Genomic DNA, 56,567 nt, shown 5'->3' with positions numbered 1-56,567 from the left:
GGAGCCTCTTGAACGCGCCTGCGGGGCGCGAACCAGTCGGCTTCACGTCGATATTACAGACGGAAATATTTTCCTTTTCAAGTATTATTTCGAGGATCTGCCGTCCGGAGGGACAACTGGCGTTCAGATGGTCCCGATCAGCTTGAAGTCGAGACCGTCCGCCTCGGCGAGGTACATCGGCATCTCGGCGCGGCCATCGCGGATGGTGACGGGACCGCGGCCCGCCGAATAGACGGTGTTGCGCGCCGCCCTCAGCAGCGGGCGAAAGGCCAACGAGCCGGCACGGTTGGCCACAGACTCCAGGAACCGCAGCCCCTCGTAGTTCGACTGGCCGACCGAGCCGACCGGCGGGGCGTGCGGGCCGAACATCGCTTGGTAGCCGCTGAGGAACTCGTCATTGGCCCGCGAAGCCATGCAGTTGAAATAGCCGGAGGCGCAGAACAAATTCTCGGTGTTGTCGGCGCCGATGCCGAGAAGCACGGTCTCGTCCATCGCGCCCGCAAGCCGCAGCGTCGAAGTGGCCAGTCCCGCCTCCGCAAAAGCGCGGTTGAAGGTGATGCTGTCGGTGCCGATCAGCGAGATCAGCACCACGTCCGGCTTGGCGGCGCGGATGCGCGCCAGATGCGGCTCGTGGTTGTCTTCGCCGACTGGGACGAACTCCTCGCCGACGACCAGGCCGCCGGCCTCCTTGATGTAGCGCTTCACCGCGCGATGAGACTGCCAGGGCCAGACGTAATCGCTGCCGATCAGATACCAGCGCGCCGCCTTCTTGACGTCCGCGAGCCAGTGAATCGACGGCCGGCTCTGCCAGCGCGGCGTCTCGCCGATCGCCATCACGCCCGGCGTGCGCTCGCCGCCCTCATAGACCGGCGTGTAGATGTAGGGGATGCGGCTGCCGGTGACCTTGCGCAAGGCGACACGGACCGCGCTGATATGAGAGCCCATGATGAGGTCGACCTCGTCGAAGGCGATCGCCTGCTCGGCGCGCCGCACCACCTCGTCGATCGGGCCGCCGGAATCGTAGATCGACAGTTCCAGCTCTCGCCCCAGAATGCCGCCGCGCTTGTTGATCTCGGCGACCGCCAGCATCGCGCTGTTGGTCGAGGTCGGGCCCCAGATCCCGGGCGAGCCGGTGAAGGTGAGGAAATTGCCGATGCGGAGCTTGTTGCGCGCGCCGCGGCGCTTCATGAAATGCGCGTCGATCGGAGACAGGTCGAAGTCGGTCGCGACGGGCGACAGATTCCTGAACAGCATGGACGGCGGCAACGCCGGGCCGCCGTGAGCCGGGAAGTTTACCGTCGCGCGCACGCCAACTCCTGTCTGGCACCAGACTTGAAAGCACATTCAGCAGGCGGTCGCGGCATCCGCCCTTTTGTTAGGCAACGATCCTATTGGAAAATATTGAATGTTCAAGGATTGAAGTGCATATAGATGCAGCATTAGTTGCAAGACATTCGCTCATTTGCACCGATACGAAGTCTCAGCCGTGGCCAAACCGCAGAACTCACCTATCACCGAACACCTCGCTTATCTGCTCGCGCAGGCCAACCGGGAAATCAACCGGCAGCTGGAACTGCGCCTGAGCAAGGAAGGCGTTCCCGTCGAGCAATGGCGCATCCTCAAGGTGCTGTCGGACGGCGATGGCCACTCGATGGGCGAGCTCGCGGACGCCGTGCTGCTCAACCATCCGACGCTGACCAAGATGATCGACCGCATGGTCTCCGACACGCTGGTCTATCGCGTGCAGGACCCCAACGACCGCCGCAAGGTGCTGATGTTCATCTCCGACCGCGGCAAGGTGCTGAGCAAGAAGCTCAACTCGCTCGCGGCGGATCAGGAGGAGCACATCCTCGAAAGCTACGGTGACAAGTCGACGAGCGAATTGAAGCGGTTGCTGGAGAGCCTGATCGACAGCTCGAATTGAGTGGGCTTGGCGGGCTCTATCAACGCCTCGTCCCGGACAAGCGGAGCGCAGATCCGGGAGCCATAACCACAGGACGTGGTTGTTTCAAAGATTGGTCGTTGCGATTGTTCGCAGCACGACGGTAGAGAGTGAGGCGCCGACGTCGCGCCTCACACCTGGTCGCTAGGCATACCGCCCGTGGCAGTGCTTGTACTTCTTGCCTGAGCCGCAGGGGCAGTCCTCGTTGCGGCCGATCTTGCCCCAGGATGCCGGGTTCTTTGGATCGCGCAGCGCGGCGTCCGTGGCCTGCGCTCCGAGCGTGACGCTGGCGAGCGCCATTTCGTCCTCGCCCGTGTTGGGGTCGAACTTGTGCGCTTCCATCGGCGGCAGCACCGGGGCTTCCTGCTCCGGCGGGACAATCTCGACCCGCATCAGCTGCGCGGTGACGGCCTCGCGCAAATGAGCGCTCATCTCCTGGAAGAGATTGAAGGCCTCGGTCTTGTACTCCTGCAGCGGATCGCGCTGACCGTAGCCGCGCAGGCCGATGACCTGGCGCAGATGGTCGAGCATGATCAGATGCTCGCGCCAGAGATGGTCGAGCGTCTGGAGCAGGATGGTCTTCTCGACGTAACGCATCACGTCGGGACCCCATTGCCCGACCTTGGCCGCCATATGCTCGTCGGCGCGGGTCTCGATGCGCGTGAGCAGCTCCTCGTCGGCGATGCCCTCTTCCTTGGCCCAGTCGTCGACCGGCAGGTCGAGATCGAGCACTCGCTTCAGCTCTTCCTTCAGGCCGGCAACATCCCACTGCTCGGCATAGGCATGCTCGGGCACGTGCTTGGCGACGAGGTCGTCGATGAAGGCATGGCGCATGTCGGTGACGGTCTCGGCGACGCTGTCGTCCTTCATCAGATCGACGCGCTGGTCGAAAATCACCTTGCGCTGGTCGTTCTGGACGTTGTCGAACTTGAGCAGGTTCTTGCGGATGTCGAAGTTGCGGGCCTCGACCTTCTGCTGCGCCTTCTCCAGCGCCTTGTTGATCCAGGGATGGATGATGGCCTCGCCCTCCTGCAGGCCGAGACGCTGCAGCATGCTGTCGAGGCGATCCGAGCCGAAGATGCGCATCAGATCGTCTTCCAGCGACAGGAAGAACTTCGAGCGGCCGGGGTCGCCCTGACGGCCGGAACGGCCGCGGAGCTGGTTGTCGATGCGGCGGGATTCGTGACGCTCGGAGCCGATGATGTAGAGGCCGCCGGGCTTCTTCACGGTCTTGGCGGGCTTGCTGCCCTTCGCCGGTTCGATCTCGACGGTCTCTTCCGCCTTCAGCACGATATCGCGGAAATGCTCGATGTCGGCCTTGATCTGCTCGATCTTCTTGGCCTTCTCGGCCTCGTCCTCGATCCCTGCGGTCTCCTGCTGGATCCGCATCTCGAGCGAGCCGCCGAGCTTGATGTCGGTGCCGCGGCCGGCCATGTTGGTCGCGATCGTGATCGCGCCGGGGACGCCGGCTTCGGCGACGATGTAGGCTTCCTGCTCGTGGAAGCGCGCGTTCAGGACCGCGAACAGCTTCGCCGGCTTGTTGGCGCGCGCCGCGGCGTACAGCTTCTGCATCGAATTCTCGTTGCCGAAATCGATCTGCCGGTAGCCGTGCTTCTTGAGATATTCGGCGATCACTTCCGACTTCTCGATCGAGGCGGTGCCGACCAGCACCGGCTGCAATCGCGAATTGGCGCGCTCGATCTCGGCCAGGATCGCGGCGTATTTCTCGTTCTGGGTGCGATAGACCTCGTCATCCTCGTCCAGACGGGCGACCGCCAGATTGGTCGGGATTTCCACGACCTCGAGCTTGTAGATGTCGAACAGTTCGTCGGCTTCCGTCAGCGCAGTGCCGGTCATGCCGGCGAGCTTTTCGTACATCCGGAAATAGTTCTGGAAGGTGATCGAGGCCAGCGTCTGGTTTTCCGGCTGGACCTGGACGTGCTCCTTGGCTTCCAGCGCCTGGTGCAGGCCTTCGGAATAGCGCCGGCCGGCCATCATGCGGCCGGTGAACTCGTCGATGATCACGACCTCGTCGTCGCGGACGATGTAATCCTTGTCGCGCGTGAACAGCGTGTGGGCGCGCAGGGCCTGGTTGATGTGGTGCACGACGGAGACGTTCTCGACGTCGTAGAGCGACTCGCCCTTGAGCTGGCCGGCGTCGCGCAGCAGCCCCTCGATCTTCTCCATGCCGGCTTCGGTGAGCGTCACCGTGCGCTGCTTCTCGTCGACCTCGTAGTCGGTCTTGTCGAGCCTCGGCAGGAACGAGTCGATGGTGTTGTAGAAGTCGGAGCGATCGTCGAGCGGGCCGGAGATGATCAGCGGCGTGCGCGCTTCGTCGATCAGGATGGAGTCGACCTCGTCGACGATGGCGTAGAAGTGCGGCCGCTGGACCATGTCCTCGAGCCGGTACTTCATGTTGTCGCGCAGATAGTCGAAGCCGTATTCGTTGTTGGTGCCGTAGGTGATGTCGCAGGCATAGGCCATCTTGCGCTCGGCATCGTCGAGACCGTGCACGATCACGCCGGTGGTCATGCCGAGGAAGCCGTAGATCTGGCCCATCCAGCCGGAGTCGCGGCGGGCGAGGTAGTCGTTGACGGTGACGACGTGGACGCCCTTGCCGGCGAGCGCGTTGAGGTAGACCGCGAGCGTTGCGACCAGCGTCTTGCCTTCGCCGGTCTTCATCTCGGCGATGTCGCCCTCGTGCAGCACGATGCCGCCGATCAGCTGGACGTCGAAATGGCGCTGGCCGAGCGTGCGCTTGGCCGCCTCGCGCACCGTGGCGAAAGCGGGGACCAGGAGGTCGTCGAGCGTCTTGCCCTCGGCGAGTTGCTGCTTGAACTCGGCGGTGCGGGCCTTGAGCGCCTCGTCGGAGAGTTTCGAGACCTCCGGCTCCAGCGCGTTGATCGCGTTGACGCGGGATTGGTATCCCTTCACCCGCCGGTCGTTGGCGGAGCCGAAAAACTTGCGGGCGAGCGCGCCGATCATGCCTTGTTCCTGTGTTCGCGATTCAACCGCGTTGCAGCCAAGAGGTTGTCACCCGCCTGCCTATCAACTCACCGTGACGCCTGCTGGCGCCAGAGCCCGGACTGCGGGAGGTCATCCGCCATATGGGTTGGAATTGGGCAAGTCTGGGTTCAACGGCCAAAAACGCAGCAAAATAAACGCCATCGCCATGGTCGCGACCGGGCAGAGATATGGCCCGGTCAGGGCCTTGTCAACGGCGGGCGCATTGCGGCCAAATCATCATTTTGACAGACTTTTCGCGTTGCCAAGCCCCCCTGAATTGGGCGAGTGTCCGCCCCGCTCGAGCAGCCCCCTGCTTCAACAAAAGGATTTTCCATGACCACCTCGTTCCCGGTAACCAAAACCGGCCTGCGCTTCGGCCTCGCCACCGCCCTCGTGGGCTGCCTTGCGCTGGCGCTGATCGCGGGTCCCGGCCGGGCTGCCGACGATCCGGTGCTGGCGAAGGTCAATGGCGCTGAAATCAAGAAGAGCGACGTCGCCATGGCCGAGGAGGAACTCGGACCGAGCCTCGCCCAGATGGACCCGGCGACCAAGGACGAGAACGTCCTGTCCTTCCTGATCGACATGAAGATCGTCGGGAAGGCGGCCGAGGACAAGAAGATCGCCGACGGCGAGGAGTTCAAGAAGCGCCTGGCGTTCGCCCGCAACCGCCTCCTGATGGACAGCCTGCTCGCGGGCGAAGGCAAGGCCGCCACCACCCCCGACGCCATGAAGAAGGTCTATGAGGAGGCCTCCAAGCAGATCACCGGCGAGCAGGAAGTGCGCGCCCGCCACATCCTGGTCGAGACCGAGGACGAGGCCAAGGCGGTGAAGGCCGAGCTCGACAAGGGCGCTGATTTCGCCGAACTCGCCAAGAAGAAGTCCAAGGATCCGGGCTCGGCCGACGGCGGCGACCTCGGCTTCTTCACCAAGGAGCAGATGGTGCCGGAATTCTCCGCCGTCGCCTTCGCGCTTGAGCCGGGCAAGATCTCCGACCCCGTGAAGTCGCAGTTCGGCTGGCACGTCATCAAGGTCGAGGAAAAGCGCAACCGCAAGGCGCCGGACTTCGAGCAGGTCAAGGCCCAGATCGAGCAGTACGTGACCCGCAAGGCCCAGGCCGATTACGTCGCCAAGCTGCGCGCGGAAGCCAAGGTCGAGCGCATGGACCAGGCCGACGCGTCCAAGGACGCCAAGCCGGCCGACGCGGCCAAGCCTTCCGATGCCAAGCCTTCCGATGCGAAGCCTTCCGATGCGAAGCCGTCCGACAGCAAGATGGCGCCGCCGGCGAAGAAGTAAGAATTCGCTGTCACTTCACGGACGCCAATAGTATCTAACGTCGCAATGGCCGGGCAGAAAGTGCGAAGCACGTCTTCGCACTGGATGTCCCGGCCATCTGCATATCCAGACCTCACCAAGGCGCCCCGCGATGTCCTCCTCCGTCTCCCCCCTCGCCCCGAAAAACGTTCCCGACATGCCCGTGATCGCGGGCGTCCGTCTCGCGACGGCCGAGGCCGGCATCCGCTACAAGAGCCGCACCGACGTGCTGCTGGCGGTGATGGACAAGGGCACCGCGGTCGCCGGGGTCTTCACCAAGTCGAAATGCCCCTCCGCCCCGGTGGAATGGTGCCGCGCCAAGCTGAAGGGCGGCAAGGCGCGCGCCCTCGTCGTCAATTCGGGCAACGCCAATGCCTTCACCGGCAAGACCGGCCGCAGCTCCACCGCACTGACAGCGAAGATCGCAGCCAAGGCCGTCGGTTGCAGCGAAAGCGAGATCTTTCTCGCCTCGACCGGCGTGATCGGCGAGCCGCTGGACGCAACCAAGTTCGACGGCGTGCTCGGCCGCCTCGCCGAGACTGCCGAGGCCGGCGATTATCTCGCTGCTGCCAAGGCGATCATGACCACCGACACCTTCCCGAAGGTCGCGACAGCGACCGTGAAGCTCGGCAAGGCCAGGGTCAGCATCAACGGCATGGCCAAGGGCGCCGGCATGATCGCCCCCGACATGGCGACGATGCTGTCCTTCATCTTCACCGACGCGCCGATCGCGCCCGCCGCGCTGCAGGCTTTGCTCAAGAGCGGCGTCGAGGACACGTTCAACGCGGTGACGATCGACGGCGACACCTCGACCTCGGACACGCTGCTGGCCTTCGCCACCGGCGCTGCTGCAGAACACGGCGCGCCGAAGATCAGCCGCGCCAGCGATCCGCGCCTGAAAGCCTTCGTCAAAGCCTTCAACCAGGTGCTCGCCAATCTCTCCGAGCAGGTCGCCCGCGACGGCGAAGGGGCGCGCAAGCTGGTCGAGATCACCGTCGAGGGCGCCAAGACCAAGGCCTCGGCGCGCAAGATCGCGATGTCGATCGCCAACTCGCCGCTGGTCAAGACCGCGATCGCCGGCGAGGACGCCAATTGGGGCCGCGTCGTAATGGCGGTCGGCAAGGCCGGCGAACCGGCCGATCGCGACAAGCTCTCGATCGCCTTCAACGGCATCCGCGTCGCCAAGAGCGGCGCGCGCGATCCGTCCTATGACGAGGCGCAGGTGTCGGAAGCGATGAAGGCGCCCGAGATCGCGATCAAGGTCTCGCTCGGCCTCGGCAAGGGCCGCGACCGCGTGCTGACCTGCGACCTCACCAAGGAATATGTCGCGATCAACGGGGATTACAGGTCGTAAATTCAGGCATGGCCGATCTCAAACTGACATTGGTGGTGGCCTGCGCGCTGGTCGACGCCGACAAGCGCGTCCTGATCGCGCAGCGTCCGCCGGGCAAGACGCTCGCGGGCCTCTGGGAATTCCCCGGCGGCAAACTCGAGCCCGGCGAGCGGCCGGAGCAGAGCCTGATCCGCGAGCTGCACGAGGAGCTTGGTATCACCGTCGCCGAGCCGTGCCTGGCCCCGCTGACCTTTGCCAGCTACGCCTACGAGAGCTTCCATCTCCTGATGCCGCTCTACATCTGCCGGCGCTGGGAAGGACAGGTAGAACCGCGCGAAGGCCAGACCCTCGCCTGGGTCCGTGCCAACAAGCTGCGCGACTATCCGATGCCGCCGGCGGACATTCCGCTGATTCCGCATCTGATTGATTTGCTGATGTGAGTTCAGACCTCATCCTGAGGAGCCGCGAAGCAGCGTCTCGAAGGATGGCCCCGGGTGAGAGCCGGGCCTCAATGGTTCGAGACGGCGCTGACGCGCCTCCTCACCATGAGGATCACTCTTTCCCCGCCTTCTTCACCGCCTCCGCCAGGCTCGCTTTCGCCGAACCCGGCTTCAACGGCTGCTGCTGGCTCGCATGTGGAGCCCAGCCGGAGAGCCAGATGATGTCGAAGGTGGCGCGGATGCGGCCGTCGGCATCGGCAAAGCGTTCGGCATAGATTTCGGCCATGCGCAGCAGCGTCGCGCGCCGGCTCGGTGTGCGGCGCCGCTCGATCAGCACATTGGTGGCTCCCATGCGGCGGAGGTCCTGCATCAGCCCGAATGCGTTGCCATAGCGCACCACGACGCGATCGACGTCGGTAACCGGCAGCGCGAAGCCCGCCCGCTGCAACAGCGCGCCGATGTCGCGCAGATCGGCGAAGGGTGCCACGCGCGGCGACACACCGCCCTCACGTTCGGCTTCCGCCGCGGCAAAGGCCTGACGCAGCTCGGTCAGGCTGTCGCCGCCGATCATCGCCGCTAGCAGCAACCCATCCGGCTTCAGCGCGCGGCGGATTTGCGCGAGCACACCCGGCAGGTCATTGACGAATTGCAGCGCCAGCGCCGAGACGAGGAGGTCGATGCTTTCGGCTGCGAAAGGCAATTTTTCTTCGACCGCTTCACCAAGCGCAATCCGCTGGAGCGACGGCAACTGCGCGCGCAAGGCCGCCAGCCCTTCGCCGGGCGTCCAGAGATCAGCCGCCGCGTGAAACTCGCGCATCACCGCCGCGAGCCGGTCGGACATGTCCTCGGCGACCCGATCGAGTAGGAATGTCACCCCGCCCTGCGCCTGCGCGCGCCGCTGCCGCGCATGCAGCAAGGCGCGATCGAACAAAGCGGGCGGGGTCTGCGGGTCTTGGGCCATGCCGCTGGTTACGCCGATCTCGACGGTTCTGGCAATCCGGCGCATGCGGAGCTAGCTTTCGGCCATGGAAGCCGACGCCGCCCCTTCCCGTTCCATCGCCGCCCCCCTGCGTACCGCATGGACGGCCGGCCGCCACGTCCTGTCGCGCGCGGCGCGGCTCGCGCTCGACATTGCGCTACCGACCCTGTGCGTATCCTGCCGCGAGCCGGTCGATGGCGAGGGCGTCTGCGCGGCCTGCTGGGCAAAACTGTCGTTCATCGAGCGGCCCTATTGCCCGCGGCTTGGCATCCCTTTCGTTTATGACCCCGGCCCCGACATGCTGTCGATGGAGGCGATCGCGAGCCCGCCCGCTTACCAGCGAGCCCGCGCCGCGGTGCGCTATGACGATGTCGCCCGCACATTGGTGCATGCGCTCAAATACCAGGACCGCACCGATCTGGCGCCCGCGATGGGCCGCTGGATGGCGCGCGCGGGCGGCGAGCTGCTCGCCGGGGCCGACATGCTGGTGCCGGTTCCCCTGCATTGGCGGCGGGCCTGGCGGCGCCGCTACAACCAGTCCGGCGCGCTGGCGCGAATTATCGAACGGCAGAGCGGAGTGAGGTTGCGGGGTGAGGTGCTGCGCCGGGTGCGCGCCACCGAGCAGCAAATCGGCCTGTCGCGGGCCCAGCGCGCCACAAATGTGCAGGGAGCATTCCAGGTATCCCCCGACCGTCAGGCTGAGGTACAGGGCCGCCGCATCATCCTGATCGACGACGTCCTGACGTCAGGGGCGACGCTGGACGCCTGCGCCCGTGCCTTGCTGCGCGCCAAAGCGGCCCAGGTGGACGTGCTGGTCTTTGCCCGGGTTGTGGAGGTCAGGTGAAGTCCCATATAATTCAATGAATTTCATGACATGAGAGCGCCAGGCGACATGACCGCTGCTGTCGAGATCTACACCAGGCCGGGCTGCGGCTATTGTTCCGCCGCCCGGTCACTGCTGACCCGCAAGAAGGCGACCTTCACGGAATTCGATGTCGCCAAGAACCCGGACTGGCGCCAGCAGATGTACGATCGCGCCGGCGACGGGGCGACCTTCCCGCAGATCTGGATCGGCGGAACCCATGTTGGCGGCTGCGACGAGCTCTATGCACTCGACCGCGAGGGCAAGCTCGACGGCATGCTCGAAAACGTCAAGGCGGAGTCATGAGCGACAACAGGACCTTCACCGCCGCGATGGTGCAGATGCGCACCGGCCTGATGCCGGAGCCGAGCCTCGCGCAGGCTACCCGGCTGATCCGGCAGGCTGCGGCCAACGGCGCCGACTACGTGCAGACGCCCGAAGTCAGCAACATGATGCAGCTGAACCGCAAGGCGTTGTTCGAGCACCTCCAGAGCGAAGAGGACGACAAGTCGCTCGAGGCCTATCGCGCGCTCGCGGCCGAGCTGAAGATCCACATCCATGTCGGCTCGCTGGCGCTGCGCTTCTCGGAAGAGAAGGCGGTGAACCGCTCCTTCCTGATCGGACCCGAGGGCAATGTGCTCGCGAGCTACGACAAGATCCACATGTTCGACATCGAGCTGCCGGACGGCGAGAGCTATCGCGAATCCGCCAATTACCAGCCGGGCGAGACGGCCGTGATCTCCGACCTGCCCTGGGGCCGGGTCGGGCTGACGATCTGCTACGATGTGCGCTTCCCCGCGCTCTACCGCGCGCTGGCCGAAAGCGGCGCGTCCTTCATCACCGTGCCCTCGGCCTTCACCCGCAAGACCGGCGAAGCGCATTGGCACATCCTGCTGCGCGCCCGCGCCATCGAGACCGGCTGCTTCGTGTTCGCTGCGGCGCAGGCAGGCACCCACGAGAACAAGCGTGAGACCTACGGCCATTCGCTGATCATTGATCCCTGGGGCGAGATCCTCGCGGAGGGCGATGTCGAGCCCGGCATCATCATGGCCAGAATCGATCCGGCCAAGGTCGAGACCGCGCGCCGCGCCATCCCCTCGCTCCAGCACGGCCGCCGCTTCGGCGTGGCCGATCCCAAGGCCGGACCGGACCATCTGCACCTCGTGCGGGGATCGGCATGATCCGCTACGCGCTTCACTGCGACCGCAACCACGACTTCGAGAGCTGGTTCCAGAGTTCGTCGGCCTATGATTCGCAGGTGAAGCGCAAGCTGGTGACCTGCCCGATCTGCGGTTCGGCCAAGGTCGACAAGGCGATCATGGCCCCGCGCATCGTCGGCAAGAAGGGGCGCGGACCCGCAACGCCGCCGCCCGAGCTCGCCACCACGACCGCGGCGCCCGAGGCTGCGCCATCCGGACCGACCTCGCTGATGATGGCGCAGGAGCGCGAGCTGCGCGCCAAGCTGAAAGAGCTGCGCGATCACATCGTGAAAAACGCCGACAATGTCGGCGAGCGCTTCGCCAACGAAGCCCGCGCGATGCATTACGGCGACAAGGAGCACCGCCCGATCTATGGCGAGGCCTCGCCGGATGAGGCCAAGTCGCTGATCGACGAAGGCATCGAGGTCTCGCCGCTCCCGACGCTGCCGGAAGACCGGAACTGACGGGCGAGGTGCGTCAGACTCCCACCAACACCGCCACGCCGATGACAATCAGCGCAATGCCGATGATTTCGCGCGGCGCGATCGGCTGCTTGAACGAATAATAAGCCACCGCCTGCGCGAACAGCACCTCGATCAGAGCGAGCGTGCGGACGTTGGCGGCGGCCGTTAGCGCGAACGCCAGGAACCAGAACTGCGAGGCGAAGGCGCCCATGAAGCCGGCCAGCAGCGACGGCTTCCACAATCCCAAAATCGACTGAAGCACCTTTGGTGCGCGCCAGAGCAGATAGATCGTCAGGATCAGCGTCTGTACGAACAGGCCGAGCACCAGCGTGAACGATGCCGCCGTCACGAACGAGACATCAGGCACATTGATGATGGCGCCGCGAAAACCGACCGCAGAAAGCGCGAAGGCTGCAGCCGCGACGAGGCCGGTGATGGTCGGCTTCAGCTCGGCAAAGCTCTTCTCGCCGCCGGGCCGCAGCGCCGTGATGACGACGCCGATGGTCGCGATCACGATCGCGAGCACCTTCAGCCAGGTGAGATGATCACCGAGGAAGACGAAGCCGAAGATCGCGGTCTGGATCGCCTCGGTCTTCAAATAGGCTGTCGTCACCACGAAGGAACGATCGTTCATCGCGAGCAGCATCAGGCCGGTGGCGACGATCTGGCTGAGTGCGCCGAGCAGGAGCCACGGCCAGAACACGGTCGGCGGCGCGTTGAGATGATCGCCGGTCGCCACCAACACCGCAGCCAGAAACAGCAGCGAGAACGGGAAGCCGAACAGGAAGCGGATATTGGTCGCGCCCCAGGTCCCCAGCGGCTTCGTCAGCGACCGCTGCATCGCATTGCGCGCGACCTGACCTAGCGCGGCGACGATTGTGAAGGGAATCCAGAGGTTGGCGACAGTGAGCATGGGTGGGGCTGGAGGCTGCTAATGCGGGAAAGGCACAGCTAACCTGCAAGCTACCGTCTACGCGGTCAACCACACGGGCGTCATGGGAGCGATGCTCTCGCAACACGCAGGCTGTCGTCCCGGCGAAGTCCATGCGCTCGCAGGGACGACAGCGTCTGTGGAGGAGCAGCTCTCACCTCACCCACACCCGCCCCTCACACCATCCGTTCCGCCACGACCATGTAGTTCACGTCCATATCTGACGAGAGCGTCCATTTGTCGGCGAAGGGGCTGTAGACGACGCCGGTCTGCTCGGTGATGACGAGGCGGTTGTCGAGGAGATATTTCGTCAGCTCGTCCGGCGTGACGAACTTGTTCCACTCGTGGGTGCCGCGCGGCAACCAGCGCAGGACATATTCGGCGCCGACGATGGCGAGCGCAAAGCTCTTCCAGTTCCGGTTCAGCGTCGAGACCACCATGAGGCCGTTCGGCTTCAGCATCGCGGCGCAGCGCTTCAGGAAGACGCCGACGTCGACGACGTGCTCGACCACCTCCATCGCCAGCACGATGTCGAAGCGCTCGCGCGGGTCGATCTCCTCCACCGTGGTGCAGCGGTAGTCGATCGCAAGATGGCCCTTGTCGGCATGCAGCTTCGCCGCGGCGATGTTGCTCACTGAGGGATCGACGCCGATGACCTGCGCCCCGAGGCGCGACAGCGGCTCGCACAGCAGGCCGGCGCCGCAGCCGATGTCGAGCACCCGCAGACCGCCAAGGCAATTGAGGCTGCGCACATTGCGCTCGAACTTGCGGCAGGCGGCGTCGCGGATGTAGCCGAGCCGCAGCGGGTTGATCCGGTGCAGCGGCGCCATCTTGCCGTTGGGATTCCACCATTCGGCCGAGAGCTTCGAGAATTTCGCGATCTCGGCGGCGTCGACGGTCGAGCCCGGCTGGGAGGCGGTGGTTGCGGAAGTATCTTGCTGCATGCTCATCGCTGGGCGCGGTCCTACCGCGTGGTGATCGAACTACGGAAGGCGAGGGGTGAGGCGATGGTCGAGATGGTCTCGCGACCTTCGCCAACGCCGTTGATGGTCACGTCGCCGTAGTTGAGAATTCGTCCAAGAATGGTCTGATTGACGTCGACGCTCTCGACCTTGTCCAGCGCCATCTCGAAGGTGCGGCGCTTGATGAATCCGGTCTTGTGCACAACCCTGAGATTGGTGACGTCGGTCTCGGTGGTGAAGCGATGGAACCAGCCCTTCACGGTCCAGTACAGCGCAGCCAGAGCCACCAGGCCGGAGCCGATGAGACAGAGCAGGACCAGCCCCTCGACGGCGGTTTGCCGGGACAAGACGAACAGGACCAGGGCCGCGATCCAGGCCAGGATCGCCGGAAAATAGAAGATCCAGTGCGCATTGGTCGAATACAGCACCTTCTCGCCGGGCTGCAGGATCTCGTCGATATAACGCGCCATGATCTCGGTTAACCCACTACCCCCGCACCCTGCCCCCGCAGGAACCTGCTTGCCCCCGGCCCCGACGCTCTGTATACGCGCGTTCGGAATCCGCGGGACCACGTGGGTCACCATACTGATCCTTAAGAGGGAATGCACGCGTCGTCATGAGCCGCCTCGTGATGAAATTCGGCGGCACGTCCGTCGCCAATATCGACCGTATCCGCAACGTCGCACGCCATGTGAAGCGTGAGGTCGACGCCGGCCATGAAGTGGCTGTGGTCGTCTCCGCGATGTCCGGCAAGACCAACGAGCTGGTGGCCTGGTGCACCGAGGCCTCGCCGATGCACGACGCGCGCGAATATGACGCCGTGGTCGCCTCGGGCGAACAGGTCACTTCCGGCCTGCTCGCCATCGTGCTTCAGGGCATGGGCATCCAGGCCCGTTCCTGGCAGGGCTGGCAGATCCCGATCAAGACCAGCGACGCCCATGCCTCGGCCCGGATCGAGGACATCGACGGCAGCGAGATCATCAAGCGCTTCCAGGAGCGGAAAGAGGTCGCTGTTATCGCCGGCTTCCAGGGCATCAACCCGGAGACCAATCGCATCACCACGCTCGGACGCGGCGGCTCCGATACCTCGGCCGTGGCGATCGCCGCCGCCGTCAAGGCGGACCGCTGCGATATCTACACCGACGTCGATGGTGTCTACACCACCGACCCGCGAATCGTGCCGAAGGCCAAGAGGCTCGACAAGATCGCGTTCGAGGACATGCTGGAACTGGCCTCCCAGGGCGCAAAGGTGCTCCAGGTCCGCTCGGTGGAACTCGGCATGGTCCACAACATGCCGATCTTCGTCCGCTCGAGCTTCGACAAGCCCGAGGATATCGACCCGCATGCCAACCAGCCACCCGGCACGCTGATCTGCAGCGAGGAGGAGATCATGGAAAGCCACGTCGTCACCGGTATCGCGTTTTCGAAGGACGAGGCCCAGATCTCGGTGCGCCAGATCGAGGACAAGCCCGGCGTTGCGGCCTCGATCTTCGGCCCGCTGGCCGACGCCAACATCAACGTCGACATGATCGTGCAGAACGTCTCCGAGGACGGCAAGACCACCGACCTCACCTTCACGGTGCCGGCCGCCGACTACACCCGCGCCAAGGACACGATTACCGCCGCCAAGGGCACGATCGGCTATGCGCGGCTCGACACCGCCACCGACGTCGCGAAAATCTCGGTGATCGGCAGCGGCATGCGCAGCCATGCCGGCGTCGCCGCCCAGGCGTTCTCGGCCCTCGCGGGGCGGAATATCAACATCCGGGCCATCACAACCTCCGAGATCAAGTTCTCGGTATTGATCGACACCGCCTATACCGAGCTTGCGGTGCGCACCCTGCACACGCTCTACGGTCTCGATCAGGTTTAGACGAATTTTCTCTTAGCGGTCGCAGCAAACGCGAAGGTGTCCACACTTTCGCGTTTGGCAGGCGTTTTGCTTGGCAAAACAAGCCCCAATTCGCTATACGGCGAACAGGGTGGGCTGCCGGAAACTGTGCCCCAGTTCAGGCGGTGCTGATTCGGCTCAGGCAACCGCCGGGGGCCGGCGCCGGACGAGCATATTTGTTGTTTTTCTGGATTTCTGGGCGAGCCGCCGTGGCCCTTTCGGTCCCGGCAGACGGAGGAGATTGACGGTTCATGCGGAGCGCGTCGGGAGGTCCCCGCGTCTTGTTGAGACGGCTCCGCGAAACCATGGCGGAGCAGGTCTCGGCCCAGGAGCGGCTGGACAAGATCGTGGTGCTTATCGCCGCCAACATGGTGGCCGAGGTCTGCTCGGTCTATGTGCTGCGCATCGACAACACGCTCGAGCTCTACGCCACCGAAGGCCTCAACCGCGAGGCGGTGCACCATACCGTGTTGACCGCCCATGAGGGGCTGGTCGGCCTCGTCGCGAGCGAGGCGACGCCGCTCAATCTGAGCGACGCGCAGAGCCATCCGGCCTTCTCGTTCCGCCCCGAGACCGGCGAAGAAATCTACCACTCCTTCCTCGGCGTGCCGGTCCTGCGCGCCGGCAACACGCTCGGCGTGCTGGTGGTGCAGAACCGCGCCAAGCGCAACTATGTCGAGGAGGAGCTCGAGGCGCTGCAGACCACCGCGATGGTGCTGGCGGAGCTGATCGCCTCCGGCGAGCTGTCCGCGCTGGCCCAGCCGGGCCAGGAGCCGGCCGCGCGCCATTCGGCGCAGAAGGTCGGTGCCATCCTGTCGGAAGGCATCGCGCTCGGCCATGTCGTGCTGCACGAGCCGCGCGTCGTCATCAAGGACTACATCGCCGAGGACCTGCCGAAGGAGATCAAGCGGCTCGACACCGCGCTCGCCAAGCTGCGCGCCGATCTCGACCGCATGCTGGAGCGCGGCGACGTCGCCGAGGGCGGCGAGCACCGCGAGGTGCTGGAAGCCTACCGCATGTTCGCCAACGACCAGGGCTGGTCGCACAAGCTGCACGAGGCGGTCGCCACCGGCCTCACGGCGGAAGCCGCCGTCGAGCGCGTGCAGTCCGACACCCGCGCACGCATGCTGCGCTCGACCGATCCCTATCTGCGCGACCGGCTGCATGATCTGGAGGATCTCGGCTACCGCCTGATGCGGCAGCTGGTCGGCCAGGATCACGCGCCTTCACGTGAACAATTGCCCGACAATGCCATCGTCATCGCGCGCGCGATGGGCCCGGCGGCGCTGCTCGATTACGACCGCAAGCGCCTGCGCGGCATCGTGCTGGAGGAAGGCACCGCCAACTCCCACGTCTCGATCGTGGCGCGCGCGCTCGGCATCCCCGCGGTCGGCGAAGTCCCGAACGCGCCCGGCATCGCCGATCCCGGCGACGCCATCATCGTCGACGGCACCTCCGGCTCGATCTATGTCCGGCCGTCACAGGAGGTCGAGGCCGCCTTCGCCGAGCGCGTGCGCTTCCGCGCCCGCCGCCAGGCGCAGTATCTGGCGCTGCGCGACCTGCCCTGCGTCACCAGGGACGGCCAGAAGGTCGAGCTGATGATCAACGCGGGTCTTGCGATCGACCTGCCGCACATCGAGGATACCGGCAGCGCCGGCATCGGCCTGTTTCGCACCGAGCTGCAATTCATGGTCGGCCAGAGCCTGCCGCGCACCAGCGACCAGCTCGCGCTCTATCGTACCGTACTGGATGCCGCCGGCGCCAAGCCCGTCACCTTCCGCACCCTCGACATCGGCGGCGACAAGGCGCTGCCTTATATGGAAGCGGTGATCGAGGAAAACCCCGCGCTCGGATGGCGCGCGATCCGGCTCGGGCTCGACCGTCCCGGCCTGCTCCGCGGCCAGATCCGCGCGCTGCTGCGCGCCGGCGGCGGCCGCGCGCTGCGCATCATGTTCCCGATGATCTCGGAGGTCGCCGAATTCGATTCGGCGAAGGCGCTGGTCGAACGCGAGCTCACCTATCTGCGCCAGCACGGCCACACGCTGCCGGAGCGGATCGACATCGGCACCATGGTCGAAGTGCCCGCCCTGCTCTATCAGCTCGACGAGCTCCTGAAGAAGGTCGACTTCATCTCGGTCGGCTCCAACGATCTGTTCCAGTTCCTGTTCGCGGTCGACCGCGGCAACGCGAAAGTCTCCGAGCGCTTCGACACGATGTCGGCGCCGATTTTGCGCGCGCTTCGCGACATCGCGCGCAAGTCGCAGGCCGCGAAGAAATCGCTGTCGCTGTGCGGCGAGATGGCGTCGAAGCCGATCGGCGCGCTGGCGCTGATCGCGATGGGCTACCGCTCGCTGTCGCTTTCGGCGACCGCACTTGGTCCGGTCAAGGCGATGGTGATCGACCTCGACGCGAAGAAGGCCGAAGCGATGCTCGGCCCCTTGCTGGACGCACCCGCCGGGAGCGTCTCGATCCGGCAGAAGCTGACGGAATTTGCCGAGGCCGAAGGCCTGGCGTTGTAGCTGGCCTGCCGCCGCTTCCCGCCGCCTCGCCCTTTTCCGCATTTTGAGACTGAACCGATGTCGTCACTTCCCGAAGCCAAACTGGACATTCTGCTCGCGCATCACGCCTCGCTCGAGGCCGAATCGCTTGGCCAGCTCGCCTCCGAGCGCTATGTGCAGATCACGCGCGAGCTCGCCGAGATCACGCCGCTGATCGAAGCGGTCAAAGCCTATCGCTCCGCCGTCAAGGAGCTTGCCGACACCGAGGCGCTGATCGCCGATCCCGCGACCGATGCCGAGATGCGGAGCATGGCGGAGGCCGAGCGCGACGAGCTCAATCCGAAGATCGAAGAGCTGGTCCAGGAGATTCGCGTCGCGCTGCTGCCCAAGGACGCCATGGACGACCGCAACGTGGTGCTGGAAATCCGCGCCGGCACCGGCGGCGACGAAGCCTCGCTGTTCGCCGGCGACCTGTTCCGGATGTATGAGCGCTTCGCCAGCTTGCAGGGCTGGAAGGTCGAGGTGATCTCGGCGAGCGAAGGCACCGTCGGCGGCTACAAGGAGATCATCGCGGAGGTGCAGGGCCGCGGCGCGTTCTCCAAGCTGAAGTTCGAATCCGGCGTGCACCGCGTGCAGCGCGTGCCCGACACCGAGACGCAGGGCCGCATCCATACGTCCGCCGCCACCGTCGCCGTGCTGCCGGAGGTCGAGGACGTCGACGTCGACATCAAGAATGACGATCTGCGGATCGAGACCATGCGCGCGCAGGGCGCCGGCGGCCAGCACGTCAACAAGACGGAATCGGCGATCCGCATCACCCACATTCCGACCGGCATCGTGGTGATGATGCAGGACAGCCGCTCGCAGCACAAGAACCGCGCTTCCGCCATGAACATCCTGCGCTCGCGCATCTACGACGCGGAGCAACAACGCCTTGACGCCGCACGCTCCGCCGAGCGCAAGGAGAAGGTCGGCTCCGGCGACCGCAGCGAGCGCATCCGCACCTACAATTTCCCGCAAGGGCGCGTCACCGATCACCGCATCAATCTGACGCTCTACAAGCTGCCGCAGGTGATCGCCGGCGAAGCGCTCGGCGAATTGGTCGACGCGCTGACCACCGAGCACCAGGCGGCGCAGCTCGCTGCCCAAGGCGTGGCGGCATGACGGGCACGTGAGCAATCCCTTCACCGGACTATCGATCGAGAGCGCGCGGCGCGCGCTGGCGGCAAAACTGCGATCGGCACAGCTCGACGACGTCGAGCTCGACGCCCGCATCCTGCTAGGTGCGGCGCTCGGCCTCGATCTGACCGGTCTGATCGCGCAGGGCGCCCGCACCCTCGGCGAAGCCGAGGCGGCGCGGCTCGCGCAGCATGCCGAGCGCCGGATCGCGGGCGAGCCGGTGGCGCGCATTCTCGGCACAGCCGAATTCTGGGGCCTGCCGTTTCGTCTGTCGGAAGCAACGCTGGTGCCGCGTCCCGATACCGAAACCGTGGTCGAGCGCGCGCTCGAGCTGTTTGGCGAGCGGCAAATATCTCATCCGCCGCGAATCGCGGATGTCGGCACCGGGTCGGGCGCCATTCTGCTCGCGCTGCTGCACGAAATTCCCGATGCCTTCGGTGTCGGCACCGATCTCAGCCCGAACGCCCTCGACACCGCGAGGAGCAATGCCGCTGCTCTGGGCCTCGCCGGCCGCGCCGGCTTCGTCGCCTGCTCCTACGCGGCGGCGCTCCGCGGCCCGTTCGACCTCATCGTCTCGAACCCGCCCTATATTCCCTCGGCCGAGATTCCGAAACTGAGCGTCGAGGTGCGCGAGCACGATCCACATCTGGCACTCGACGGCGGCAATGACGGCTATGACGCTTATCGCGCCCTGATCCCTCAGGCGAGCGAACGACTGGCCCCCGGCGGAGCGCTGATCGTCGAGGCCGGGCAGGGCCAGGCCCGGAATATTGAAACCTTGATGACGGCTGCCGCGTTGGTTGTGGACAGGCCGCCCAGGGCCGATCTGGCGGGTATCCTGCGGGCGGTTTCGGCCCGAAAAATGCCCCCATAAAAGCCGGATTGGACTGCAAAAAACCTCTTGGAATATCCCTTGGGAACGACTACGTTCCGATCAACACATCGGTGCCGGCCCCGTAGATCTACGGACGAAAGCCGGGCTCTCGGGCGAGAGCTTTACTGATTTAAAGGTTCCAAGCCGCAGGTCCTGTGAAGCGCGATGGCCATTGGAGCTGCGCTGCTCTCCGACCGCAAAGTGAACGAAAGCCTGATATTGCGCTTGAAGACTTACGCAACACAGCTGGGCTTGTTTCGGCAGGCGAAATGAATGGGTTCGCTGGCGATCAATGCTGGCGGGTGGGGAACGCGTCTTTGTTGAACGCGACGGTCGACGAACATCGGCAGGGATCAATTCCGCGCTCGCGCGCGGTGCGCGCAAGCGGTGTGAACCGCTGTCATCGGGTCACTCCTAGCAATCAGTAATGCGTGCAACCTTTAGGGCTGGAATTAAAGGCAGGACATGAGAAACGGTCAGAACAAGCAGCGGATGCGCAACCGCAACAACAACAATAACAACAATAATAATAACAACCGACGCGGCCAGAACCCGATGACCCGGGTCTACGAGTCCAACGGACCCGACATCAAGATCCGCGGCACGGCTTCGCATATTGCTGAAAAATATCTGCAGCTCGCGCGCGACGCGCGCTCGTCAGGCGATCCCGTTGCGGCCGAGAATTACTACCAGCACGCCGAGCATTATTTCCGCCTGATCGCGACGGCCCAGGAACAGTTCCGCCAGAACCAGCAGCCGCGCGGCGACGAGCCGATCAGCAACAACAGCGGCGACGACGGCGAGGACGACGGCGAGAATTTCTCGAATTTCGGCCAGGAGCCGGGTTTCGTCCCGCAGCCGCCGCCGCCGCAGCAGCCCTTCATGCGCGACCGCGACGGCCAGCGCGATCATCACCAGCGTGACCATCAGCCGCGCGAAAACCAGCCCTATCAGCGCGAGAACCAGCAGCCGCGCGAGCACCGTGAACGTGAGCACCGTCCGCAGCCGCAATACCAGCCCCAGCCTCAGCCGCTCCCGCTGAACCAGCCGCAGCCCGTCGTTGCCGACGCCGGCAGCGTCGACCGTCTGCCCTCCTTCATCACCGGCCCGCAGCCGCAAGTGAATGGTGGCGCGAATGTCCCGGGCGCCTTCGAAGGCGGTGGTGCCGGTGAACGCTTTCCGCGGCGGCGCCGCCGGCCGCATGGCCCGCGCCCCGAGCGCGAAGCTGCTCCGGCCGCATCGAGCGACGAAGTGGCCGGCGAGTAGGCTGCAACGCCGTCGCCAGACTGAACCAGATATCCTGAACTGAATCGTCCCGGCCTCGCCGGGACGATTTGTTTTCAGCCGCGCGTCGCCGTCGTCGAGGACGGCACCAGCACCGGCTTGGCCAGCGAGGGAATCAACCGCGCCCGCTCGCGCTTGGCGGGGATGGCGCGGTAGACCTGCTTGGTGGCCTCGACGATGTGCACGCCGGCGAAGGGCAGCGACAGCGCCGCACCGGCGCGCTCCCACATCTGCGCGGATCTCAGCACCCAGCCGCCGGCATAAGGCGGCATGAAAAGCGCCTCGCCCCAGGCGGTCGGGGTGAACCAGGTCTGGCGCAAAAGGTCGGTGATCTGCGAGCGCGAATAGGGGCGGCCGTGACCGAACGGCGTGCTGTCGGTGCGGGTCCACACCCCGCGCCGGTTCGGGATGACCGCGATCACGCGGCCGGATGGCGACAGCACGCGCCACACCTCGCGCAGCAGCGCGGCTGGATCGTCCGACATTTCCAGCGCGTGAATCAGAAGAATGCGATCCACCGCAGCGTCAGGGAGCGGCAGCGAGAACTCATCCACCAGCGAGGCCAGCGCCGGCCGTCCCGTCGGCCATTTCAAGACCCCCTGCGCCGAGGGCATGAAGGCGATGCAGCGCTCGGCATCTTCGCGGAACAGGCCGAGATAGGGCGTGGGATAGCCGATGCCGAGCACGCGCTGGCCCCCGGCACGCGGCCAGCGTTCCCTGATGCCGCGATTGATCATTTGCCGCGCCACGATCCCGAGGCGGCGGGAGTAGAATTCGCGGAGGTCGACGACATCAATGGTCATGACGGCAATGTAACATGCACGAGGCAGCTCCCGCGCGCGGAATATTGCATTGCCTGCGCAACGTTAAGGCCATATTTGTCTGGCGGGGCTGAGCCCGATGGAGATGACATGGCCGCCGAAATTCGTACTTTCAACTGTTTAAACGACAATTTCGGTTATCTGATCCACGATGTGGAAACCAAGGCGACGGCGTCGATCGACGCTCCGGAGGCCGGTCCCATCCTGAAGGCGCTGGAGCGCGAGGGCTGGCAACTCACCGACATCCTGATCACCCATCATCATGGCGATCATGTCGGCGGCGTCGCCGAACTCAAGCAGAAATACAATTGCCGCGTCGTCGCGCCGCACGACAAGACGACGAAGATCGCAGACGTCGACCTGCGCGTCGCCAATGCCGAAATCGTCAAGGTCGGCAGCCTGCTGGGGCGCGTCCTGGAGACGCCGGGCCACACGCTCGACCACATCTCCTACGTGTTCGACACCGAGAAGACGGTGTTCGCCGCCGACACGCTGTTCTCGATCGGCTGCGGCCGCGTGTTCGAGGGCACCTATCCGATGATGTGGGATTCGCTTTTGAAGCTGCGTGCCCTGCCCGACGACTTCAAGCTCTATTGCGGCCATGAATACACGGCGTCCAACGTCAAATTCGCGCTCACCGTCGACCCCGACAATGCGGCGCTCCAGGCGCGGGCGGCGGAGGTCACCAAGCTGCGGGCCGAGAACAGGCCGACCATTCCCTCACTGCTTGGTGACGAGAAGCGAGCAAACGTGTTCCTGCGTGCTGACGAACCCTCGGTCGCAGCCAGGCTGCACATGAAGGGTGCGGATGCCGCCGCGGTGTTCGGCGAGCTGCGCGAGCGCAAAAACAAATCCTGACGGGGATCGATGCCGACCGCAGCCGAGATCATCGCGCGCCTCGAACTCCGCCCGCATCCCGAAGGCGGGCATTACCGCGAGACGTTTCGCGACCAGGCCGCGGACGCCAATGGCCGGTCGCGCTCGACCCTCATTTACTTCCTGCTTGCGCGCGACGAACGTTCGCACTGGCATCGCATCGATGCGGTCGAGATCTGGCACTATTACGCCGGCAGCCCGCTGACGCTGCGCATCGCCCATGAGGGCTGCTCGCAGCACGAGGTGAGGCTCGGCACCGACCTCGTGAACGGCGAGCGGCCGCAGGGAATCGTGCCGGCGAATGCCTGGCAGATGGCGGAGACCACCGGGGAATGGACGCTGGTCGGCTGCACCGTGGCGCCGGCGTTCGAGTTCGCGAAATTCGAACTCGCGCCGAAGGGCTGGGAGCCTTAAACCGAATTGTCGTTCCGGGCCGCGCGGAGCGCGAACCCGGCATGACAATTATCTCTTCCGCAACACCATGTCCTTCGCCGCGATCAGGCCGCCGCCGGCGATCAGGATCGCGGCAATGGCGATGTTGGCGCTGGCTTTCGCGAAACCGGCGGCGATGAGGAAGCCGGTCGAGAGCAGCGGCGTCGCGTAGGAGGCTGCGCCGAGCACGCGGATGTCACCGCGCTTCATGCCGACGTCCCAGGCGTAAAACGCCGCACCGACAGGGCCGATGCCGAGCGCGATGACGGAAAGCCATTGCAGCGTGGTCTCCGGCCACACGGTGGTTTCCAGTGCGGCATGCATCAGCGCGGCCAGCGCGGCCGTGGCAAGGCAGAATCCCGCGACCGCATCCGTCGGCACCGCCTTGAGCCGGCGCGACAGCACAGAATAGGCCGCCCAGACGAACGCCGCGACGAACGCGGCAATCAGTCCCGGCATCTGGCCCGGCGCGAAGCCGGAGGTGCTTCCGGCGAACAGCAGCACGGTGCCGACGAGACCGAGCACCGCGCCGATGATGTGATGTATGGCAAGCCGCTCGCCCGGCAGGAACGACGAGAACAGCACGATCAGCAGCGGCCACATGTAATTCAAAAGGCCGGCTTCGGCCGGCGGCGCAAAGCGCAGCGCCAGGAAATAGAGCGCGTGATAGCCGAACAGGCCGCCGACGCCGACAATCCACACGACCAGCGGCTGAACCAGGCTCTTGGCCGCATCGCCGCGACCGATCCAGGTGAGGAGGCCGACGAGTCCGCCGATCGCGAACGTCATCGCGGCGAGCTGGAACGCCGGGATCTTTCCGGTCGCCACCGTCATCACTGACAGCAGCGACCACATCAGGATCGCGGTCAATCCGATCAGCGTCGCGGTGCGGGGAGTCATCAATCAAAAGGCTCTGAGGACGTTTATGCCCGGCACGAGGCCGGGCATTTTCGTCTTCACTATCGCCTTGTCGCGCCCGAAGCTACAGGCATTTCGCTCAAAGGATTTGAGCCAAGAGAACTGGCGCCACTTCAGGCCTGATATTGGCCGCCATTGATGGTCAGCGTCGAGCCGGTGATGAAGCCGGCCTCGTCGGCGGCCAGGAACACGACCGCGCGCGCGATCTCTTCCGGTTCGCCGAGCCGGTTGACCGGGATCTGCGGGATCACGTTCTTTTCCAGGACGTCCTTGGGCACTGCCTGCACCATTTCGGTGTTGATGTAGCCGGGGCAGATCGCATTGACGGTGATGCCGCCCTTGGCGTTCTCGAGTGCGAGCGCCTTGGTGAAGCCGATGTCACCGGCCTTCGCCGCCGAATAGTTGACCTGGCCGAACTGTCCCTTCTGGCCGTTGATCGACGAGATAGAGATGATCCGGCCGAATTTGCGGGCACGCATGCCTTCGATCACCGGGCGCGTCATGTTGAACAGCGAACCGAGATTGGTATTGATGACCGCGTTCCACTGCTCGAGCGTCATCTTGTGGAAAGCGGTGTCGCGGGTGATGCCGGCATTGTTGACGAGCACGTCGATCGGGCCGACCTCGGCCTCGACCTTCTTCACGCCCTCGGCGCAGGCGTCGAAACTGCTGACGTCCCATTTGTAGACGGCAATGCCGGTCTCGGCCTTGAACTTCTCCGCCGCCGCATCGTTGCCGGCGTAGCTCGCCGCAACCTTGTATCCCGCCGCCTTCAGCGCCTTGCTGATCGCCGCTCCGATGCCCCGCGTACCACCCGTGACCAATGCAACACGTGCCATGTCGTATTCCTTCCCTTGGACTCTTCGGACGTTTCTGAGTGATCGTTTTTAGATGCGGATTATGCGGGACGTTTGACGGACATCAAGAACAAAACGCCCGGCGTTGAGCCGGGCGTTTCTCTTTAGTCGAGGCGTGCACGGTTGCGAAGAATATTTGATTTGCAACCGCCGCCTTTTTAATCGCGTGCAATGCACTCACCATGTGTGCAGCGCACGCGCAGATTACGCGTCAGCTCTCTCAGTCGCGTGCCAGACACATTGCGATACCCATGCCGCCGCCGATGCACAGCGTGGCGAGGCCCTTCTTCGAATCGCGCTTCTGCATCTCGTGCAGCAGCGTCACCAGCACACGCGCGCCGGAGGCGCCGACCGGATGGCCGATCGCGATCGCGCCGCCATTGACGTTGACCTTGGAGGTATCCCAGCCGAGGTCCTTGTTGACGGCGCAGGCCTGCGCCGCGAAGGCCTCGTTGGCCTCGATCAGGTCGAGGTCACCGACATTCCAGCCGGCCTTCTTCAGCGCGGCGCGCGAGGCCGGGATCGGGCCGGAGCCCATGATCTTCGGATCGACGCCGGCCTGAGCCCACGACACGATGCGCGCGAGCGGCTTCTTGCCTTCCTTGGCAGCCTGCTTTGCGGTCATCAGCACCACGGCGGCAGCGCCGTCATTGATGCCGGAAGCAGAGCCCGCGGTGACCGTGCCTTCCTTCTCGAAAGCGGGACGGAGCTTCGCCATCGCATCTAACGTGGCGCCGTGGCGCGGATATTCATCGGCGCTGACGACGACATCGCCCTTGCGGCCCTTGATGGTGACGGGGACGATCTCGTCGTTGAACTTGCCGGCCTTCTGCGCAGCTTCGGCCTTCTGCTGCGAGGCGACCGCGAACTCGTCCTGCTGGGCGCGGGTGATCTGCCACTGGCGCGCGACGTTCTCGGCGGTGTTGCCCATATGGTATCCGTTGAAGGCATCCCACAGGCCGTCCTTGATCATGGTGTCGATGAACTCGACCGGGCCCATCTTGACGCCGCCGCGCAGGTACTGGGCGTGCGGAGCCATGCTCATGGATTCCTGGCCGCCGGCGACGACGATCTCGGAATCTCCGTTGAGCAGCGCCTGATAGCCGAGCGCGACGGTGCGCAGGCCCGAGCCGCAAAGCTGGTTCACGCCCCAAGCCGGGCTCTCCACCGGAATGCCGGCGGCGATCGAGGCCTGGCGGGCCGGGTTCTGGCCTTGGGCAGCGGTCAGGATCTGGCCCATGATGACTTCGGAGACCCGGCCAGGCTCGATGCCACCACGCTCCAGCGCGGCCTTGATGGCGATGGCGCCGAGGTCATGGGCGGGAAGGGTCGCGAACGCTCCGTTGAAGCTTCCGACCGGGGTGCGGGCGGCGCTGACGATGACGACATCGTCTGACATGGGCATCTCCTGGGGTTGAATGGGGGCAGACGGGGCTGGGAAAAGGCTCGCCAGTCTCGAACGGCATCCTGTTAACGTCGTTGAGGCATGTCAATCGGCTGGTGACCGAATTGATGCCGCAGCGCATTCAAAATAGCGTTCTTGGCGCTTTCGCAAGCAAGATTTTGCTCCGCAATTAACCGTGGCGCACAAAACGGTAGCGTGACCCCTTTGAAAATGCTTATTTTGTTGCGTTGCGTACTCTTCCCGCCCTGCGGCATAGCCCGCCGGGTTCCCGTTCTCCGCGTTGCAAGTGAGAGCCCATGGCGAAATCAGACCAACCCACCACCATCAAGAAATACGCGAACCGACGGCTCTATAACACCGGAACGAGCACCTATGTGACGCTGGAAGACCTCGCCGCCATGGTCAAGGACGGCGAAGATTTCCTCGTCTACGACGCCAAGACCGGCGACGACATCACCCGCTCCGTGCTCGCCCAGATCATCTTCGAGCAGGAAAACAAGGCCGGGCAGAACCTGCTCCCGACCACGTTCCTGCGCCAGCTGATCCGCTTCTACGGCGACAGCATGCAGATGGTGGTGCCGAAATATCTGGAGCAGGCAATCGCGTCGCTGACCCAGGAGCAGGAAAAGTTCCGCAAGCAGATCGCCAACTCGCTCTCCGGAACCCCGTTTGCGCCGCTGGAAGAACAGGTCCGTCGCAACATGGAGCTGTTCCAGCAGACCTTCTCGATGTTCAAGCCGTTTGTCCCCACGGCAGGCCGCCCGGCGGCGACCACCACCGAGCCCGAATCCGATGCGAGCGCGGAGCCGGCCAAGGACACCAACATCGACGACTTGCGCCAGCAGATGAAGGACATGCAGGAACGCCTCGAGCGCATGTCGAAAAAGGACGAGTAGGTCTTTCGTTCGCACCGGCGCGCCCGCATGCAGCGGGTGCGCAAACGACCGATTGATCGTGGCGCCCTCATTTTTATGGACCGCCGTCCCGGCCATGGCCGGAGCCCCCATGTCTGACCGCACCACGCACTGGGACACCGTCTACGCCACCAAGGGCGAAGCCGAGGTCAGCTGGTTTCAGGACAGCCCGGCGATTTCGCTCGAGATGATACGCGCGGCCAATCCGGACCATGATGCCTTCATCATCGACATCGGCGGCGGCGCGTCGCGGCTCGTGGACGCGCTCCTGCAGGACGGATACCGCGCTCTCGCGGTGCTGGACCTCTCCGCCAACGCGCTCCAGAAAGCGAAGACGCGAATCGGCCAGGCCGCCTCAACGGTCGACTGGATCGTTGCCGACGCCACGACATGGCGACCGACGAAGACCTACGACGTCTGGCACGATCGCGCCGCGTTTCACTTCCTGACGGATCCGCGCGACAGGGCGGCTTATGTCGAACGCCTGCGGTCGGCGATCGCACCGGGCGGACACGTCATCATCGCCACGTTCGCACCCCACGGTCCGGAGAAATGCAGCGGCTTGCCGGTGCAGCGCCACGACAGCGCAAGCCTCTCAGCCGAGCTCGGGCCGGATTTCGAACTGGTCGAGGTGCTGAGCGAGATTCACCACACACCGTGGCAATCGACGCAGGCGTTTCAGTTCAGCCGGTTTATGCGACGGCGCGCATAAGCGCGCGTCGAAGGACGGAGAGGGCTCTGGCTACGCCGCCAGCTTCACCGCATGCGCAAAGTCCCAATAGAGTTTTCGCGCCTTGGTGTAGAACGGGCCTGGCTTCAGCTCACGATCGTCGATGCGAATCACCGGCGCGACCTTGGCGAAATTGCCGGACGAGAAGATCTCGTCGGCGGCAAGGAAATCCGCATAGCGCAGGGTCTTCTCGACGACGGTAATTCCGTCGCCGCGAAGCAGACTGATGACACGCTGGCGTGTGATGCCGTTCAGGAAGGTGCCGTTCGGGACCGGCGTGTAGACCACGCCGTCCTTGGCCATGAACACGTTGGAATTGCCGAACTCCGCGACATTGCCGAGCATGTCGAGCATCAGCGCGTTCTGGAAGCCGCGCGAGGCGGCTTCGGCCAGCGCGCGCGAATTGTTCGGATAAAGACAGGCGGCCTTGGCATCGACCGGGGCGCATTCGGCCGTGGGCCTTCGGAACGGCGACAGCGTGATGGCGTTGCCGACCGGCTTTGGCATCGGCGCCTCGTAGATGCACAGGCACCAATTGGTGGTCTCGGGGTCGAACAGCACGCCGCCGCCCGAGCCGCTCTGCGCCCAGTACATCGGACGGACGTAAAGTTCGGCATTGGCCGCAAAGCGCGCGATTCCTTCGTTTGCCAGTGCCAGCCAGGTGCCGGTATCGACCACCGGCTTCAGGCCAAAATTGATCGCAGACTGATTGGCGCGGGCGACGTGACGGTCGAGATCGGGCGCCACGCCTTCGAACGCGCGGGCGCCGTCGAACACGACCGAACCGAGCCAGGCCGCATGCGTGCGCGGGCCCATGATCGGCACGTTGCCGTCATGCCATTTGCCCTCGAAGAAGGTCCAGCTCGGCGAATATTCGATGGGCTTTTTGATTTCGGCCATGACCGGCCTCCCCTTGGCGTGGTGCCGTAATATAGCAACACATTGGTCGTAAATTCTAAATGATTCCCTGCGGAAAGATGATGAGTTAACCTCTTCCACAAGGGGAGAAGGAACATGCCGCTCGATCCGCTCGCAAAGCGCTTGTTGACCATGATGGAAGCGGCCGCGCCGCAGGCGCGGAGCCGGCCGAGCGTGGAGGCACGGCGCCAGTCACTGGCAAAGCTGATGCAGTTCGCGCGCGCCGATGCCCCGGATGTGGTGAGGTCCGATGGCCTCCTTCCCGGTCCAGGCGGCGAACTGTCCTACCGCCTCTATGCGCCTGCAAGCGCCGGTGCGCGCGTGCCCGGCTTCGTATTCTTCCATGGCGGCGGCCTCGTTGCCGGCAGCATTGCCACGCATGACCGGATCGCGGCGGCACTGGCGCATGCGACCGGCTGTCGTCTCGTCTCGGTCGATTACCGGCTCGCGCCCGAGCACAAATTCCCCGCCGCCGTGGACGATGCCGTAGCCGCCACCGAATGGGTGGCGCGCGAGGCCTCGTCGCTCGGCATCGACGCCGAACGTCTGGTGCTCGGCGGCGATTCCGCCGGTGCAACGCTCGCTGCGATCGTGTGCCAGGAGGCGGCGCAGAGCGCCGGTCTTTCCATCGTCGCGCAATGCCTGATTTGCCCGGTGCTGGATTTCGAGGAGACATCACCCTCGCGCGAAGAATTCGCCGAAGGCCATCTGATCGACCGCATCACGATCGAGGCCGATCTCGCCGACTATCTGGCCGGCGACATCGACACCGCCAATCCGCGCGTCTCACCGCTTCGCGCAACGCGGCTTGCAGGTCTGCCGACGGCCATCATCCACACCGCCGAATTCGACCCGATGCGCGACGAGGGCAACGCCTATGCACGCAAGCTGCTCGCCGCGGGCGTCGCCGTCGAGCATGTCTGCCACGACGGCATGGTTCACAATTTCCACGCGATGGGCGCCATCCTGCCGCAGGCGCAGCTCGTGCTGTCGCAAATCGGTGAGCAGGTGCGGCGGGCGGTGGGGGAGTAATAGCGCAGATCACACGCGCGCATCGAGCACGGCCCTGGCTGCCACGACATAGTCCGGCCAGTGCGCATCCGCGTAGCGTTCAGCTTGCCGCGCACACGTGACATCGGGCGCATGCGCGACGGCAATCACGCGCGCGAAGCGCTCTTCGGCCACCGTCACGTCGTCAGGCGCGGGCGACGGAACAGCGGCGGCCACAGCGGTCGGAGCAACAGCGAGCCCAGCCAGGCCAGTGAGCAGGATGCGGCGCGACGTGTTCATGGCTGTTGTCCTTCCATTGTCCAGCGTGCACTCTGGCCGGCGAGTGTGTCAGTGCGATCACCACAGGGTAACCGTGCACATCCGTGCCGTCCATCGCCTGCGGATAGCGCTTGACCTCAACAGCGATCAGGTTCCATCTAGCGACGGTTCCGCCATCAATCGGATTGCTCCGTGGCCCAGCTCAGCCAATTGCATAGCCTGGCTTTGCGCGCTGTCGCACTGGGGCTGCCTTGTCTGACGATTTTTGCCAGCGCCGCCTTCGCCTCCGACGACGACGCTCCGGCAAAACCGTCCGTTCCAAACATCTATCTCGATCTGCGAACGATCTATGCGACGATTCCTGCTGGCACGCTCGGGCTCGGCTTCGGCAGCACGTCATTGTCGGCTGCGTTCGAAGCGCTGGCGTCACGCCGGGGCGCGAGCTTGCCGAATGGTCTGCCGGCCGCGAAATCGATCGCCGTCGACCTGCCCCTGACCGTCGACGTCAACGACCGCGTCTCGCTCTATGGCGGCGTCTCGGGCTCGACGACGGACATCGGCGGCGGCTGGTCGGCGTTCGACGTCACGAGCTGGAACATCGGCGTGCAGGCCGACCTCTATCAGCAGAACGGCGGCACGATCCCGACGATCACGCTGCAATCCACCCTGACGCAGTCGGTGCCGAACGAGCAGGGCATGACGAACTCGTTCAACAACATCCTGGAGTTCGATTACGCGCTGGACGTGGACGAGACGCGGGGCTGGCTCGCCGGCGTACAATACACCACCACGAACGTCGCCAGCCAGATCGCCAGCATCCGGCCGAATACGATCCTCTATGCCGGCGGCTATTATCAATGGCCGAGCAACTGGAAATTCACGGGCCGGCTCGGCGTGCAGTCATTCGGCGGCGCACAGCTCGGGGGCCGCAGCCTGGCGGAGCCCTTCACCCAGCCGATCCTGCGGCTCGACCTCGACCGCATGGACGACAATGACAACCGCCTGTTCGGCATCACCGCGCAGATCGCCTGGATGCCAAAGCCGTCCTACCAGGTGACGCTGCGCACGCCGCTCTACGCGGTGCGCAACTGACCGCGATCATGGTGGATTTTCGGTGAAGCGGGGCTGCCGCATTTTCACGGATATCGGCGCAACGGCTGCTACCGCTCATCGTTGAGAACGAAGGGCTTTTCGTGTTCGTCGCCGCCCTGCCACGACGCCTGCTGCGTGAACCAATTGTTAGCCCTCCCGCACGATCGCCCACCACCTTACCTCTCGGCAAATAAGCTTGCGGCAGACTGGTCCGGCTTCGCCTGGGAGGTTGTGAATGCACCGCTTGATATCGGAACGAACGTTTCTCGCCGGCAAGATCATCTTCAACTTCGGTCAATCGACCATCGATTGCGTCGTGCGCCGGATGTCTGAGGATGGCGCAACGCTGGAGATGCAGAGCAGCCTCGGCGTGCCCGAACGGTTCCAGCTTCGGCTCGCAAGCCAGGAGATCCTCGCCTGCCGTGTGCTCTGGCGGTCGGACCGTCAGGTCGGGGTTGCGCTCGGGGCGGAAGATCATGTCGAACCAAAGCCCGGGGACGAGCAGGGGCGGCCGGCCGACTCGCTGATGCGCGGACAGATGCTCGCGCTTCGCGCGGCACTCGATTTCGTCCCGCTCGGCATCGTGCTGCTGGATGCCAATCTCCGCGCGCAGCTGATCAACCGCGCATTCCGGCGGATGTGGCTGTTGCCGGACGAAGTCGCCAACAGCAATCCGTCTTTCGTGACCTTGATGCACCACGGCCGCGATACGCTCGCCTACGAGGTTCCGCCGGCCGAGCTTGAGGCCTATGTCGCCGAGCGGGTCCGTCAGATACAGGCGGGCGACGCGTCTCCGCGCGATCTGCGCCGCACCGGCGGCGACGTCGTTCGGATGCAATGCACGCCGCTGCCCGACGGCGGCCGGATGCTGACCTATACGCCCGTCACCGACATCGTACGCTATTCCGACGAGCTGAAATTGCTGCGCGACGCGCTCGAGAACGTCGAAGACGGCGTGCTGTTGCTCGACCGCGATCTCAATGCCAGCTTCATGAACCGGCGCATGCGGCGGTTCTGGGAGGTGAGTGAGCAGGAGGCGGCCGGCCACCCGACCTATGCATCGCTGGTGAGCCGGGCGCAGCGTGCGAGCGCGCCGGGACTTCCGGCGACCGAAATGACGAAGTTTCCCGTCAAACGCGTCGCAGAGGTCAAGGCCGGCGACCATGTGCGCGATCTTCAGACCCCGGATGGGCGGCGCATCAGGGCCCACTGCACCACGATGTCGAATGGCGGTCGCATGCTGACCTATGTCGACATCACCGATCTGACGCAAAAGGCCGCGATGCTGGAGACGCTCGCCACCACCGATCCGCTCACCGGCCTCTACAACCGCCGTCACTTCCTCGACTCTCTCGATGCAGAATGGAGCCGGTTCCAGCGCTATTACCGCGCAGTTTCCGTCCTGATGCTCGACATCGATCATTTCAAATCGGTCAACGACCGCTACGGCCACGCGGTCGGCGACGCCGCGATCAGGACGGTGGCGGCCGCATGCCTCGATGGCAAGCGCAAGTCGGACATCGTCGGTCGCCTCGGGGGCGAGGAGTTTGCGATTCTGCTGCCCGAGACCAGCCTGTCGCGTGCCAGGACGGTGGCCGAGCGCATCCGCAAGCGCGTGATGAGCTCGCACATCCCTGCCCATCAGGTTCAGTTCGGCGTCACCGTGAGCATCGGCATTGCGGAAGCAAGCGTCAGCATGTCCGGCATCGACGCCTTGATGAGCGCGGCCGATCACGCGCTGTATCAGGCCAAGGCCGAAGGCCGCAACCGCTGCATCGCCTGGTCGCCCTCGCCGCCCGTGAACAAGGCGGCGGAGTGATCGCACCGAGGATCTATTCCGGCACCGGCACGTCGAAGGTGTTGAGCGTGACCGAGACCATGCAATAGACGCCGACGAGATAGGACAATTCGGCCGCGCCGTGCTCGCCGAACTCCTTCACTGCAGCGCGCCAGGTCAGTTCCGGCAGCACGCCGCCGCTGACCAATGCCGATGCCACGTCGTAAGCGACGGCCTCCTGCCTGGTGAGATCCACCGGCCGCTGCCCGGCGACGATGGTCGCGAGCTTCTCGTCCGACAGGCCACGCTGCTCGGCCACCAGCACATGCGCATAGAGCTCGTAGCCGGAGCGGAAATGCGAGCCGGTGACGAGAATCGCAACCTCGCGCACCGGCGCCGGCAGCAACGGGTTCGACGCGATCGCCTTGACCAGCTCCCACACCGGCTTGCCGAAACGCGGCTCGCGAATCCAGGGATTCCAGGGCCCGAGCAGCGCGCCGTCGTCGCGCATATTTATGAAGCCCTTGAAGTGGTCCGTAATGCCGGCTCGCATGTCGTCATAGAGCGGCTTCTGCTCGTCGGTCAGCTCTTTCGGATCGAGTATGGGAAGGCGCACGGCAGGATCTCCTCGTTGAGAAGGTGGAAAGCTCACCCGCGTGCGCGCGCAAGGCAAGTGAAGTTGCCGTGACGACCGTGCAATTTTGCAAAGGGCAGGGAGACGTTACGCGACGGTATGCCCTATGCCTCGGAATTTTCCACGCTCTGTGGATTGGCGACGTCATCGACGGCAAGCGTCAGCGGCTCTCCCGTCGCGAGGAACGAGGACAAGGCCGCCTCGAACGGCGCAGGGTCGAGCCCCCGCGCTTTCAGCCAGGTGGGCTCGTAGTAGGTCTGCCGGTAACGTTCGCCGGAATCGCAGATCAGCGTTACCAGCGATCCCGTGACGTTCGCTTTTCGCATCTCCGATGCGAGCCGGCACAGCGCCAGGAAATTGGTGCCGGTGGATCCGCCGACCGTCCGCCTCAGGCGGCGCGACAGCACGTTCATCGCTGCGATCGTCGCCGCATCCGGAATCTTCATCATGCGATCGACCACGCCCGGAACGAACGACGGCTCGCAGCGCGGGCGACCGACGCCTTCGATCAGCGAGGGACGCTCGCAGACATGGGAGCGATCCTGCAAGCGGAAGCAGTCGAAGAAGGCGGAATGCTCGACATCGGCAACGCACAGCCGCGTCGGATACTGGCGATAGCGCAAATACCGTCCGATGGTGGCTGACGTACCGCCGGTGCCGGCGCCCATGACGATCCAGTCCGGGATCGGCCGCGGCTCGCCCGTCAATTGCGTGAAGATGGACTCGGCGATGTTGTTGTTGCCGCGCCAGTCGGTGGCGCGCTCGGCGAAGGTGAACTGGTCCATGTAGTGGCCGTTCAACCGGGTGGCGAGCGCGGTAGCCTCCGCATAGAGCGCGCGGCCATCATCGATCAGATGGCAGTTGCCGCCAAAATGCTCGATCGCGGCGATCTTCTCCGCCGAGGTCGTGCGCGGCATCACCGCGTAGAAGGGCACGCCGATCATCTGCGCGAAATAGGCTTCCGACACCGCGGTCGAGCCCGACGAGGCCTCGACGACGGGCGTGCCCTGGCGGATATGGCCGTTGCAGAGTGCGTAGAGGAACAGCGAGCGCGCCAGCCGGTGCTTCAGGCTGCCGGTCGGATGCGTGGACTCGTCCTTCAGATAGATGTCGATGCCTGATAGCGCCGGCACGATCAGCCGGATCAGATGCGTGTCAGCCGTGCGGCACTGGTCGGCCTCGATCGCGGCGACGGCTTCATCGACCCAGCCGCGCCGATAGGCCGGCCCGTCCGGATTGAGATGGCGGAAGGGAAAAGTCTGCATCGGCTGAATCTCTCATGACGCCGATCGCGCATCAATAGCTGCCCCTCAAAACTCCAGCGGCGCGTTGTCGACGACCTCCTTCATCACGAAGAAGGTGCGGGTCTGGCGCACACCGGGTAGCGCGATGAGCTGCTCGCCGTGGATGCGGTTGAAGTCCTCCATGTCGCCGACGCGGATCTTGAGGAAATAGTCGAAGTCGCCGGCGACGAGGTGGCAGTCGAGCACGAATTTCAGTTTTGCGATCGCCTGCTCGAAGATGGCAAAGCTCTCCGGGGTGGAGCGATCGAGCACGACGCCGACCATCACCAGCGTGCCCTTGGCCACCTTCTTCGGGGCGACCATGGCGCGGACCGCGGCGATGAACCCGTCCTCGAACAGGCGCTGGGTGCGGCGATGGCAGGTGGCGGGGCTGATGGCGACGGTCCCCGCCAGTTCCGCGTTGCTGAGGCGACCGTTATTCTGCAGCAATCTCAATATCTTGAGGTCGACGCGATCCAGCCGTGACGACATGGAAGATACTTCCGCTATTAGATTGATTTGCGAAAGAAACACTATCTCAACAGGCAATATTCGCAAGATCACATGCAATATGAGTGCAGCATTCGAGAGCACATTTCTCGCCGACCATGCTAGTCGCTGCGGCCAGCTCAACGCCAATCGGGATGACCTGACCATGCTGGAAAAATTCGCGCGCTATCCGCTGACCTTCGGCCCGACGCCCATCGAGAAGCTGGAACGGCTGTCGAAGCATCTCGGCGGCCAGGTCGAGGTCTATGCCAAGCGCGAGGATTGCAATTCCGGCCTCGCCTATGGCGGCAACAAGCTGCGCAAGCTCGAATACATCATTCCCGATGCGATCGCATCGAACGCCGACACGCTGGTGTCGATCGGCGGGGTGCAGTCGAACCACACCCGCATGATCGCGGCGGTCGCCGCCAAGATCGGCATGAAGTGCCGCCTGGTGCAGGAAGCCTGGGTGCCGCACGAGGACGCCGTCTATGACCGCGTCGGCAACATCATGCTCTCGCGCATCATGGGTGCCGACGTACGTCTGGTCGACGACGGCTTCGACATCGGCATCCGCAAGAGCTGGGAGGACGCGATCGAGGAAGTGAAGGCGGCGGGCGGCAAGCCCTACGCGATTCCCGCCGGAGCCTCGGTGCACAAGTTTGGCGGGCTCGGCTATGTCGGCTTCGCCGAGGAGGTGCGCAAGCAGGAGGCCGAGCTCGGCTTCAAGTTCGACTACATCGTGGTCTGCACCGTCACCGGCTCCACCCATGCCGGCATGCTGGTGGGCTTCGCCGCGGACGGCCGCGCGCGAAAGGTGATCGGGATCGACGCCTCCTTCACCCCTGCGCAGACCAAGGCGCAGGTGCTTTCGATCGCGCAGAACACGGCAAAGCTTGTCGAGCTCGGCAGCGACATCGTCGCAGACGACGTCGTGCTGATCGAGGACTACGCCTATCCCGCCTATGGCGTGCCGTCGGAGGAGACCAAGGAAGCGATCCGCCTCACCGCGCGTCTCGAAGCCATGATCACCGATCCCGTCTACGAGGGCAAGTCGATGCAGGGCCTGATCGACCTGACGCATAAGGGCTATTTCGAGAAGGGCGCAAAGATCCTCTACGCCCATCTCGGCGGCGCGCCGGCGCTGAACGGCTACGGTTATGCATTCCGGAACGGGTGAGGTTGCCTAGCTCTCGCCTCCTCTCCCCTGTTGTCCCGGGCAAGCGTTTAATTAGCACTGACCCGGGACCATTGCCCCAGGAAGGCGTTTGGCGAAGACTTGCAGTTCCGTACTCCTACCGATCGCAATCGATAGATCACGCAGTATGGAACCCGGATCTGCGCTGCGCTTGTCCGGGATGACAGCAGAGCTATTGGCGGGGCCCCTACCGCGTCCGCACGATCTGCAGCAGCTCGTCTCCGTAATGTTCGAGCTTCTTGTCGCCGATGCCGGGCACGTTGCGCAATTCGTCGAGCGTGGTCGGCCAGGCCCGGACGATGCCGTCGATGGTGGCGTCGTGCAGCACGACATAGGCCGGCACGCCGCGCTCCCTCGCGATATCCGCGCGCCAGGATCGCAGCCGCGCGCGCAATTCGGGATCGACGTCGCCTTGCGGCGTGCTGGCCGCCGGCGCGAGATCGCCGCGGCGGGATTTTGCACGGCTGCCGCGGGTGCGGGTGGCCGGGGCGTCCTCGCGCAGCTGCACTTCGGTCTCGCCGCGCAGCACGCCGCGCGAGGACTCCGTCAGCTTCAGCGCGCCAAAAGCTTCGCTGTCGCTCTGCAAATGGCCCATCGCCACCAGCTGCCGCAGCACGGTGCGCCACTGTTTCTCGTTGAGCTCGCGCCCGATGCCGAACACCGACAGTTTGTCGTGGCCGAACTGCGTCACCTTCTCGGTGAGGCGTCCGATCAGCACGTCGATCAGGTGCATCGCGCCGAAACGCTGGCCGGTACGATAGACGCAGGACAGCAGCTTCTGCGCCAGCACCTTGCCGTCGCGCATCTTCGGCGGCGTCAGGCAGTTGTCGCAATTGCCGCACGCCTCGCCCATCGCGATCTCGCCGAAATAGGCGAGCAGCCGCCGGCGCCGGCAGTGCGGCGTTTCGGCAAGACCAACGAGCGCATCGAGCTTGCCGATCGACACCCGCTTGAATTCGTCGGAGCCGCTCGACTCGTCGATCATGCGGCGCTGCTGCACGATGTCGGAAAGGCCATAGGCCATCCAGGCCGCCGACGGCTTGCCGTCGCGACCGGCGCGCCCCGTCTCCTGGTAATAGGCCTCGATGCTCTTGGGCAGATCGAGATGGGCGACGAAGCGGACGTCGGGCTTGTCGATGCCCATGCCGAACGCGATGGTCGCCACGATGACGATGCCGTCCTCGTTGAGGAAGCGGTCCTGGTTGCGCGAGCGTACGCTGCTGTCCAGGCCGGCGTGGTAGGGCAGCGCGGCAATGCCGGCATCGGCGAGCGCGGCGGCCACTTCCTCGACGCGATTGCGCGACAGGCAGTAGACCACCCCGGCATCGCCCGCGTGCCGCTCCCGAATGAACTCCTTCAGTTGCGACACCGCATTGCGCTTGTCGACGATCTCGTAGCGGATGTTGGGCCGGTCGAAGCTGGAGACGAATTGCGGACTGTCCGCAAGCCGAAGCCGTTCGACGATTTCCTTGCGCGTCAACTCGTCGGCGGTCGCGGTCAGCGCGATGCGCGGCACATTTGGAAAACGTTCGGCGATGATGGAGAGGCCGACATATTCCGGGCGGAAGTCGTGGCCCCATTGCGAGACGCAGTGCGCTTCGTCGATTGCGAACAGCGCCACCTTCGCCTGCGCCAGCAGCGCCAGGCAGCGTGGCGTCACCAGGCGTTCCGGCGCGACATAGAGCAGGTCGAGATCGCCCGCGATCAGGCGCCGCTCGATGTCGGACGCTTCCTGCGGGGTCAGCGAGGAGTTCAGCGCGGCGGCATTGACCCCGGCTTCGAGCAGGCCGGCGACCTGATCGCGCATCAGCGCAATCAGGGGCGACACCACGATGCCGCAGCCTTCACGCAGCAGCGCCGGCAATTGATAGCACAGCGACTTGCCGCCGCCGGTCGGCATCAGCACCAGGCAATTGCCGCCCTCCGTGACGTGCCGGATGATCTCGCCCTGCTCGCCGCGGAACCCCGGCAGGCCGAACACCGAATGCAGCACCGACAGCGCATCGCGGCCGTTGGCCGGCGCAGGCAGCGGAGCGGTGGAGGGAGAGGACATGCGTGTGTCGGGGCAAAGCCGTGAGATTCGTCACAAGGCCAGTCGCATGGCGGCGTCCGCGTGGCAAGCCCAACTTGTCCCTCTCCCACTTGCCGGGAGGGACAAGAGGCATATGCGCGCATGAGAAAGCGCTACGCCCCGATCCTTCGCAGCGCTTCCGCGACCGTCACGATCGGCATGTTGCGCTTCCCGGCGGCCTCTAGCGCGTGGCGCATCAGGTGCGGCGTGCAGCCATAGGGGCTCGGCGCATCGACGACGTCATGGCTGTAGAAGATCAGCCAGCCACCACTCGCGACCGCTTCGTCGAAATAGCCATCGACGCCTGCCGCATCGATCTCGTAATTGACCAGGGGCGAGGCGCGCAGGAACTGGAGATCGATGACGTCGCGATTGACGCCGGGAAGGATGCCGCGCGCCGAACGGAAGGTCCTGGCGAGCTGCGGCTTGCGCCAGACCGAGGCGATCCCATAGGGATAGGCGAAATTTTCCAGCACGATCGAGGAATCGATGCCGCGAAAATGGCTGCGGTTCCGCTCGATCTCGCGGGCCATGGCGGCCTCGTCGAGATTGATCGCGCTCTGGTGCGAGAAGGTGTGGCAGGCGATCTCGTGCCCGGCACGGTGAAGCCGCACGATGGCGTCGTTCGACAGGCCGTGCCAGTGGTCCGACGGCCGGTCGATCAGGCTGCCGGCGAGATAGAAGGTGCCGCGGCCGCCATGCCGCTCCAGAAGCTCGGCGCCCTCGCCTGCGGCGCTATCGGGAGCATCGTCGAAGGTGAAGCTCACCATCGGCGCATGCGCGGGCAGCCGGTGCGGCGCGGCGCGGAAATGCCGGGCCAGCCGATTGCTCACGCGTCCCTGGAGTGCCGACCACACGACTGCGTTTCCCGTGATTCCCTATTGCTCTACTGAAACATTCGCGCGCTGGTTGAGGCAAGCCTAACGCTTGGGTAATCCTAACGAGGGACCAACGCCCTTCGGTTAACGCGCCAGCACCGAGGCGTCGGCTTCGGTACCGAGATATTGCAGCCAGTTGCGAAATAGTGCCGCAGCAGCGCTGCCCGCGGCAATATCCGTACGCAAATTCAGCGCAGGCAGTTCGTTGCTGAGCGCCGGGTGGCGCTGGTGCCTTGCCTGTTTCTCGAAGCGGGCAAGCTTCTCCTCCGTCGCTGCGTCAAAATAGCTCACGGGCAAATGCGGGTAATTTTCACGCTCGCGCGCAAGATAGCGGCCGATGTCGCGCAGATATTCGCGCTGGAGCGACAGTGCATCATATTCCGGGTGGCCCTGGAAGAATACGAAACGGCTGGCATATTGCCGGACGAAGATATCGACGCCGGCCTTCGCCGAACGCGTCAGCACCTGGTAGCCGGCCTGCGCGAGGTCGCTTTCCGCAATCTCGTTGAGACGCGAATGCGAGACCTTGAGCGGCGCAGGCGCTGCCCGCATCAGCGCATCGCCGGTGACGGTCTCGCAGTCGAAAATGCCGTGACATTTGGCCGGCAGCCGCCGCCGTTCGATCCGGTCGAGGTGCAGCACCGCCGCATGCGCGGCAAGGCACGACCAGATCGTCGAGCGCGTGTTGACCTTGGCCCAGTCGATCAGCTCGGTGAGATCTCGCCAGTACGGTTCCTGGTCGAGTTCGGGTGCAACCGGCTCGGCACCGGTCACGATCAGCCCGTCGAAATTGTGTTGCCGGAGTTCAGCGAGCTCAGAATATTCACTCTCGACATGCCACTTCGCTTCCGGCGAACGCTTCACGGAAGGAAGCGAGAAGCAGTGGAAGCGGATGCGCCGCGGGCCTGCCGCGGCCTGCAGCAGCTTCATGAACTGCCGCTCGGTCGCCTTCAGCGCCGCATCCGGCATGTTGTTGATCAATCCGATGGTGAGTTCGGCGCCGCGATGCTCGCGCGCCAGATCACCCTCGCCCGGCACCAGTGCCGGGCTCGATATGCCTTGATCCCTGTCGATCAAGATCGTCATCGGTACCGCCGCCTACTCCGCGGCCTGGAGGCGCGCCGACGGACAGGCCTTCTCCAGCGCCTGGTCGATGTCTCCGATGATGTCCAGGGAATGCTCGATGCCGATCGACAGGCGGATCGTCTCGGGCAGCACGCCGGCGGCGCGCTGCTGCTCGGCCGACATCTGCCGGTGCGTGGTCGAGGCTGGATGGCAGGCCAGCGACTTGGCGTCGCCGATATTGACGAGGCGCGTGATCAGCTTCAGCGCATCGTAGAAGGTCTTGCCGGCTTCCATGCCGCCCTTGATGCCGAAGGTGAACAGCGAGGAGGCGTTGCCGTCGAGATATTTCTGAACGAGCGGATAATAGGGACTGTCCGGGAATCCAGTGTAGTTGACCCAGGCGACGCGCGGATCCTTGCGCAGAAATTCTGCGACCTTGCGGGCGTTCTCGCAGTGGCGCTCCATCCGCAGCGCGACGGTCTCGATGCCCTGGAGCAGCAGGAAGGCGTTGAACGGCGACAGCACCGAACCCATGGTGCGCTGATAGATGCTGCGCGCGCGCTCGATATAGGCCGTCCTGCCAAAGCGCTCGGCATAGACGAGGCCGTGATAGGAGGCGTCCGGCTTGTTGTAGCCCGGGAAGCGATCGGCGTGCTTGGCCCAGGGGAAGTTGCCGGAATCGACGATGGCGCCGCCCAGCGTGGTGCCGTGGCCGCCGAGGAACTTGGTCAGCGAGTGCACGGCGATGTCGGCACCGTAGTCGAACGGCTTGAGCAGGATCGGGGTCGCAACCGTATTGTCGACGATCAGCGGCACGCCATGCTTATGCGCGATTTCCGCCAGCGCCTCGATGTCGCAGACATTGCCGGCGGGATTGCCGATGGTCTCGGCAAACACGGCGCGGGTGTTCTCATCGATCAGCTTTTCGATTGCTTCAGGCTTGTCGCTCTCGGCGAAGCGGCCGGTGATGCCCTGGCGCGGCAGGATGTGCGAGAGCAGCGTGTGCGTGGTGCCGTAGAGCTGCGGAACCGAAACGATGTTGCCGCCGTGGTCGGCGACGTTGACGAAGGCAAAGTGCAGCGCCGCCTGTCCGGTCGCAACCGCAAGCGCGCCGACGCCGCCTTCGAGCTGGGCGACGCGTTTCTCCAGCACCGCGCTGGTCGGATTGGCGATACGGCTGTAACGATAGCCTTCGGCCTCGAGATTGAAGAGCGCCGCGCCATGATCGGCGCTGTCGAAGGCATAGGCCGCGGTCTGGTAGATCGGCACGGCAACCGCGTGCGTGGTGGCTTCGGGCTCGTAGCCGGCGTGAATAGCGATCGTCTCGTTGCGCATCGTGCCACCTCCGCGTGGAGCGGGCCGCACTTATTGGCCTGTACGAGGCATGTGCGTTGTCCGCCGTCCCTCTGTTAGAGGCGGCTGGTAAAGCGGACAATAATTCGTCTAGAGATCGAGGAAGTAACCCTAACGGTTGTTGATGAATTGGCTAAAATTCGAATCAAACTGGATTAATGAATTGATGCGCCGTGGTGCCTCTTCTCCGGCGCGGCGCGCCACGCTCTCCCTCTCCCGCAACAAGGGGAGAGGGAGAGCGTCGCCTACTCCATCATCTCCCACAGTCGATGGGCGAGCACGCCGGCGCGCTTCTCGATCGCGGCCGCCGCATCTAGCGCGAGGTCCTCGCGATAGCGCCCGGCGATGAGCTGCACGCCGATCGGCTTGCCGTCATGCAGGGTCACCGGCACCACCGCGCCGGGCAGGCCCAGCACATTAATCGCGGAGATGAAGCGGATTTCGCCCCAGAAGATCTCCTTGACGCGTTCCGCGCTGACGGTGTCGTCGCGCGGCCCCGGCGTCGGCTGCACCGTGGTCGGCGCCAGCACCACCGGATATTCCTCGAAAAACAATTGCCAGGCGCGGATGTGGCCGTTGCGCGCGGCGGTCGCATGCATCCAGGCCTTGAGATCGAGCACATTGGCCTTGGTCTTCATGCCATTCCACGCCTTGTGGAAGTCTTCCGAGGTGACTTTCAGCATGCCGGCTTCCTGCATCACCACGGTCTCGTTGGTGATGATGTCGCACCAGGTCTGCCAGACGCCGTTGATGTCGGGCACATCGACCTCGGTCACGCGATAGCCGGAGCGCTCGAGGTGATCGGCGGCCTGGCGCAGCGCCGCGCGTACTGAAGGATCCACGTCCATATCCTCGGGGATCCTGGCCAGCGCGACCTTGATCGGCCCCTTCGGCTTCGGCCCGGCCAGCGGCGCCGGCACCCACCAGGGATCGCGCGGATCGCGCTGGCTCATTGCCTCCAACGCGAGACGGACGTCGGCGACGTGGCGGGCGAGCGGGCCCTGCGCCGACATCAGGTGCGCGAGCATCGGCCGCTCGGCCGTAGCGCTTCCGTTGAAGGCGGGGATGCGGCCCTGCGTCGGCTTGATGGTGGCAACCCCGTTGCAATGCGCCGGCCAGCGCAGCGAGCCGCCGATGTCGTTGCCGTGGGCGATGGTGCCGATGCCGGCGGCGACTGCCGAACCTGCTCCGCCAGAGGAGCCGCCGCAGGTGATGTTCGGATCCCAGGGATTGAGCGTCAGCCCGTGCAGGGGATTGTCGGTAAAGCCGCGGAAGGAGAATTCCGGCGTGTTGGTGAGGCCGATGACGATCGCACCGGCCTTCTTCAGGTTGCGGACGACGGGCGAATCCGACGGCGCGATATAATCCTTGTTGGCGGGAACGCCGTTGAAATTAGGCCGCCCCTCGTAGTCGACGTTCTCCTTGATGGTGATTGGCACGCCGTGCAGAAGGCCGAGTTCGCCATCTTTGGCACGCCGCTTGTCGGCCGCATGCGCCGCAGCCAGCGCCTCCTCCGAGAGATCGACGACGACGGCGTTCAGCCTCGGATTGATTGCGCGCATCCGTTCGAGATGCGCCTCCACGGTCTCGACCGCGGAGATGGCACCGGAGCGGATTGCGACTGCGGTCTCGACCGCCGACCATTGCCAGGCCGGGCCCCTGGGGCGGCGCGGTGCGGACGATTTGCGCGGAGCGGCCTTCTTGACCGTCTTCGCTGCAGCCTTCGCAGCTACGCTCTTGCGAACGGCGCTGGTCTTGCTGGAGGTCCTTGCTGCCTTCTTCGAAGCGTTCTTCTTGGTAGCCGTCTTCTTCGCCACGCCGCATCTCCTGGAATTGCGCGGCGGAATTTATGGAGGTCACGCGACCGTGTACAGGTGCGTTTCTGCATGGCGCGCCGTCGCGACGCGTTGTCGCGGCCGAAGGCGAAGCCAGAGGTGCGCATGAACCTTTGGGACTTCTCGCTTGACCCATATAGTGGTTGAACAACGCAATAAACTACCGCTAAGATTGCCGCCAAACGATCCGTTTTTGACGCAGCTATTTTGACAGCCACAGACTGGAGCATTTGCCATGCTCGTGGATTTCGACAGCGGCTACGGCCAGCAACCATTTCGCGATCTGTGTGCCGACTATCCCGGCGCCGAGACCTACGATCCACACGACTTCCGGATCGAATGGGGGCCGATCTTTCACCGCGGCCGTCTCGACGGAACGGCGCGCGTCCTCGTCGTCGGTCAGGATCCCGCCCAGCACGAGACGGTCGTGCGCAGAATTCTGGTCGGCACCGCGGGCCGGCGGACACAGGGTTTCCTGGCGAAACTCGGCATCACGCAGAGCTACGTGATGGTGAATACCTTCCTGTACAGCGTCTACGGACAGAGCGGCGGTTCAAAGCACAAGAACGAGCCCGGCATCGTCGCGTATCGCAACAAATGGTTCAAGGCCGTGCTCGGGCCGGGCAACATCGAGGCCGTCGTCTCCCTCGGGGGCCTCGCCGACGAGGCCTGGAAGGCCTGGCTCAAGACTGCCGATGGCGCGGCCTACAAGACCCTTGCGTATCAGCACATCACCCACCCGACGTGGCCGGAAAGCTCCGCGCACGATAATGCGACGCGGGCTGCAAACACCAAGATCATGCTGACCAAGTGGAATGCCTCGCTCGCAGCTCTTGCGCCTCAGGTCAAGCATCCCGACGTGGCGACGACGCTCGTGCCCTATGGCGACGCCTTCAAGCCGACCGAGCTGTTCGACATCATCGCAAAGGATCTTCCCGCGGGACTGCCGGCCTGGATGCGCGGAGATACGCCATGGGCCGTGCGCCAGGGCGCGGATGCGGCAGCCAAGCGGCGTACGATCACGATGACCATTCCTGACGGAGTGATCCCATGAGCCCGGCCGCAAGCCCGATGCGACGGGCGCTGACCGGGCGGATCGTGACGATGGCCACCGAGGGCGACGTCATCAAGAGCGGCACGATCTTCATCGAGGACAATCGGATCGCCGCGATCGTGCCCAAGGGCCAGCCGGCTCCCGCAGGCTTCGAGGCCGTCGATCCCGTCGCGACCGGCGGCACCATCTATCCCGGCCTGATCGAGCTGCATAATCATTTGAGCTACAACATCCTGCCGCTCTGGCGCGTGCCGCAGCTCTTCGGCAATCGCGACCAATGGCAGAACGCCAAATCGTACAAGACGTCGGTGACCGGCCCAATGAGCGCGATTGCCCTCGCCGACGATGGCTCCCTGCTGCCGGCGCTGGTGCGCTATGTCGAAGCCAAATGCCTGGTCGCGGGAACGACGACGAGCCAGGGGATCACGCTGTCGAACTGGAGCGGCACGATCCACAAATACTACAAGGGCGCACTGCGCGCCGCCGAGATCGGCAGCCCTCCCGATCTTCCGCGAGCGCACTCGAAGATCCCCGACATCGATGCGGAGGATTGGCTGAAGTTCGACAACGAGCTGAAATCGTCGGCGTGCTTCCTGCTCCATCTCAGCGAAGGCATCGATGCCAAGGCGCATAACCATTTCCTCGCGTTGCGCAATGCTGCGGGAGATTGGGCGATCGAGCCGTCGCTGGCCGGCATTCATTGCACGGCCCTCGATGCGACCGACTTCGGAACGATGGCCGAAAACCACGCCAAGGTCGTCTGGTCGCCTCTGAGCAATCTGCTGCTCTATGGGAAAACGACCGACGTCGCCGCCGCCCGCGCGGCCGGCCTGACGATCGCGCTGGGCTCGGACTGGTCGCCATCCGGCAGCAAGAACCTGCTGGGCGAGCTGAAAGCGGCGAAAGTCGTGTCCGCGCATTTCGGTCTCGGCTTCAGCGACTACGACATCGTCTCGATGGCGACGCGCAACCCGGCGACGATCCTGAAGTGGGATGCGAAGTTAGGGACGATCGCCACGGGCAAGTTCGCCGACCTCCTGGTCGTGAAGGGCGTCACCGGCGATCCCTACGATCATCTGATCAAATCGCGCGAGCAGGATATCGTCGTGGTCACGATCGGCGGACGCCCCCGCTTTGGGACGAAAAAGGCCATGCAGCTGGCGGGCGGAGCCGGCGAGGCGCTCAAGATCGGCAGCAGCGCCAGGCTGATCGACTTCACCTCGCCCGACCAGGACCCGGGAATCGAAAGGGTCACGCTGGCGGAGGCGACGAGCCGGTTGCGCGCGGCGCTCGGCGGTCTCGGCACATTGCAGCCGCGCAGCGTTGCCATGGCGGCGGCGATCGCCGACGGGAGGGTGTCGCGGGCCGGGTGGCGCCTCGCGCTGGACGAGCAGTTCGGCAACAACGTTCAATTGCGCCCGCGGCTCGCATATAACGGCATCCGGACCGGTCCCGATTTGCATGCGGTGGCAGCAGCAGCCGAGCCGCTGCATCCGATCAAGCTGGACGGCCTCACGGTATCAGGCGATGCCGTCTTCCTCGACACGCTCAGGAGCGAGCCAAATTTGCCGCAGGGAATCGCCGAGGCAATCGCAGCGTTCTACTAGGCCGCGATCGCCGATCGTCATCGCCCCTATTCCGCCGGACACGCCGCAACGACGGGGTGCCTGCGGTCGAGCTGGAGGCTCCACAGCGCGAGCAGAAGGCCGATCGCCGTGATGCCGGCTGCGACCAGAGGCAGCGCGGAGAGGCCGAGCCCGCGATCGATGGCCACTCCTCCGGCCCAGGCACCGAGCGCGTTGCCGAGATTGAACGCTGCGATGTTGAGGCTGGAGGCGAGCGTGCGACCGCTGGCGCCGGCCGCCTCCAGCACGCGAAGCTGAAGCGGCGCGACCGTCGCAAAGGACGCGATGCCGAGCAGCAGGATCAGAGCGATGGCGGCGATCTTGACCGACAACACGGCGGCGAGGCCAAGCAGCACGATGGCGAGCGCCGCGAGCGTGCCGATCAGGGCGCGTGCAAGACCGCGATCGGCGAATTTGCCGCCCGCGACATTGCCGATCGCGAGCCCGACGCCGAACACAAGCAGGATCGGCGAGACCGCGGCTTCCGAAAAGCCGGTAAAGCGCGTCAGGATCGGCTGGATATAGGTGAAGACGACGAACAGGCCTGCAAAGCCGAACACGGTCATGGCAAGCCCGAGCAGCACCTGCGGACGGCCGAGCACCGCGACTTCCTCGGCAAGCGAGATCGGCTTGTCGCCATTGCCGACATCACCCGGCACGAGCGCCGCGACCACCGCGAATGCAATCATGCCGATGACCGTCACTGCCCAGAACGCCGCGCGCCAGCCGAGCATCAGGCCGAACCAGGCCCCGAAGGGGACGCCCAGGAGCGTTGCGACCGTCAGGCCGATGAACATGGTCGATATCGCCGAAGCCCGCTTGTCCTCGGCGACGAGGCTGGTCGCCACCACCGAGCCGACGCCGAAGTAGGTGCCATGGGCAAGCGAGGTCAGCACCCGCGCCGCCATCAGCAGTTCATAGTTCGGTGCGAGCGCGCAGGCGGCATTGCCGAGCGTAAAAATCGCCATCAGCCCGAGCAGCACGGTTTTGCGCGGCATCCGCCGCGTCGCCAGCGTCAGCACCGGCGCGCCGACGAACACGCCGAGCGCATAGCCGGAAATGAGCAGGCCCGCGACCGGCACCGAAACATGCATGTCGGCGGCGACCTGGAGCAACAGGCCCATGATGATGAATTCGGTGGTGCCGATGCCGAAGGCACCGGCGGTGAGGGCGAGGACGGCGGGAGGCATGCGTGGCTCCAATGCGAGGGAACAACCACGCAGATAGCCGCGCCGACTCAAAATCATTAGAATGCCCATAATCCAATCATTTGTGACGTGAATTCAACATGGCCCGTTTCGATACCAACCGCTCCGCCGAGATGGAGGTCTTCGTCCGCGTCGTCGATCTCGGGGGGTTCACCCAGGCGGCGCGAAAACTGCGCCTGACACCGTCGGGCGTGAGCAAGCTGATCTCGCGGCTGGAGGCGCGGCTCGGCTCCCGGCTGATCAACCGCACCACGCGCAAGCTCACGCTGACGGAAGAGGGCCAGGCTTTCTACCAGCGCGCCGTACGCATCCTCGCCGAGATGGAGGAAGCCGAGCGCGAGGCGGCATCCGGCGCCACGCCGCGCGGCCGGCTCACCGTCAACAGCAACATTCCCTTCGGCATGCTGCATGTGATGCCGCTAATCCCGCGCTTCCTCGAACAGCATCCCGACGTCACGCTCGACCTCGTTCTGACCGATACGCTGATCGACCTGATGCAGGAGCGCGCCGACGTCGCGATTCGCGTCGGACCCTTGCGCGCCTCACGCCTCGTCGCGCGAAAGCTCGGCACCAGCCGCATGGTCGTGGTCGGCGCCCCGAATTATCTGGCACGCTTCGGCACACCAAAGATGCCGGCGGATCTCGCCGACCATCGCGGCATCGGCTGGACCTTTCCGCGCTCGATCCGCGGCTGGCCATTCAAGCGCGGCGACCATTCCGAAGAAGCCGTGCCGCCGCCGGCCGCGCGCGCCAGCGACGGCGAAGCCGCCCGCCGCCTCACCCTCGGCGGCGTCGGCCTCGCCCGCCTCGCCCTCTTCCACATCGGCCCCGACATCGAAGCCGGCCGCCTCGTGCCGGTGTTGCAAGGCTACAACCCCGGCGACCGCGAAGACATCCACGCCGTCTATGTCGGCCATAGCGCACCGCTCCCGGCACGCGTGCGCGCGTTCATCGATTTTCTGGCCGAGCATGTGCGGGTGAGCGATCCCGTTCTGAAGCGCGCGGGGGACGGGAGGTGGAGGGTGTTGGGGCAAGGCTGATGGCGGAGAGAGTGGGATTCGAACCCACGGTACGGTTTCCCGCACACACGCTTTCCAAGCGTGCGCCTTAAGCCACTCGGCCATCTCTCCGGAGCGCACTCTCTTGAAGGGGCGCCGACGATTTTGCAAGGGATCGCGGGGGAATCGGGCAATTTTTCCGTAAGATGTTGTATTTTATAAGCAATATCGGGCGTCACCTTGGCGCCTGGAACCGCCGGCAGACTGAACCGGCGGCAGGTTTGGCGCGACGATTCACTTGAGGATTCCAAACACGACCGGGGACACGATGACCTTCCGCCAGACCATCGCCGCGCTGAGCCTGATTTCGGCCCTTGCCACAGCCTTCGCGGTGCCGGCCGCCGGGCAGGTCTGCACCCGGCAAGGGTTCGACGTCAGCTGCGACGACGGGCGGCGCGGGGTGCTTTCAGGCGATGCCATCCTCTGGCCGGACGGCACGCGTTCGAGCGCGACGCCGCACCAGAGCGTGATCATCGGCAACAAGAGCTCGGTGCATGTCGGGCCCGGCGTGTTCGTCGGCCAGGGCAAGGGCGTGGTGCCGCTGGACGATCCCAACGCACCGAACAAGCGGCAGTGCGCGATTCTGGAGGGGGTGTCGTATTGCTATTGAGGCGCGCTCATCCTTCACCTCTCCCCGTAAGAACGGGGCGAGGGAGAAGACCTATATCAACCGCACGCCGGAGATCGCCGACTTGAGCCAGCGCAGCGCTTGCGGCGGCTGGCCGGCGAGCGGTGCCACCGCCGCCTTTTCCGTCCGGCACTTCTCCAGCTCGGCGACGAAATCGGCGGACCATTGCTGGATGGTGTGGCCGCGCAGCTTCTTCATCATCGCTTCCCAGCGCATCTTGCGCTCGGTCAGCGGCATTGCGGCTGCGACGGCGATTGCGCGGGCCATGCCGTCGATGTCGTGCGGATTGACCAGCAGTGCCGTGTCGAGCTCATTCGCTGCGCCGGCGAATTTCGACAGTACCAGCACGCCGGGATCGGCCGGATTCTGAGCTGCAACGTATTCCTTGGCGACGAGATTCATGCCGTCATGGAGCGGCGTCACCACACCGATCTGCGCGGTGCGGTAAAGGCCGGCGAGCACGGCCTGGCTGAAGCCCTTGTTCAAATAACGGATCGGCGTCCAGTCCACCTCGCCATGGCGGCCGTTGACGTCGGTGACGAGGCGCGCGACCTCGTTCTGGAGATTGCCATAGGCCTCGATCGCACCGCGGGAGGGGTTGGCGATCTGGAGCAGCGAGATGCTGCGCAAGAATTGCGGCTGCTCGGTCCAGAGCCGGTCGAACGCGCTGATGCGATTGACGAGGCCCTTGGAATAGTCGAGCCGGTCGACACCGATGGCAAGCCGCTCGCCGTTGAGGCTGCGGCGCAGCCGCGAAACGTCGGGATGCGAAACCGATTTCGCGGCATATGCGGCGAACTTCTCCGCATCGATGCCGATCGGGAACACTTCGCAGCGCGTGCGGCCATGCTGCGAGCTGACGACCCCATCCTCGATGGCGAGGCCGAGCTCGCTGCCGACATAGCCGAGGAAATTCTCGCAATCCTCATTGGTCTGGAAGCCAAGCAGATCATAGGCCAGCATCGCCGTGATCAACTCGCGATGGTTGGGCACGCCCTGCATCACCGCGGCGACCGGCCACGGCGTGTGCAGAAAGAAGCCGATAGGATCGTCGACGCCGAGATCGCGCAGCTCCGCACCGAGCGCGAGGAAATGATAGTCCTGCACCCAGAACGCGGTTTGTGCTTTTCGGAATCGCATCAAGGCGCGCGCCATGAAGGCGTTGACCTCGCGATAGCTGACATAGTCGTCGCGAGAGACGTGGATCAGGTCGCTGCGCGAATGCAGCGCCGGCCACAGCGCCGAATTGGCAAAGCCTTCGTAATAACCGCCGTAATGCGCCGCCGGCAGATCCAGCGTCGCGATCGCGCCCGAACCCAGCGATTCGATCTCGGCGAATGGTTCCTTCTGATGGCCGTCGCGCACGCGGCCGGACGAACCCACCCAGATCGCACCCGAATGTTCCACCACCGGCAACAAGGCCGCAGCGAGACCGCCCGTCATGGGCTCGTTTGGCTTCCCGCGCGCAACTCGATTTGAAACGACGACTAAGTTCACAGGTCGTCCCCTCCTGTTCATTCCACCCCATTTAACTGCCGTTCATCAATATGGTTCCTGTCATCATTTCTTCGGAATGAAACCAAAATCGGGCACGCGCGTTGGAACCGGTTTACCTCGACGGAACCCGGGGATTTCACTGAACAAAGTCGTCTTCCGAGACTTTGGTGCGCAACGTGAATTGCGCGCGCAAGGGAACTGCGCGAGCGATAATGTGGCTCCGGGATGTCGGTGCCTTATTCCAACCTTGAGTCGTCGAGCAGCCGCGCGAGGAACGCGCGCACATCGTTCGGCGCGTCGAAGTGCCCGTTGACACCCATAGCGCGGCGGCCGACCGAGAAGGCGAGCCCGTTCATGTCGGGCATGATCGCAAACACGGTCTCGTCGGTGACGTCGTCGCCGATGAAAATCGGACGGCGCCCCTTGAAAGGTTCGTGCTTCATCAATTCACGCACGCCGGTCGCCTTGGTGAAACCGGAATGCTTGATCTCGCAAACGAACTTGCCGGGCAGTACCTCGATCGGCGCATTGGGCAGGTCGGCGCGGATCAGCGAGACGGCTTCGTAGATCGCCTTCTCCGCGTGCGGCGCGAGGCGATAATGCAGCGCCAGCGAATAGCCCTTGTCCTCGAGAAGAATGCCGGGGCTGAGTTTTGCGACCGCGGCCAGCCGTCGCTTCAATTCCTTGTCCATCGGCGGCGCGTGCACGTCGTCGGCCTCGTTGCCCCCCGACAGGCGCATCTCCGCGCCGTGGCCGGCGACCGCGCGGAAGACATCCGGCGCGAAGATCAAATCGATGTCGTTGAGCGAGCGGCCGCTGACCATCGCCAGCGCGCCTGAGGTGCGCTCCGTCAGTCGCTTGAGCGTTTCCGACAGGCCCGGCGGCACCCACACCTCACGCGGCGTCGGCATCAGGTCGAGCAGCGTGCCGTCGATGTCGAGCAGGATCGCTGTCTCATCGAGATGCGGCACGAGTGCGTGAGGCACCGGCACCGCATCGGGCGCTTCATCGTCGACCATGGCGCGCTTTTGATCCAATTCAGCCAGTTCCGATTTCATAGTCTACTCCATTGACGCCAGCGGCCGCGCGATTTCTTCCAGCGATTTGCGCTCCGCAGAGACGGCATAGCGCCACGCCACGATTGCAGCCGCGACCATCAGTGCCGCCCCCAGCAGATAGCCGGCGAACACGCTGGTCCGGGAGCCGGTGTCGATCAGCGCGCCGAACAGCGCCGGCCCGATGACGCCGCCGATGCCGGTACCGACCGCGTAGAACACCGCGATCGCCAGCGCGCGGACTTCCAAAGGAAAGGTCTCGCTGACGGTGAGATAGGCGGCGCTCGCGGCGGGCGAGGCAAAGAAGAAGATCACCATCCATGCGATGGTCTGCCCCTGCGCACTCAAGACGCCGATCGAGAACAGATAGCCCGACAGCGCCAGCAGCAGGCCCGACGCGCCGTAGGTGAACATGATCATGGCACGGCGGCCGAGCGTATCGAACAGACGGCCGAGCAGCAGCGGGCCAAGGAAATTGCCGGCGGCGAAAGGCAGCAGATACCAGCCGACGTGATCGGCGCGGATACCGTAGAAGTCGGTCAGCACCAGCGCGAAGGTGAAGAAGATGGCGTTGTAGAAGAAGGCCTGCGCGATCATCAGCACCAGGCCGACCATCGCGCGCTGGCGATAGACCGAGAACAGCGTGTGCACGACCTCGCGGATCGGCGTGTGATCGCGCATCCTCAGCCGCATCCTGGGGAAACGCCCGTCGCTCGTGTCCTGATCGTGTCCGATCACCGAGCGCTCGATCTCGCCGACGATGGCGTGGGCCTGGTCGGGACGGCCGTGGATCATCAGCCAGCGCGGACTTTCCGGAATCCACATGCGCATCAGCAGCACGACGAGCCCGATGGCTGCGCCGATGAGATAAGCGAGGCGCCAGCCGAAATCGGGGTCGATCACGGCAGGATCTAGCAGAACGATGGCCGCCACCGCACCCATTGCCGCGCCGATCCAGAAACTGCCGTTGATGACGAGATCAGTCCAGCCGCGATAGCGCGCCGGCACCAGTTCCTGGATGGTCGAATTGATCGCGGTATATTCGCCGCCGATGCCGGCGCCGGTGAGGAAGCGAAACAGCGCGTAGCTTGCGACATCCCATGACAGAGCGGTCGCCGCCGTTGCCGAGAGATAGAGCGCGAGCGTGATGAAGAACAGCTTCTTGCGGCCGATGCGATCGGTGAGCCAGCCGAAGCCGAGCGCGCCGATCACCGCCCCGGCGAGATAGGCCGAATTGGCAATTCCGAGATCGAGATTGGAGAAATGCAGCGAGGGGCTCTGCTTCAGCGCGCCGGAGAGCGCGCCGGCCAGCGTCACCTCGAGGCCGTCCAAGATCCAGGTGATGCCGAGCGCGAGCACGACGCGGGTGTGGAAGCCGCTCCAGGGCAGCGCATCGAGCCGTGCGGGGATGCTGGTCTCAATGACGCGATCGGCCGCGGCCGCCGTGGAGACCACAGGTCCATAGTTCGGCGCTGGACTTCGCTGCAATTCCATCGCGTTGTTGCATCTGACCAATGGACGCGGCCCCGGTTCACACGACGTGGACGGGGCGATCCGATCCTGGGGGTGCGGCATTCCGCCTGCCACCTGCGACAACGTCTGCGGCGAGGGCAGGTTCCCATGGGAACGGCCGTTGGCACGGCTCGTTTCCGGTGGAGCCACAAGGAATTGACGCATGGCTCACGTCAGAAAGACGACACATTCCCGCAAACCGGCAGCACGCAGGAGCGCGCGCAGGAAGACCAGTACAAGGCACCGCGTCGCGCGCAAGAGCAGCAAACACGCCACGCCAAAGCGCTGGTCGCAGCGCGTGACGAAGGAGAGCGACGCCCTCGACCTCAAGCAAGGCGTGTTCAAGCTGACCAGCGCGAAGAGGATCGCGGCCTCACTGATGCGCTCGGCCGAGCACAGCGCGCGCCGCAGGACCCGCGCCTACCGCTCGGCGCTGTCGATGCTGACCTTCTACATCAATCGCGCCGGCAAGACGCTGCCGAAGACGCAACGCACGCGGCTGGAGCGCGCGAAGGTGGAGCTGAAGCGGGCGTTCGGGAAGGAGTGAGCCCCGAATCATCCTGGACAAGCGGAGCGCTGATCCAGGACGACATTGGAGAGAGCGCGCGTTACGCCGCCCGGATATTTCCCATGAACCGGTCGAGCTCGGCGCGCAGGCGGGTGCTTTCGGACGACAGCGTCTTGGCCGAGTTCAGTACTTCTTCCGAGGCCGAGCCGGTCTCGGCCGCGCCGCGGTTGACCTGGCCGATGTCGGTGGCGGCGGTCTGGGTGCCCTGCGCGACAGTCTGGACGCTGCGCGCGATTTCCTGCGTCGCTGCGCCCTGCTGCTCGACCGCGCTCGCAATCGATGTCGAGATCGACGAGATCTGGCCGATGGTCGCGCCGATCTCCTTGATCGCCGCAACCGATTCGGCAGTTGCGCCTTGCATGCCGGTGATGTGAGAGGAGATTTCGTCGGTGGCCTTCGCAGTCTGGCTCGCCAGCGACTTCACTTCGCTGGCGACAACGGCAAAGCCGCGGCCGGCCTCACCCGCACGCGCCGCCTCAATCGTCGCATTGAGCGCGAGAAGATTGGTCTGCTCTGCGATCGCCGTGATGAGCTTGACGACTTCGCCGATCTGCTGGGCGGCATGCGAGAGCTTGCCGATGCGACCATCGGTCTCCTTGGCCTGCACCACGGCAGCTTCCGCGATGCGGCTGGAATCGCGGACCTGGCGACCGATCTCCTCGACAGAGGCCGAGAGCTCTTCCGTCGCGGTCGCGACCGACTGCATGTTGCTGGAGGCCTGCTCGGAGACGCCGGCGACCTGGCTCGACAGGCTCTGCGTGGTCTCCGCGGTGCGGGTCAGCGTCGAGGCCGCCGATTCGAGCTGCACGGCTGAGGCCGAGACGTTGGAGACGATGGCGCCGACCGCGCTCTCGAAATCGTCGGCAAAGCGGATCAGCTCGGAACGGCGGCTTGCGGCCTGCTCCCTGTTCTGGGCTTCGCTCGCGGCGGCGTCGCGCTCCGCCTTGGCCACGGCCTGCACCTTGAACTCCTCGACTGCGCCGGCCATCTCGCCGATCTCGTCCTTGCGCCCCAGGCCCGGCAGCACGACGTCGAAATTGCCCGACGCAAGCTCGCGCATCGCCTTGCACATCGCGATCATCGGACGCGAGATGCCGTTGCCCAGCATCAGAGCCAGCACGGCGCCGATGGCAAGGCCGCCCAGTGCCATCATCAGCATCAGCCGCTCGGTCTCGCCGATGGTTGCATTGGCGCTGACTTCGATGCGCTGCTGATCCGCCGTGAGCTCCGACCGCAGTTCACCCGAGAGCTTGAGAATGGACGCGGCCGTCTTGGTCATCTCGCCGTTCAGCTTGACGATGACCTTCACGTTCTCCGTCAGCTTTGAAAAGGAGGTGCGGTACTGCTTGAGCAGATTGCCGATTTCGGTGACGCGATCGGTGATCTTCTGGTCGTTCGCATAGATCGAGACCAGCAAGGTCTCCAGGAACTTGATGCGGGCGATCACGCCGTCGGCGGTCTTCGGCTCCGGCTTGGCAACGAAGGCGCTGACCGATGTGGAGACCGCCAGGTATTGCGATGTGATGTCCTTGGCCGTGGTTTGGACGGATCCAAGCCCTGCCAGTGCGGCGGTATCGGCGAGATCGTCGAACTTGAAACGGATCTTGTTGCCGACGCTGTTGAGCTCATCAGCCGCGATCTTGCTGTTATCGCGCGTCAGCGTGATGATTTCGCCGAACACCTTGGTAAAGCTCTTGAAGTCGGCCTCGAGCTTGCCGACCTGCTCACGGCGCGCGGCGCCCGCGGTGGCCGCCGCCGACTTGGCGATCGCAGCCCTCAGATTCTCTTCGGCTCCCCTGGCCGCGGTCTCATCGTCCGCCGCACCGGTCAGCGTGTAGGCCCGCGCCAGCCCCTGGTAAGCGATCAGCTCGCGATCGACCGTCCGCGCAAGGTCCGCTTCGGCGACGCTGGAGCGGTAGGAGGTCACGGCGGCCTGAATCCGCTCGAAGCCGAAATAGGCGAAAGCCATGCTGACGGCGAGGATGGCCAGCACCGCCACGAAGCCGAGGATGATTTTTGCACGAAAACGCAAGGTGAGCAGCTTCGATGTGTTCGGCTTCGACTTGACGGGCATTCCCCCACCCCATTCCATTCGCGGAAAACCAGGCGCAGCCCGGAAGCAGCCCGCTTCCCGACTCTTCGCCACGTTACGGGGCAAAGGATAAGCCGCGGTAAATTTGCGGCGCCGCAACCGGCGGTTAGGCGACGCGGATTTTTCCGTCGACCCGGTCTTCGCCGGGACAACATCGAATCCTAACGCGCGGCGGAGCCCTTACGCCGCCCTGATATTGCCCATGAAGCGATCGAGTTCGGCGCGCAGGCGGGTGCTTTCGGACGACAGCGTCTTGGCCGAGTTCAGTACTTCTTCCGAGGCCGAGCCGGTCTCGGCCGC

51 protein-coding genes and 2 tRNA genes are annotated in these 56,567 nt (G+C 64.8%); 26 read left to right on the top strand and 27 right to left on the bottom strand.

Annotated features, from left to right (window positions below; all coding sequences use genetic code 11):
- Positions 1 to 123: 123 nt before the first annotated feature.
- Entirely contained in the window at positions 124 to 1,308 is a 1,185-nt protein-coding gene (locus JQ572_RS28400; RefSeq protein ID WP_211386131.1) for a substrate-binding domain-containing protein, read from the bottom strand.
- 178 nt (positions 1,309 to 1,486) lie between these two features.
- Between JQ572_RS28400 and JQ572_RS28395 the strand changes: the two genes are divergently transcribed.
- Positions 1,487 to 1,924: a MarR family winged helix-turn-helix transcriptional regulator gene (locus tag JQ572_RS28395; RefSeq protein ID WP_211386130.1), complete on the top strand. Its 438-nt coding sequence runs from the start codon at positions 1,487 to 1,489 to the stop codon at positions 1,922 to 1,924.
- Positions 1,925 to 2,086: 162 nt separating this feature from the next.
- On the opposite strand, the gene secA is transcribed toward JQ572_RS28395, so the two are convergent.
- Complete coding sequence (gene secA / locus JQ572_RS28390) at positions 2,087 to 4,927, bottom strand: preprotein translocase subunit SecA (RefSeq protein ID WP_211386129.1); 2,841 nt, start codon at positions 4,925 to 4,927, stop codon at positions 2,087 to 2,089.
- A gap of 354 nt (positions 4,928 to 5,281) precedes the next feature.
- On the opposite strand from secA, the gene JQ572_RS28385 reads away from it, so the two are divergent.
- The 3 genes from JQ572_RS28385 (at position 5,282) to JQ572_RS28375 (ending at position 8,032) form a co-directional block, all read left to right on the top strand.
- A complete protein-coding gene (locus tag JQ572_RS28385; RefSeq protein ID WP_211386128.1) occupies positions 5,282 to 6,241 on the top strand; it encodes a peptidylprolyl isomerase in 960 nt (319 codons plus the stop codon).
- Between the two features lie 130 nt (positions 6,242 to 6,371).
- Entirely contained in the window at positions 6,372 to 7,613 is a 1,242-nt protein-coding gene (argJ, locus tag JQ572_RS28380) for a bifunctional glutamate N-acetyltransferase/amino-acid acetyltransferase ArgJ (RefSeq protein ID WP_211386127.1), read from the top strand.
- An 8-nt stretch (positions 7,614 to 7,621) separates the two neighbouring features.
- Positions 7,622 to 8,032 carry a (deoxy)nucleoside triphosphate pyrophosphohydrolase gene (locus JQ572_RS28375; RefSeq protein ID WP_211386126.1) on the top strand — a complete coding sequence of 137 codons (411 nt, stop codon included), beginning with the start codon at positions 7,622 to 7,624 and terminating at the stop codon, positions 8,030 to 8,032.
- Positions 8,033 to 8,144: 112 nt separating this feature from the next.
- Here the strand turns inward: JQ572_RS28375 and JQ572_RS28370 are convergent, their stop codons facing one another.
- A complete protein-coding gene (locus tag JQ572_RS28370; protein ID WP_211386293.1) occupies positions 8,145 to 8,993 on the bottom strand; it encodes a methyltransferase domain-containing protein in 849 nt (282 codons plus the stop codon).
- A gap of 64 nt (positions 8,994 to 9,057) precedes the next feature.
- On the opposite strand from JQ572_RS28370, the gene JQ572_RS28365 reads away from it, so the two are divergent.
- From JQ572_RS28365 to JQ572_RS28350, 4 genes are read left to right on the top strand one after another with little or no spacing between them, the layout of a single operon-like run.
- Complete coding sequence (locus JQ572_RS28365; protein WP_211386125.1) at positions 9,058 to 9,855, top strand: ComF family protein; 798 nt, start codon at positions 9,058 to 9,060, stop codon at positions 9,853 to 9,855.
- A 48-nt stretch (positions 9,856 to 9,903) separates the two neighbouring features.
- Positions 9,904 to 10,179, top strand: a complete 276-nt coding sequence (gene grxC, locus JQ572_RS28360) for a glutaredoxin 3 (protein ID WP_211386124.1) — start codon at positions 9,904 to 9,906, stop codon at positions 10,177 to 10,179.
- Complete coding sequence (locus JQ572_RS28355; protein ID WP_211386123.1) at positions 10,176 to 11,054, top strand: carbon-nitrogen hydrolase family protein; 879 nt, start codon at positions 10,176 to 10,178, stop codon at positions 11,052 to 11,054. Before grxC ends, JQ572_RS28355 begins: the two co-directional genes overlap by 4 nt.
- The gene (locus JQ572_RS28350) at positions 11,051 to 11,536 is read left to right on the top strand and encodes a DUF1178 family protein (RefSeq protein ID WP_211386122.1); all 486 of its coding nucleotides are present in this window, start codon (positions 11,051 to 11,053) and stop codon (positions 11,534 to 11,536) included. The genes JQ572_RS28355 and JQ572_RS28350 overlap by 4 nt, the downstream gene beginning before the upstream one ends.
- Before the next feature lie 13 nt (positions 11,537 to 11,549).
- Here the strand turns inward: JQ572_RS28350 and JQ572_RS28345 are convergent, their stop codons facing one another.
- The 3 genes from JQ572_RS28345 to JQ572_RS28335 all read right to left on the bottom strand — a co-directional run bounded on the left by JQ572_RS28345 (position 11,550) and on the right by JQ572_RS28335 (position 13,899).
- Entirely contained in the window at positions 11,550 to 12,449 is a 900-nt protein-coding gene (locus tag JQ572_RS28345) for an EamA family transporter (RefSeq protein ID WP_211386121.1), read from the bottom strand.
- A 194-nt stretch (positions 12,450 to 12,643) separates the two neighbouring features.
- On the bottom strand, positions 12,644 to 13,417 hold the full coding sequence (gene ubiG / locus JQ572_RS28340; RefSeq protein ID WP_211386120.1) for a bifunctional 2-polyprenyl-6-hydroxyphenol methylase/3-demethylubiquinol 3-O-methyltransferase UbiG: 774 nt from the start codon (positions 13,415 to 13,417) through the stop codon (positions 12,644 to 12,646).
- Between the two features lie 14 nt (positions 13,418 to 13,431).
- Positions 13,432 to 13,899, bottom strand: coding sequence for a PH domain-containing protein (locus tag JQ572_RS28335; protein ID WP_211386119.1), 468 nt, complete (start codon positions 13,897 to 13,899; stop codon positions 13,432 to 13,434).
- Between the two features lie 146 nt (positions 13,900 to 14,045).
- Here JQ572_RS28335 and JQ572_RS28330 point away from each other — a divergent pair, with 146 nt between their 5' ends.
- The 5 genes from JQ572_RS28330 to JQ572_RS28310 all read left to right on the top strand — a co-directional run bounded on the left by JQ572_RS28330 (position 14,046) and on the right by JQ572_RS28310 (position 21,137).
- On the top strand, positions 14,046 to 15,302 hold the full coding sequence (locus JQ572_RS28330; RefSeq protein WP_211386118.1) for an aspartate kinase: 1,257 nt from the start codon (positions 14,046 to 14,048) through the stop codon (positions 15,300 to 15,302).
- Between the two features lie 269 nt (positions 15,303 to 15,571).
- A complete protein-coding gene (gene ptsP / locus JQ572_RS28325; protein ID WP_211386117.1) occupies positions 15,572 to 17,839 on the top strand; it encodes a phosphoenolpyruvate--protein phosphotransferase in 2,268 nt (755 codons plus the stop codon).
- Positions 17,840 to 17,896: 57 nt separating this feature from the next.
- The gene (gene prfA / locus JQ572_RS28320; RefSeq protein WP_211386116.1) at positions 17,897 to 18,982 is read left to right on the top strand and encodes a peptide chain release factor 1; all 1,086 of its coding nucleotides are present in this window, start codon (positions 17,897 to 17,899) and stop codon (positions 18,980 to 18,982) included.
- 7 nt (positions 18,983 to 18,989) lie between these two features.
- On the top strand, positions 18,990 to 19,871 hold the full coding sequence (gene prmC / locus JQ572_RS28315) for a peptide chain release factor N(5)-glutamine methyltransferase (RefSeq protein ID WP_211386115.1): 882 nt from the start codon (positions 18,990 to 18,992) through the stop codon (positions 19,869 to 19,871).
- 465 nt (positions 19,872 to 20,336) lie between these two features.
- On the top strand, positions 20,337 to 21,137 hold the full coding sequence (locus JQ572_RS28310; protein WP_211386114.1) for a DUF4167 domain-containing protein: 801 nt from the start codon (positions 20,337 to 20,339) through the stop codon (positions 21,135 to 21,137).
- Between the two features lie 74 nt (positions 21,138 to 21,211).
- Here JQ572_RS28310 and JQ572_RS28305 read toward each other — a convergent pair whose 3' ends face one another.
- Complete coding sequence (locus JQ572_RS28305; protein WP_211386113.1) at positions 21,212 to 21,958, bottom strand: methyltransferase domain-containing protein; 747 nt, start codon at positions 21,956 to 21,958, stop codon at positions 21,212 to 21,214.
- A 108-nt stretch (positions 21,959 to 22,066) separates the two neighbouring features.
- Here JQ572_RS28305 and gloB point away from each other — a divergent pair, with 108 nt between their 5' ends.
- Together gloB and JQ572_RS28295 are read left to right on the top strand one after the other, a co-directional pair.
- A complete protein-coding gene (gene gloB, locus JQ572_RS28300) occupies positions 22,067 to 22,834 on the top strand; it encodes a hydroxyacylglutathione hydrolase (protein WP_211386112.1) in 768 nt (255 codons plus the stop codon).
- Between the two features lie 9 nt (positions 22,835 to 22,843).
- Positions 22,844 to 23,266, top strand: coding sequence for a cupin domain-containing protein (locus JQ572_RS28295; RefSeq protein ID WP_211386111.1), 423 nt, complete (start codon positions 22,844 to 22,846; stop codon positions 23,264 to 23,266).
- Between the two features lie 48 nt (positions 23,267 to 23,314).
- Here JQ572_RS28295 and yddG read toward each other — a convergent pair whose 3' ends face one another.
- From yddG to JQ572_RS28280, 3 genes are all read right to left on the bottom strand, one after another.
- Positions 23,315 to 24,184 (bottom strand): aromatic amino acid exporter YddG, encoded by an 870-nt coding sequence (gene yddG / locus JQ572_RS28290; protein WP_211386110.1) that lies wholly within the window; start codon positions 24,182 to 24,184, stop codon positions 23,315 to 23,317.
- Positions 24,185 to 24,315: 131 nt separating this feature from the next.
- Positions 24,316 to 25,041 carry an acetoacetyl-CoA reductase gene (gene phbB, locus JQ572_RS28285; RefSeq protein WP_027515120.1) on the bottom strand — a complete coding sequence of 242 codons (726 nt, stop codon included), beginning with the start codon at positions 25,039 to 25,041 and terminating at the stop codon, positions 24,316 to 24,318.
- Positions 25,042 to 25,279: 238 nt separating this feature from the next.
- Positions 25,280 to 26,458: an acetyl-CoA C-acetyltransferase gene (locus JQ572_RS28280; RefSeq protein ID WP_211386109.1), complete on the bottom strand. Its 1,179-nt coding sequence runs from the start codon at positions 26,456 to 26,458 to the stop codon at positions 25,280 to 25,282.
- A 302-nt stretch (positions 26,459 to 26,760) separates the two neighbouring features.
- On the opposite strand from JQ572_RS28280, the gene phaR reads away from it, so the two are divergent.
- Both phaR and JQ572_RS28270 read left to right on the top strand, forming a co-directional pair.
- A complete protein-coding gene (gene phaR / locus JQ572_RS28275; protein WP_211386108.1) occupies positions 26,761 to 27,360 on the top strand; it encodes a polyhydroxyalkanoate synthesis repressor PhaR in 600 nt (199 codons plus the stop codon).
- Between the two features lie 109 nt (positions 27,361 to 27,469).
- Positions 27,470 to 28,090, top strand: a complete 621-nt coding sequence (locus JQ572_RS28270) for a class I SAM-dependent methyltransferase (RefSeq protein ID WP_211386107.1) — start codon at positions 27,470 to 27,472, stop codon at positions 28,088 to 28,090.
- A 30-nt stretch (positions 28,091 to 28,120) separates the two neighbouring features.
- On the opposite strand, the gene JQ572_RS28265 is transcribed toward JQ572_RS28270, so the two are convergent.
- A complete protein-coding gene (locus JQ572_RS28265) occupies positions 28,121 to 29,008 on the bottom strand; it encodes a branched-chain amino acid aminotransferase (RefSeq protein ID WP_211386106.1) in 888 nt (295 codons plus the stop codon).
- 114 nt (positions 29,009 to 29,122) lie between these two features.
- Here JQ572_RS28265 and JQ572_RS28260 point away from each other — a divergent pair, with 114 nt between their 5' ends.
- A complete protein-coding gene (locus JQ572_RS28260; RefSeq protein ID WP_211386105.1) occupies positions 29,123 to 30,058 on the top strand; it encodes an alpha/beta hydrolase in 936 nt (311 codons plus the stop codon).
- Between the two features lie 9 nt (positions 30,059 to 30,067).
- On the opposite strand, the gene JQ572_RS28255 is transcribed toward JQ572_RS28260, so the two are convergent.
- Positions 30,068 to 30,316, bottom strand: a complete 249-nt coding sequence (locus tag JQ572_RS28255; protein WP_211386104.1) for a hypothetical protein — start codon at positions 30,314 to 30,316, stop codon at positions 30,068 to 30,070.
- Between the two features lie 204 nt (positions 30,317 to 30,520).
- On the opposite strand from JQ572_RS28255, the gene JQ572_RS28250 reads away from it, so the two are divergent.
- On the top strand, positions 30,521 to 31,387 hold the full coding sequence (locus tag JQ572_RS28250; protein WP_211386292.1) for a hypothetical protein: 867 nt from the start codon (positions 30,521 to 30,523) through the stop codon (positions 31,385 to 31,387).
- A 235-nt stretch (positions 31,388 to 31,622) separates the two neighbouring features.
- Positions 31,623 to 33,206, top strand: a complete 1,584-nt coding sequence (locus tag JQ572_RS28245) for a GGDEF domain-containing protein (protein WP_211386103.1) — start codon at positions 31,623 to 31,625, stop codon at positions 33,204 to 33,206.
- 13 nt (positions 33,207 to 33,219) lie between these two features.
- Here JQ572_RS28245 and JQ572_RS28240 read toward each other — a convergent pair whose 3' ends face one another.
- From JQ572_RS28240 to JQ572_RS28225, 4 genes are all read right to left on the bottom strand, one after another.
- Complete coding sequence (locus JQ572_RS28240) at positions 33,220 to 33,555, bottom strand: carboxymuconolactone decarboxylase family protein (protein WP_211386102.1); 336 nt, start codon at positions 33,553 to 33,555, stop codon at positions 33,220 to 33,222.
- Positions 33,525 to 33,610: transfer RNA gene (locus JQ572_RS28235), tRNA-Ser, on the bottom strand. The genes JQ572_RS28240 and JQ572_RS28235 overlap by 31 nt, the downstream gene beginning before the upstream one ends.
- A 292-nt stretch (positions 33,611 to 33,902) precedes the next feature.
- A complete protein-coding gene (locus JQ572_RS28230) occupies positions 33,903 to 35,063 on the bottom strand; it encodes a PLP-dependent cysteine synthase family protein (RefSeq protein WP_211386101.1) in 1,161 nt (386 codons plus the stop codon).
- A gap of 45 nt (positions 35,064 to 35,108) precedes the next feature.
- Positions 35,109 to 35,573 carry an Lrp/AsnC family transcriptional regulator gene (locus JQ572_RS28225; RefSeq protein WP_211386100.1) on the bottom strand — a complete coding sequence of 155 codons (465 nt, stop codon included), beginning with the start codon at positions 35,571 to 35,573 and terminating at the stop codon, positions 35,109 to 35,111.
- 163 nt (positions 35,574 to 35,736) lie between these two features.
- Between JQ572_RS28225 and JQ572_RS28220 the strand changes: the two genes are divergently transcribed.
- Positions 35,737 to 36,750, top strand: a complete 1,014-nt coding sequence (locus JQ572_RS28220; protein ID WP_211386291.1) for a 1-aminocyclopropane-1-carboxylate deaminase — start codon at positions 35,737 to 35,739, stop codon at positions 36,748 to 36,750.
- 205 nt (positions 36,751 to 36,955) lie between these two features.
- Here the strand turns inward: JQ572_RS28220 and recQ are convergent, their stop codons facing one another.
- The 5 genes from recQ to JQ572_RS28195 form a co-directional block, all read right to left on the bottom strand.
- Positions 36,956 to 38,821 (bottom strand): DNA helicase RecQ, encoded by a 1,866-nt coding sequence (gene recQ, locus JQ572_RS28215; protein WP_211386099.1) that lies wholly within the window; start codon positions 38,819 to 38,821, stop codon positions 36,956 to 36,958.
- Positions 38,822 to 38,952: 131 nt separating this feature from the next.
- Positions 38,953 to 39,696 (bottom strand): polysaccharide deacetylase family protein, encoded by a 744-nt coding sequence (locus JQ572_RS28210; RefSeq protein ID WP_211386098.1) that lies wholly within the window; start codon positions 39,694 to 39,696, stop codon positions 38,953 to 38,955.
- 105 nt (positions 39,697 to 39,801) lie between these two features.
- Complete coding sequence (gene metA / locus JQ572_RS28205; protein ID WP_211386097.1) at positions 39,802 to 40,803, bottom strand: homoserine O-succinyltransferase MetA; 1,002 nt, start codon at positions 40,801 to 40,803, stop codon at positions 39,802 to 39,804.
- Between the two features lie 12 nt (positions 40,804 to 40,815).
- On the bottom strand, positions 40,816 to 42,117 hold the full coding sequence (locus JQ572_RS28200) for an O-acetylhomoserine aminocarboxypropyltransferase/cysteine synthase family protein (RefSeq protein ID WP_211386096.1): 1,302 nt from the start codon (positions 42,115 to 42,117) through the stop codon (positions 40,816 to 40,818).
- 263 nt (positions 42,118 to 42,380) lie between these two features.
- Positions 42,381 to 43,952 carry an amidase family protein gene (locus tag JQ572_RS28195; protein WP_211386095.1) on the bottom strand — a complete coding sequence of 524 codons (1,572 nt, stop codon included), beginning with the start codon at positions 43,950 to 43,952 and terminating at the stop codon, positions 42,381 to 42,383.
- Positions 43,953 to 44,205: 253 nt separating this feature from the next.
- On the opposite strand from JQ572_RS28195, the gene JQ572_RS28190 reads away from it, so the two are divergent.
- Entirely contained in the window at positions 44,206 to 45,024 is an 819-nt protein-coding gene (locus JQ572_RS28190) for a uracil-DNA glycosylase family protein (RefSeq protein ID WP_211386094.1), read from the top strand.
- Complete coding sequence (locus tag JQ572_RS28185) at positions 45,021 to 46,631, top strand: amidohydrolase family protein (RefSeq protein ID WP_211386093.1); 1,611 nt, start codon at positions 45,021 to 45,023, stop codon at positions 46,629 to 46,631. The genes JQ572_RS28190 and JQ572_RS28185 overlap by 4 nt, the downstream gene beginning before the upstream one ends.
- Positions 46,632 to 46,657: 26 nt before the next feature.
- Here JQ572_RS28185 and JQ572_RS28180 read toward each other — a convergent pair whose 3' ends face one another.
- Positions 46,658 to 47,839: an MFS transporter gene (locus tag JQ572_RS28180; RefSeq protein ID WP_211386092.1), complete on the bottom strand. Its 1,182-nt coding sequence runs from the start codon at positions 47,837 to 47,839 to the stop codon at positions 46,658 to 46,660.
- A gap of 98 nt (positions 47,840 to 47,937) precedes the next feature.
- Here JQ572_RS28180 and JQ572_RS28175 point away from each other — a divergent pair, with 98 nt between their 5' ends.
- On the top strand, positions 47,938 to 48,897 hold the full coding sequence (locus JQ572_RS28175) for a LysR family transcriptional regulator (RefSeq protein WP_211386091.1): 960 nt from the start codon (positions 47,938 to 47,940) through the stop codon (positions 48,895 to 48,897).
- On the opposite strand, the gene JQ572_RS28170 is transcribed toward JQ572_RS28175, so the two are convergent.
- Positions 48,898 to 48,987, bottom strand: a tRNA-Ser gene (locus JQ572_RS28170). It abuts the gene before it with no gap.
- 196 nt (positions 48,988 to 49,183) lie between these two features.
- On the opposite strand from JQ572_RS28170, the gene JQ572_RS28165 reads away from it, so the two are divergent.
- On the top strand, positions 49,184 to 49,525 hold the full coding sequence (locus JQ572_RS28165) for a hypothetical protein (RefSeq protein WP_211386090.1): 342 nt from the start codon (positions 49,184 to 49,186) through the stop codon (positions 49,523 to 49,525).
- Between the two features lie 51 nt (positions 49,526 to 49,576).
- Here JQ572_RS28165 and JQ572_RS28160 read toward each other — a convergent pair whose 3' ends face one another.
- The 3 genes from JQ572_RS28160 to JQ572_RS28150 form a co-directional block, all read right to left on the bottom strand.
- Positions 49,577 to 51,040, bottom strand: coding sequence for a trehalose-6-phosphate synthase (locus tag JQ572_RS28160; protein WP_211386290.1), 1,464 nt, complete (start codon positions 51,038 to 51,040; stop codon positions 49,577 to 49,579).
- Positions 51,041 to 51,276: 236 nt separating this feature from the next.
- Entirely contained in the window at positions 51,277 to 52,098 is an 822-nt protein-coding gene (otsB, locus tag JQ572_RS28155) for a trehalose-phosphatase (RefSeq protein WP_211386089.1), read from the bottom strand.
- Positions 52,099 to 52,101: 3 nt separating this feature from the next.
- On the bottom strand, positions 52,102 to 53,589 hold the full coding sequence (locus JQ572_RS28150; protein WP_211386088.1) for an MFS transporter: 1,488 nt from the start codon (positions 53,587 to 53,589) through the stop codon (positions 52,102 to 52,104).
- 181 nt (positions 53,590 to 53,770) lie between these two features.
- Between JQ572_RS28150 and JQ572_RS28145 the strand changes: the two genes are divergently transcribed.
- A complete protein-coding gene (locus JQ572_RS28145; RefSeq protein ID WP_211386087.1) occupies positions 53,771 to 54,154 on the top strand; it encodes a DUF3175 domain-containing protein in 384 nt (127 codons plus the stop codon).
- A gap of 61 nt (positions 54,155 to 54,215) precedes the next feature.
- Here JQ572_RS28145 and JQ572_RS28140 read toward each other — a convergent pair whose 3' ends face one another.
- On the bottom strand, positions 54,216 to 56,249 hold the full coding sequence (locus JQ572_RS28140; RefSeq protein WP_211386086.1) for a methyl-accepting chemotaxis protein: 2,034 nt from the start codon (positions 56,247 to 56,249) through the stop codon (positions 54,216 to 54,218).
- Positions 56,250 to 56,567: the final 318 nt, after the last annotated feature.

The organism is Bradyrhizobium sp. SZCCT0153 (assembly GCF_018129995.1).
GTDB lineage: Bacteria > Pseudomonadota > Alphaproteobacteria > Rhizobiales > Xanthobacteraceae > Bradyrhizobium > Bradyrhizobium japonicum_G.
The sequence above is the reverse complement of the archived record's forward strand: the minus strand, read 5'-3'. Positions and strand labels throughout refer to the sequence as shown.

Excerpts from the sequence above, each read along its gene's own strand:
- secA (WP_211386129.1), bottom strand. The coding sequence starts at position 4,927 with ATGATCGGCGCGCTCGCCCGCAAGTTTTTCGGCTCCGCCAACGACCGG.
- JQ572_RS28385 (WP_211386128.1), top strand. The coding sequence starts at position 5,282 with ATGACCACCTCGTTCCCGGTAACCAAAACCGGCCTGCGCTTCGGCCTC.
- argJ (WP_211386127.1), top strand. The coding sequence starts at position 6,372 with ATGTCCTCCTCCGTCTCCCCCCTCGCCCCGAAAAACGTTCCCGACATG.
- JQ572_RS28375 (WP_211386126.1), top strand. The coding sequence starts at position 7,622 with ATGGCCGATCTCAAACTGACATTGGTGGTGGCCTGCGCGCTGGTCGAC.
- JQ572_RS28370 (WP_211386293.1), bottom strand. The coding sequence starts at position 8,993 with ATGGCCCAAGACCCGCAGACCCCGCCCGCTTTGTTCGATCGCGCCTTG.
- JQ572_RS28365 (WP_211386125.1), top strand. The coding sequence starts at position 9,058 with ATGGAAGCCGACGCCGCCCCTTCCCGTTCCATCGCCGCCCCCCTGCGT.
- grxC (WP_211386124.1), top strand. The coding sequence starts at position 9,904 with ATGACCGCTGCTGTCGAGATCTACACCAGGCCGGGCTGCGGCTATTGT.
- JQ572_RS28355 (WP_211386123.1), top strand. The coding sequence starts at position 10,176 with ATGAGCGACAACAGGACCTTCACCGCCGCGATGGTGCAGATGCGCACC.
- JQ572_RS28350 (WP_211386122.1), top strand. The coding sequence starts at position 11,051 with ATGATCCGCTACGCGCTTCACTGCGACCGCAACCACGACTTCGAGAGC.
- JQ572_RS28345 (WP_211386121.1), bottom strand. The coding sequence starts at position 12,449 with ATGCTCACTGTCGCCAACCTCTGGATTCCCTTCACAATCGTCGCCGCG.
- ubiG (WP_211386120.1), bottom strand. The coding sequence starts at position 13,417 with ATGAGCATGCAGCAAGATACTTCCGCAACCACCGCCTCCCAGCCGGGC.
- JQ572_RS28335 (WP_211386119.1), bottom strand. The coding sequence starts at position 13,899 with ATGGCGCGTTATATCGACGAGATCCTGCAGCCCGGCGAGAAGGTGCTG.
- JQ572_RS28330 (WP_211386118.1), top strand. The coding sequence starts at position 14,046 with ATGAGCCGCCTCGTGATGAAATTCGGCGGCACGTCCGTCGCCAATATC.
- ptsP (WP_211386117.1), top strand. The coding sequence starts at position 15,572 with ATGCGGAGCGCGTCGGGAGGTCCCCGCGTCTTGTTGAGACGGCTCCGC.
- prfA (WP_211386116.1), top strand. The coding sequence starts at position 17,897 with ATGTCGTCACTTCCCGAAGCCAAACTGGACATTCTGCTCGCGCATCAC.
- JQ572_RS28310 (WP_211386114.1), top strand. The coding sequence starts at position 20,337 with ATGAGAAACGGTCAGAACAAGCAGCGGATGCGCAACCGCAACAACAAC.
- JQ572_RS28305 (WP_211386113.1), bottom strand. The coding sequence starts at position 21,958 with ATGACCATTGATGTCGTCGACCTCCGCGAATTCTACTCCCGCCGCCTC.
- gloB (WP_211386112.1), top strand. The coding sequence starts at position 22,067 with ATGGCCGCCGAAATTCGTACTTTCAACTGTTTAAACGACAATTTCGGT.
- JQ572_RS28295 (WP_211386111.1), top strand. The coding sequence starts at position 22,844 with ATGCCGACCGCAGCCGAGATCATCGCGCGCCTCGAACTCCGCCCGCAT.
- yddG (WP_211386110.1), bottom strand. The coding sequence starts at position 24,184 with ATGACTCCCCGCACCGCGACGCTGATCGGATTGACCGCGATCCTGATG.
- phbB (WP_027515120.1), bottom strand. The coding sequence starts at position 25,041 with ATGGCACGTGTTGCATTGGTCACGGGTGGTACGCGGGGCATCGGAGCG.
- JQ572_RS28280 (WP_211386109.1), bottom strand. The coding sequence starts at position 26,458 with ATGTCAGACGATGTCGTCATCGTCAGCGCCGCCCGCACCCCGGTCGGA.
- phaR (WP_211386108.1), top strand. The coding sequence starts at position 26,761 with ATGGCGAAATCAGACCAACCCACCACCATCAAGAAATACGCGAACCGA.
- JQ572_RS28270 (WP_211386107.1), top strand. The coding sequence starts at position 27,470 with ATGTCTGACCGCACCACGCACTGGGACACCGTCTACGCCACCAAGGGC.
- JQ572_RS28265 (WP_211386106.1), bottom strand. The coding sequence starts at position 29,008 with ATGGCCGAAATCAAAAAGCCCATCGAATATTCGCCGAGCTGGACCTTC.
- JQ572_RS28260 (WP_211386105.1), top strand. The coding sequence starts at position 29,123 with ATGCCGCTCGATCCGCTCGCAAAGCGCTTGTTGACCATGATGGAAGCG.
- JQ572_RS28255 (WP_211386104.1), bottom strand. The coding sequence starts at position 30,316 with ATGAACACGTCGCGCCGCATCCTGCTCACTGGCCTGGCTGGGCTCGCT.
- JQ572_RS28245 (WP_211386103.1), top strand. The coding sequence starts at position 31,623 with ATGCACCGCTTGATATCGGAACGAACGTTTCTCGCCGGCAAGATCATC.
- JQ572_RS28230 (WP_211386101.1), bottom strand. The coding sequence starts at position 35,063 with ATGCAGACTTTTCCCTTCCGCCATCTCAATCCGGACGGGCCGGCCTAT.
- JQ572_RS28225 (WP_211386100.1), bottom strand. The coding sequence starts at position 35,573 with ATGTCGTCACGGCTGGATCGCGTCGACCTCAAGATATTGAGATTGCTG.
- JQ572_RS28220 (WP_211386291.1), top strand. The coding sequence starts at position 35,737 with ATGCTGGAAAAATTCGCGCGCTATCCGCTGACCTTCGGCCCGACGCCC.
- recQ (WP_211386099.1), bottom strand. The coding sequence starts at position 38,821 with ATGTCCTCTCCCTCCACCGCTCCGCTGCCTGCGCCGGCCAACGGCCGC.
- metA (WP_211386097.1), bottom strand. The coding sequence starts at position 40,803 with ATGACGATCTTGATCGACAGGGATCAAGGCATATCGAGCCCGGCACTG.
- JQ572_RS28200 (WP_211386096.1), bottom strand. The coding sequence starts at position 42,117 with ATGCGCAACGAGACGATCGCTATTCACGCCGGCTACGAGCCCGAAGCC.
- JQ572_RS28190 (WP_211386094.1), top strand. The coding sequence starts at position 44,206 with ATGCTCGTGGATTTCGACAGCGGCTACGGCCAGCAACCATTTCGCGAT.
- JQ572_RS28185 (WP_211386093.1), top strand. The coding sequence starts at position 45,021 with ATGAGCCCGGCCGCAAGCCCGATGCGACGGGCGCTGACCGGGCGGATC.
- JQ572_RS28180 (WP_211386092.1), bottom strand. The coding sequence starts at position 47,839 with ATGCCTCCCGCCGTCCTCGCCCTCACCGCCGGTGCCTTCGGCATCGGC.
- JQ572_RS28175 (WP_211386091.1), top strand. The coding sequence starts at position 47,938 with ATGGCCCGTTTCGATACCAACCGCTCCGCCGAGATGGAGGTCTTCGTC.
- JQ572_RS28165 (WP_211386090.1), top strand. The coding sequence starts at position 49,184 with ATGACCTTCCGCCAGACCATCGCCGCGCTGAGCCTGATTTCGGCCCTT.
- otsB (WP_211386089.1), bottom strand. The coding sequence starts at position 52,098 with ATGAAATCGGAACTGGCTGAATTGGATCAAAAGCGCGCCATGGTCGAC.
- JQ572_RS28150 (WP_211386088.1), bottom strand. The coding sequence starts at position 53,589 with ATGGAATTGCAGCGAAGTCCAGCGCCGAACTATGGACCTGTGGTCTCC.
- JQ572_RS28145 (WP_211386087.1), top strand. The coding sequence starts at position 53,771 with ATGGCTCACGTCAGAAAGACGACACATTCCCGCAAACCGGCAGCACGC.
- JQ572_RS28140 (WP_211386086.1), bottom strand. The coding sequence starts at position 56,249 with ATGCCCGTCAAGTCGAAGCCGAACACATCGAAGCTGCTCACCTTGCGT.